The organism is Spiroplasma endosymbiont of Glossina fuscipes fuscipes (genome assembly GCF_049669535.1).
In the GTDB taxonomy this organism is placed as follows: domain Bacteria; phylum Bacillota_I; class Bacilli_A; order Mycoplasmatales; family Mycoplasmataceae; genus Spiroplasma.
This window is the reverse complement of record NZ_CP187162.1, coordinates 1,441,785-1,489,281: the sequence shown is the minus strand read 5'-3', so window position 1 is coordinate 1,489,281 and position 47,497 is coordinate 1,441,785. Positions and strand designations below refer to the sequence as shown.

The 47,497-nt window shown below is 27.2% G+C and carries 45 protein-coding genes, 1 pseudogene and 1 riboswitch (1 of these 47 running past the window's edge); of the genes and pseudogenes, 34 read left to right on the top strand and 12 right to left on the bottom strand.

Translation table 4 applies throughout. From position 1 onward, the window contains the following. The first annotated feature begins 267 nt into the window (after positions 1-267). A riboswitch (purine riboswitch) is annotated at positions 268-365 on the top strand. Positions 366-426: 61 nt separating this feature from the next. The 7 genes from guaB to ACOBWH_RS08860 all read left to right on the top strand — a co-directional run bounded on the left by guaB (position 427) and on the right by ACOBWH_RS08860 (position 6,577). Further along, complete coding sequence (gene guaB, locus ACOBWH_RS08890) at positions 427-1,872, top strand: IMP dehydrogenase (protein ID WP_424526542.1); 1,446 nt, start codon at positions 427-429, stop codon at positions 1,870-1,872. A gap of 143 nt (positions 1,873-2,015) precedes the next feature. Then, positions 2,016-2,150 (top strand): 50S ribosomal protein L34, encoded by a 135-nt coding sequence (gene rpmH, locus ACOBWH_RS08885; RefSeq protein WP_424526541.1) that lies wholly within the window; start codon positions 2,016-2,018, stop codon positions 2,148-2,150. A gap of 42 nt (positions 2,151-2,192) precedes the next feature. Then, positions 2,193-2,510: a ribonuclease P protein component gene (gene rnpA / locus ACOBWH_RS08880; protein ID WP_070407237.1), complete on the top strand. Its 318-nt coding sequence runs from the start codon at positions 2,193-2,195 to the stop codon at positions 2,508-2,510. Between the two features lie 15 nt (positions 2,511-2,525). Further along, positions 2,526-3,803, top strand: coding sequence for a membrane protein insertase YidC (yidC, locus tag ACOBWH_RS08875; RefSeq protein WP_424526540.1), 1,278 nt, complete (start codon positions 2,526-2,528; stop codon positions 3,801-3,803). Positions 3,804-4,054: 251 nt separating this feature from the next. Continuing rightward, positions 4,055-4,390, top strand: coding sequence for a R3H domain-containing nucleic acid-binding protein (locus ACOBWH_RS08870; RefSeq protein WP_424526539.1), 336 nt, complete (start codon positions 4,055-4,057; stop codon positions 4,388-4,390). Positions 4,391-4,453: 63 nt separating this feature from the next. After that, positions 4,454-5,797, top strand: a complete 1,344-nt coding sequence (gene mnmE, locus ACOBWH_RS08865) for a tRNA uridine-5-carboxymethylaminomethyl(34) synthesis GTPase MnmE (RefSeq protein WP_424526538.1) — start codon at positions 4,454-4,456, stop codon at positions 5,795-5,797. Positions 5,798-5,806: 9 nt separating this feature from the next. Continuing rightward, positions 5,807-6,577 carry a TatD family hydrolase gene (locus tag ACOBWH_RS08860; RefSeq protein WP_424526537.1) on the top strand — a complete coding sequence of 257 codons (771 nt, stop codon included), beginning with the start codon at positions 5,807-5,809 and terminating at the stop codon, positions 6,575-6,577. 69 nt (positions 6,578-6,646) lie between these two features. On the opposite strand, the gene ACOBWH_RS08855 is transcribed toward ACOBWH_RS08860, so the two are convergent. From ACOBWH_RS08855 to ACOBWH_RS08835, 5 genes are all read right to left on the bottom strand, one after another. Next, the gene (locus ACOBWH_RS08855) at positions 6,647-7,705 is read right to left on the bottom strand and encodes a rod shape-determining protein (RefSeq protein WP_424526536.1); all 1,059 of its coding nucleotides are present in this window, start codon (positions 7,703-7,705) and stop codon (positions 6,647-6,649) included. A gap of 69 nt (positions 7,706-7,774) precedes the next feature. Next, positions 7,775-8,821, bottom strand: coding sequence for a rod shape-determining protein (locus tag ACOBWH_RS08850; protein WP_424526535.1), 1,047 nt, complete (start codon positions 8,819-8,821; stop codon positions 7,775-7,777). A gap of 170 nt (positions 8,822-8,991) precedes the next feature. After that, the gene (locus tag ACOBWH_RS08845) at positions 8,992-9,726 is read right to left on the bottom strand and encodes a lipoprotein (protein WP_424526534.1); all 735 of its coding nucleotides are present in this window, start codon (positions 9,724-9,726) and stop codon (positions 8,992-8,994) included. Positions 9,727-9,815: 89 nt separating this feature from the next. Beyond that, positions 9,816-10,874, bottom strand: coding sequence for a rod shape-determining protein (locus ACOBWH_RS08840; protein ID WP_424526533.1), 1,059 nt, complete (start codon positions 10,872-10,874; stop codon positions 9,816-9,818). A 245-nt stretch (positions 10,875-11,119) separates the two neighbouring features. Then, positions 11,120-12,169 (bottom strand): rod shape-determining protein, encoded by a 1,050-nt coding sequence (locus ACOBWH_RS08835; RefSeq protein WP_424526532.1) that lies wholly within the window; start codon positions 12,167-12,169, stop codon positions 11,120-11,122. 108 nt (positions 12,170-12,277) lie between these two features. Here ACOBWH_RS08835 and rnmV point away from each other — a divergent pair, with 108 nt between their 5' ends. The 4 genes from rnmV (at position 12,278) to polA (ending at position 17,087) form a co-directional block, all read left to right on the top strand. Further along, positions 12,278-12,814 (top strand): ribonuclease M5, encoded by a 537-nt coding sequence (gene rnmV, locus ACOBWH_RS08830; protein ID WP_424526531.1) that lies wholly within the window; start codon positions 12,278-12,280, stop codon positions 12,812-12,814. 4 nt (positions 12,815-12,818) lie between these two features. Beyond that, positions 12,819-13,667 (top strand): 16S rRNA (adenine(1518)-N(6)/adenine(1519)-N(6))-dimethyltransferase RsmA, encoded by an 849-nt coding sequence (gene rsmA, locus ACOBWH_RS08825; RefSeq protein ID WP_070407226.1) that lies wholly within the window; start codon positions 12,819-12,821, stop codon positions 13,665-13,667. A 2-nt stretch (positions 13,668-13,669) separates the two neighbouring features. Then, a complete protein-coding gene (locus ACOBWH_RS08820; RefSeq protein ID WP_424526530.1) occupies positions 13,670-14,413 on the top strand; it encodes a 4-diphosphocytidyl-2C-methyl-D-erythritol kinase in 744 nt (247 codons plus the stop codon). Between the two features lie 67 nt (positions 14,414-14,480). Beyond that, the gene (gene polA / locus ACOBWH_RS08815; RefSeq protein WP_424526529.1) at positions 14,481-17,087 is read left to right on the top strand and encodes a DNA polymerase I; all 2,607 of its coding nucleotides are present in this window, start codon (positions 14,481-14,483) and stop codon (positions 17,085-17,087) included. A gap of 2 nt (positions 17,088-17,089) precedes the next feature. Here polA and ACOBWH_RS08810 read toward each other — a convergent pair whose 3' ends face one another. From ACOBWH_RS08810 to ACOBWH_RS08795, 4 genes are all read right to left on the bottom strand, one after another. Then, positions 17,090-17,644 (bottom strand): GNAT family N-acetyltransferase, encoded by a 555-nt coding sequence (locus tag ACOBWH_RS08810; RefSeq protein WP_424526528.1) that lies wholly within the window; start codon positions 17,642-17,644, stop codon positions 17,090-17,092. 181 nt (positions 17,645-17,825) lie between these two features. Next, positions 17,826-18,263 (bottom strand): hypothetical protein, encoded by a 438-nt coding sequence (locus ACOBWH_RS08805; protein ID WP_424526527.1) that lies wholly within the window; start codon positions 18,261-18,263, stop codon positions 17,826-17,828. 121 nt (positions 18,264-18,384) lie between these two features. Further along, complete coding sequence (locus ACOBWH_RS08800) at positions 18,385-18,576, bottom strand: hypothetical protein (RefSeq protein ID WP_424526526.1); 192 nt, start codon at positions 18,574-18,576, stop codon at positions 18,385-18,387. Between the two features lie 168 nt (positions 18,577-18,744). Next, a complete protein-coding gene (locus ACOBWH_RS08795) occupies positions 18,745-19,371 on the bottom strand; it encodes a DUF2278 family protein (RefSeq protein ID WP_424526525.1) in 627 nt (208 codons plus the stop codon). Between the two features lie 237 nt (positions 19,372-19,608). On the opposite strand from ACOBWH_RS08795, the gene mutM reads away from it, so the two are divergent. From mutM to ACOBWH_RS08750, 9 genes are all read left to right on the top strand, one after another. Continuing rightward, positions 19,609-20,442 (top strand): DNA-formamidopyrimidine glycosylase, encoded by an 834-nt coding sequence (gene mutM / locus ACOBWH_RS08790; protein WP_424526524.1) that lies wholly within the window; start codon positions 19,609-19,611, stop codon positions 20,440-20,442. A 328-nt stretch (positions 20,443-20,770) separates the two neighbouring features. Beyond that, positions 20,771-21,661 (top strand): class II fructose-1,6-bisphosphate aldolase, encoded by an 891-nt coding sequence (gene fba, locus ACOBWH_RS08785; RefSeq protein ID WP_424526523.1) that lies wholly within the window; start codon positions 20,771-20,773, stop codon positions 21,659-21,661. A 91-nt stretch (positions 21,662-21,752) separates the two neighbouring features. Further along, on the top strand, positions 21,753-23,420 hold the full coding sequence (alsS, locus tag ACOBWH_RS08780; protein ID WP_424526522.1) for an acetolactate synthase AlsS: 1,668 nt from the start codon (positions 21,753-21,755) through the stop codon (positions 23,418-23,420). 2 nt (positions 23,421-23,422) lie between these two features. After that, positions 23,423-24,148 carry an acetolactate decarboxylase gene (gene budA, locus ACOBWH_RS08775; protein WP_424526521.1) on the top strand — a complete coding sequence of 242 codons (726 nt, stop codon included), beginning with the start codon at positions 23,423-23,425 and terminating at the stop codon, positions 24,146-24,148. A 64-nt stretch (positions 24,149-24,212) separates the two neighbouring features. Next, on the top strand, positions 24,213-25,793 hold the full coding sequence (locus ACOBWH_RS08770) for a lipoprotein (protein ID WP_424526520.1): 1,581 nt from the start codon (positions 24,213-24,215) through the stop codon (positions 25,791-25,793). A gap of 152 nt (positions 25,794-25,945) precedes the next feature. Next, entirely contained in the window at positions 25,946-28,609 is a 2,664-nt protein-coding gene (locus tag ACOBWH_RS08765; protein WP_424526519.1) for a cation-translocating P-type ATPase, read from the top strand. Positions 28,610-28,715: 106 nt separating this feature from the next. Beyond that, positions 28,716-28,997, top strand: coding sequence for a winged helix-turn-helix transcriptional regulator (locus tag ACOBWH_RS08760; protein ID WP_424526518.1), 282 nt, complete (start codon positions 28,716-28,718; stop codon positions 28,995-28,997). Positions 28,998-29,170: 173 nt separating this feature from the next. After that, on the top strand, positions 29,171-32,656 hold the full coding sequence (locus tag ACOBWH_RS08755; RefSeq protein WP_424526517.1) for an FtsX-like permease family protein: 3,486 nt from the start codon (positions 29,171-29,173) through the stop codon (positions 32,654-32,656). 174 nt (positions 32,657-32,830) lie between these two features. Continuing rightward, positions 32,831-33,061 (top strand): hypothetical protein, encoded by a 231-nt coding sequence (locus ACOBWH_RS08750; protein WP_424526516.1) that lies wholly within the window; start codon positions 32,831-32,833, stop codon positions 33,059-33,061. Between the two features lie 8 nt (positions 33,062-33,069). On the opposite strand, the gene ACOBWH_RS08745 is transcribed toward ACOBWH_RS08750, so the two are convergent. Next, a protein-coding gene (locus tag ACOBWH_RS08745) for an IS3 family transposase (RefSeq protein ID WP_424526515.1) occupies positions 33,070-34,178 on the bottom strand; the annotation gives its coding sequence in 2 pieces (ribosomal slippage) (positions 33,070-33,938 and positions 33,938-34,178; 1,110 coding nt in all). Between the two features lie 218 nt (positions 34,179-34,396). On the opposite strand from ACOBWH_RS08745, the gene ACOBWH_RS08740 reads away from it, so the two are divergent. From ACOBWH_RS08740 to ACOBWH_RS08675, 14 genes and pseudogenes are all read left to right on the top strand, one after another. Further along, positions 34,397-34,717 (top strand): hypothetical protein, encoded by a 321-nt coding sequence (locus ACOBWH_RS08740; protein WP_424526514.1) that lies wholly within the window; start codon positions 34,397-34,399, stop codon positions 34,715-34,717. Between the two features lie 70 nt (positions 34,718-34,787). Next, positions 34,788-35,102 carry a hypothetical protein gene (locus ACOBWH_RS08735; RefSeq protein ID WP_424526513.1) on the top strand — a complete coding sequence of 105 codons (315 nt, stop codon included), beginning with the start codon at positions 34,788-34,790 and terminating at the stop codon, positions 35,100-35,102. A 32-nt stretch (positions 35,103-35,134) separates the two neighbouring features. Continuing rightward, positions 35,135-36,829: an Mbov_0396 family ICE element transmembrane protein gene (locus ACOBWH_RS08730; protein ID WP_424526512.1), complete on the top strand. Its 1,695-nt coding sequence runs from the start codon at positions 35,135-35,137 to the stop codon at positions 36,827-36,829. Positions 36,830-36,890: 61 nt separating this feature from the next. Beyond that, positions 36,891-37,283 (top strand): hypothetical protein, encoded by a 393-nt coding sequence (locus ACOBWH_RS08725; protein ID WP_424526511.1) that lies wholly within the window; start codon positions 36,891-36,893, stop codon positions 37,281-37,283. A 16-nt stretch (positions 37,284-37,299) separates the two neighbouring features. Beyond that, positions 37,300-38,343 (top strand): hypothetical protein, encoded by a 1,044-nt coding sequence (locus ACOBWH_RS08720; RefSeq protein WP_424526510.1) that lies wholly within the window; start codon positions 37,300-37,302, stop codon positions 38,341-38,343. Positions 38,344-39,087: 744 nt separating this feature from the next. After that, entirely contained in the window at positions 39,088-39,306 is a 219-nt protein-coding gene (locus ACOBWH_RS08715) for a hypothetical protein (protein ID WP_424526509.1), read from the top strand. Between the two features lie 43 nt (positions 39,307-39,349). After that, on the top strand, positions 39,350-41,911 hold the full coding sequence (locus ACOBWH_RS08710) for an Mbov_0397 family ICE element conjugal transfer ATPase (RefSeq protein WP_424526508.1): 2,562 nt from the start codon (positions 39,350-39,352) through the stop codon (positions 41,909-41,911). Positions 41,912-42,109: 198 nt separating this feature from the next. Further along, a complete protein-coding gene (locus ACOBWH_RS08705; RefSeq protein WP_424526507.1) occupies positions 42,110-42,259 on the top strand; it encodes a hypothetical protein in 150 nt (49 codons plus the stop codon). A 122-nt stretch (positions 42,260-42,381) separates the two neighbouring features. Beyond that, positions 42,382-43,444, top strand: a pseudogene (locus ACOBWH_RS08700) (IS3 family transposase). A gap of 15 nt (positions 43,445-43,459) precedes the next feature. Next, entirely contained in the window at positions 43,460-43,990 is a 531-nt protein-coding gene (locus ACOBWH_RS08695) for a hypothetical protein (RefSeq protein WP_424526506.1), read from the top strand. Continuing rightward, the gene (locus ACOBWH_RS08690) at positions 43,971-44,270 is read left to right on the top strand and encodes a hypothetical protein (protein WP_424525748.1); all 300 of its coding nucleotides are present in this window, start codon (positions 43,971-43,973) and stop codon (positions 44,268-44,270) included. The genes ACOBWH_RS08695 and ACOBWH_RS08690 overlap by 20 nt, the downstream gene beginning before the upstream one ends. 66 nt (positions 44,271-44,336) lie before the next feature. Next, on the top strand, positions 44,337-44,807 hold the full coding sequence (locus ACOBWH_RS08685) for a hypothetical protein (protein WP_424526505.1): 471 nt from the start codon (positions 44,337-44,339) through the stop codon (positions 44,805-44,807). A gap of 3 nt (positions 44,808-44,810) precedes the next feature. After that, positions 44,811-46,343, top strand: a complete 1,533-nt coding sequence (locus ACOBWH_RS08680) for a hypothetical protein (protein WP_424526504.1) — start codon at positions 44,811-44,813, stop codon at positions 46,341-46,343. Then, a complete protein-coding gene (locus ACOBWH_RS08675) occupies positions 46,273-46,734 on the top strand; it encodes a hypothetical protein (protein WP_424526503.1) in 462 nt (153 codons plus the stop codon). Before ACOBWH_RS08680 ends, ACOBWH_RS08675 begins: the two co-directional genes overlap by 71 nt. Before the next feature lie 22 nt (positions 46,735-46,756). On the opposite strand, the gene ACOBWH_RS08670 is transcribed toward ACOBWH_RS08675, so the two are convergent. Beyond that, positions 46,757-47,197 (bottom strand): hypothetical protein, encoded by a 441-nt coding sequence (locus ACOBWH_RS08670; RefSeq protein ID WP_424526502.1) that lies wholly within the window; start codon positions 47,195-47,197, stop codon positions 46,757-46,759. A gap of 254 nt (positions 47,198-47,451) precedes the next feature. Further along, a protein-coding gene (locus tag ACOBWH_RS08665) for a hypothetical protein (protein WP_424526501.1) crosses the window boundary here: on the bottom strand, positions 47,452-47,497 show its 3' portion. 164 nt of this gene lie beyond the right edge of the window; only the last 46 of its 210 coding nucleotides appear in the window; the start codon falls outside the window, past its right edge; its stop codon occupies positions 47,452-47,454.

The window sequence follows — 47,497 nt, the reverse complement described above, 5'->3', positions numbered from 1 at the left end:
TACTTCATCTCCATTAGTTTTTATCTCATTAATTATAAATAAAAGATGTGGAAAAGTAGTAAAAAAAATTTAATTTAAAAAATATCAGTGGTTTTCCACGTATAATATTTTTTTATTTTTTTATAAATCCCCTATTTTTACTGGATAATTATATCTTTTTCCACATTATTAACATTTTTTGTAATTTAAAACTTTTCTTCGTGGAAAACAATTTAAATGTAGATTCTATTGGTTCCTTTTTATTTTTTTGTTATAATCAATATAATTTAATACTATAATATATTTTCCTATATATACTAGAAATATGGTCTGGTGTCTCTACAGTTAACCCTAAATTAATTACTATAGGTCTTAATTTATTTTTAATTTGTTAAGACCGTGTTTCTTTTATTCAATTTTGTATTAAATCTTTTGGAGGAGAAAAATATGCAAATTAAAAAATCTTATACTTTTGATGATTTATTATTAGTTCCACAAAAATCAGATATTTTACCTTATCAGATTGATTTAAGAACTAAAATAACAAAAAATATTGAATTAAATATTCCTTTTTTATCTTCAGCAATGGATACGGTTACTGAATCAAAATTGGCAATTACAATTGCTCGTGAAGGTGGAATTGGGATTATTCATAAAAACTTATCAATTGATGACCAAGCCGCAGAAGTTGAAAAAGTAAAACGAAATGAATCAGGTTTTATTATTAACCCAATTACTTTGAAACCAACAATGACTGTTCAAGATGCTGAAAATATTATGGCGCAATATCGTATTTCAGGATTACCAATTGTTGATGAAGAAAATAAATTGTTAGGGATTATTACAAATCGTGATATTCGAGCTTGTCATGATTTATCAGCACCAGTTGCTGATTTTATGACAGTAAAAAATTTAATTACGACTCATGAAAAAATTAATTTAGAACAAGCAAAAGAGATCTTATTAAGTAATCGAATTGAAAAGTTGCCAATTATTAATGATAAAAACATTTTAAAAGGATTAATTACAATTAAAGATATTAATAATCGTGATGAATATCCTAATGCTTGTAAAGATAACCAAGGACGATTACGAGTAGGAGCAGCCGTTGGAATTGATGAAACCACCTTGTTGCGGGTTGAAAAACTTGTTGGCGCTGGTGTTGATGTGATTGTTGTTGATTCTGCCCATGGTCATAGTCAAGGAATTATTGCTATGGTTAGTAAAATTAAAAAAGCTTTTCCAACACTTGAACTTATTGCTGGGAATGTTGTTACAGCACAAGGAGCATTAGATTTAATAGCTGCTGGTGCTGATGCTATTAAAGTAGGAGTAGGACCAGGAAGCATTTGTACAACCAGAATCGTTGCTGGGGTGGGAGTTCCCCAGATTACAGCTATTAATGATGTTTATGAGGTTTGTGGGCCAAAAGGGATTCCTGTTATTGCTGATGGTGGAATTAAGTATTCTGGTGATGTTGTTAAAGCTTTAGCAGCCGGAGGAGCTGCTGTTATGATGGGATCAGTTTTTGCAGCAACTTTTGAAGCACCTGGTGAGGAAATGATTGTTGAAGGTAAAAAATATAAAACATATATGGGAATGGGTTCTTTAGCAGCAATGAAGAAGGGAAGTGCTGATCGTTACTTTCAAGATAAGAACCGTAAATTAGTACCCGAAGGAGTTGAAGGTCGTGTTTTATTAAAAGGAAAACTAAGTGATATTCTTTTCCAATTTATTGGTGGTTTACGGAGTGGTCTTGGTTATTGTGGTGCAAAAAATATTGCAACATTACAAAAAACAGCACAATTTGTTGAAATTTCAAATAATGGTTTAAAAGAATCACATCCACATGACATTGCAATTACGAAAGAACCACCAAATTACACAAAATAAGATTAATCTTTAAAACCTGATTTTTAGCAAATCAGGTTTTAAAATATCTAATATTTTTTTTAAAAAATGTTATTTTAATTGATATTTTTTTTAATTCATATATTATTTATATGATGTCTTAATATCATAAGGAGGTGCTAGTAATGAAAAGAACATGACAACCAAGTAAAATCAAACATAAGCGAACACATGGTTTTCGAGCAAGAATGGAATCAGCTTCAGGCTGTAAAGTTTTAAGTAGAAGAAGAGCGAAAGGAAGAAAAGTATTATCAGCTTAATTTAGTTGGTGACATACTTTATTTTTCTATTTGTGTAAAAATGTGAAAAAAAAATTTATTGTTAAAAAGAATTATGAATTTCAAAAGATAATAAATAATCGTTCTTTCATTAAAACTAACACTTATTTTATTTATTTTAAAAAAAATGATCTTAATTATCATCGGTTTGGAATATCCGTTGGTAAAAAATTAGGAAATGCTGTTGTTAGAAATAAAGTAAAAAGACAAATTAGAGCTATCCTATCATATGACTTTTCAGCTACAGAAGGTTATGACCAAATCATTATTGTTAGAAAACCATATTTTAGTAATAGTTATTTAGTTAATAAAAAAATTTTATTAAATCAAATCAAAATGTAAAAAGGAGGCGTAATAGTGAACTATCGTGATTATATTTTCTTAGATGGGAAAAGAACACGGAAACCTTGATATTCAATTGCCTGGAAATGAACAAAATTAATTTTGTATCTTTTTTTAATTATATCAATGTTGTGAGGCTGTGGACAAATGATGGTTCCTAAGTTTGGAACAGCGCAAATTTTAGATGTTTCTGGCCAAAGAGTATATAAACCGGGAGTTTTCTTTGAAATTATTTTAGGAAAAACTAACGTTGGAAAAGAACACTTTTTTCATTTTGAAAATGGACAATTATTTGAATACCCTTATTTAGCTATTAGAACATGGGCTGATGCTTTTGTAAAAACAACATCACCATTTTATGGATGTTTTGTTTTCCCAGTTGCTTGAATTTTAGTTAATTTAATTTATGGGTTTGGTGGTTTAGACAATGGTGCTGGGATTATTGGTGCACTTTTTTTAACTTCGTTAATTGTTCGATTAATTACTTTAATGTTCAGTTGAAAAGCCCAGCGGAATCAAGACAAAATGCAGTTGATGCAAATTAAGCAAGCAGAAATCCAAGCAAAATATAAAGGTTCAAAGGATCCTGCTGCTAAACAAAAACAACAAATGGAAATGATGCAGTTATATCGGAAGGAAGGAGTTTCTCCGTTATCAACGATTGGTTCTTCGTTTTTATCAATTCCATTTTTAATTGCGATGTATACTGTTGTACGAGTAACCCGAGAGTTAAAAATGGCAACAATTGGGCAAATTTCTTTGATTGAAAAGCCCTGAGACATGATTACAAGTGGAAATTATGTTTATTTAGCGCTATTATTTGTTTATTTACCAATCCAAGTTCTTTCAATGATTTTACCAACGATTTTAAATTTTCGTAAAACAAAAGTTATTACTAAAGAGCAGAAAAAAGCTCGTAAACGTCAGTTTATTATGCAAGGGGTAATGATTATTGTTTTCTTTGTAGTTACAATTTCGATTGCGTCAGGGGTTGCTATTTATTGGATTTTTTCTGCGGTAATTCAAATTTTACAAACTTTAGGATTTCATTTCTTACGAGTTAAAAAGCGAAGCAAAAAAAATAAAAATAGTGGATCAGGATGACAAAAAATTAAAAATTTATTTGTGCATAAACTAAAGTTATCAACGGTTGGCAACGCAGAAGTTATTGAAGTAGCAAAAACAAAGCCAACAAAAACAAACAAAACTAATAAAGTTTTTTATAACCCAATAAAAACAAAACCAAAAAAATCAAAATTCTCTTTACATAGTAAGAAAAAAAATAAAAAATAGTGTTTTTTGTTAAAGAATTTAAATCACAAAAAAATTTAAAGAATTTTTAAATAATTCATCCGAATCATATTTTTATAAGACAGAATTATTTACAAAAAAATTTTTTTTGAACGATTACATGTAACTTTTTTTTTGAGATTGATGATATTATTTCTTTTTGTGAAGAGCGTTTAAAAATTATTATTGAAGATATCTTATTATCAAAAGATTATGAGATGTTTTTTTCATCTCATAATAAACAAATTCTAATTATGTTAGATGTTAAAGATTTAACGCTTAATATTAATATTTTTGAATTTATTTTTATTTTAGAAAATCTATTACACACATATATTAGTCGAAAATTTCAAAATAATTTTAAAATTATTATTGTTTTTAACTATAACGAATCAATTCTGTTTGAAAGTCTTCGAAAAATAGTTAATAAAGTTTTGTTATCACAAAAAGATTATATTTTACCAGTTATGAACAAAAATCAGCGTAAATTAGTACATAAAAGTATTTTAAAGTTGCAACACTTAATTTCAAAATCAATTGGGCCAGAAAATGCCCGTCAAATCGTTATTAAGTGTACTAATAAAAAATAATGATTATTTTATTTTTTTTTTAATTTTGATATAATTTAACAAAGCAAAGAGGAGTTTCAAAAAATGTTTGAAGATACAATAGTTGCCCCAGCAACAGCAATGGTGAAACAAGCAATTTCAGTTATTCGTATGTCAGGGTCTGATAGTTACAAAATTATTAATAAAATTTTTTCAAAAACAGTTGTTCCTAATGGGAACCAAGTTTGCTATGGTTATTTAACTGAAAATGGCGAAACAATTGATCAAGTTATTTTAGTTTGTTTTGAAAGTCCAAATTCGTTTACTGGCGAAGATATCATTGAAATTAATTGTCATGGTGGTGTTTTAGTTACTAATAAAATTATTAAGTTATTGTTAAAAAATGGAGCACGGTTAGCTAATCGAGGCGAGTTTTCCCAACGAGCTTTTTTAAATGGAAAACTTAATTTGGTGCAAACAGATGCGATTAACGATTTGGTTAATGCAACAAATGATACTAGTGCTAGAATAGCTCTAAATAATTTACAAAATAAAAACACGCATTTAATTAGTGCTTATCGTGATGAATTGTTAGATATTATTGCTAACATTGAAGTAAATATTGATTATCCAGAGTATGATGGAGTTGGTGATTTAACAACACAAGAATTAAATCAACGGTTACTTGTTTTAGAACAGAAAATTAATGATTTAGTTAAAATCAGTAAAGTTGGTAAAATTATTAATGAAGGAATTAATGTTTTGATTCTTGGTAAACCAAACGTTGGGAAATCGTCGTTGTTAAATGCTTTAATGAACGAAGATAAAGCCATTGTGTCTGAGGTACCAGGAACAACAAGAGATATTGTGGAAGGAAAAATTAACTTAGGACCACTAACACTGAACATTATTGATACTGCTGGATTACGTGAAACAGTTGATAAAATTGAACAAATCGGAATTGAAAAAGCACGACAACAAGTTGAGAATGCTGATTTAGTTTTAGTTGTTGCAGATAATTATTTAAATTTAGTTGAATTAGATGTTGGTGTTAAAGCGTTAATTGAAAATAAAGAGTATTTATTAGTTCTCAATAAAATTGATTTACTTAATGTTAATAAGTCCAACTTAGATAAACATTTAGTTGGGATTTCTGCTTTAAATCGAGATACTAAAGCGTTAATTGATAAGATTTTAATATTATATAATACTGAACATCTTATTAAGGATGATCAGTTGGTTCTATCAAACATAAAACAAATTTCTTTGTTAGAGAAGGTAGCAAATTCAATAAAAAATGCATATAATAATACTACGAGTGGATTTCCAGTTGATATTATTAATGTTGACTTACATGAGGCTTGGGAAATATTAGGTGAAATTCTAGGTGAAAATTATGAAGATGATTTATTGACAACAATTTTTAGTAGATATTGCCTAGGAAAATAGGAGGAAAATATGCAAGGAATCTTTGATACACATTGTCATTTAATGTCACATGAATATGAAAACGAAGAGACTTCAGCAATAATTGCTGATGCAAAAATAAGTGGCGTTTATTGGCTTAATAATGTTGGGTATAATTTAAAATCTAGTAAAGCAGCAGTTCGCCATGCAATGCAATATGATAATGTTTTTGCAACAATTGGGATTCACCCAACTGGTGTTGCTGAATATGGCGTGACAGATTTAACAAAATTAGATCAGTTATTAAATAGTGATAAAGTAATTGCTGTTGGCGAAATTGGTTTGGATTATTATCATAAAAATGTTTCACCAGATTTACAAAAACATTGATTTATTAAACAACTTGAATTAGCAAAGGAACATAACCTTCCTGTAGCAATTCACTGTCGTGATGCTTATGAAGATTGTTATGAAATATTAACAACACAAAAAATCGAAAATGGTTTGATGCATTGTTATAATGGAACAATTGAAATGGCAAAAAAATTTTTAGATTTAGGATTTTATCTTTCATTTGCAGGAAATATTACTTTTAAAAATGCCGAGCAGTTACGTGAAGTTGCTAAAATGGCACCGCTAAATAAAATTTTGGTTGAAACAGATGCACCATATTTAACTCCTGATCCATACCGTGGGAAGAAAAATTATCCTAAATTTATTATGTATACAGTTAAAAAACTAGCAGAATTAAAAAGCATGCCCGTTGAAGAAATGATTCGTATTACAAATAAGAATGCCCGTAAATTATTTAATCTTGAATAATTTTTAAATTAAATAACAAAAGTTGAAATAAAAAATATTAGATTGCTCTAATATTTTTTTCATTTTAATTTATTTTCTTTTTTTACCTAATGATGATAATAATCCTTTTTCTTGGAAATTATACAAACCATTTTCAATATTTTTCTTAATTGTTTTTTCAAAGATTTTTGTTCCTTCAATAACACAATTTAATGGATCTGAAGCAGTTTTTGTTGGTAATTGGAAGATATCAAAGAAGTATTTATCAATATTTCTAATTAAGGCTCCTCCACCACAAACTGTAATCCCGTTTTTCATAATGTCTCCTGCTAATTCAGGTGGTGTATTTTCTAATAGTTCAATTACTAAGTCTGTAATTTTAGAAAATGCATTTAATAAGACATTTCTAATTTCTTCTGAAGAGATTTTTGCTTCTTTTGGTAATCCTGAAACAATATCACGTCCATAAATTTGCATTGATCTTTCGTTATGGTATTTAACTAATGAACCAATAAATTTTTTAACATCTTCAGCTGTTTTTTGTCCGATAGCAATGTTATATTCTGAACGAATGTATTTACGAATATCATCATCAAAGTGGTTTCCAGCAATTTTAATTGATCTTGAAACTACGATATCACCTGATGAAATAATAGCTAAATCAGTTGTTCCTCCACCAATATCAATAATTAAGTGTCCTTGAGGTAATTCAATATTAATTCCTGCTCCTAAAGCACCCATTTTAGCTTCTTCTTCGATAATAACTAATTCAGCACCCATTTCTTTAGCAACATTTTTTAAAGCTTCTCTTTCCAATTCTGTAACTCCACTTGGACATGCTAATAATACAATAGCATTTTTTCAAATGTTCATCATTTTCATTCTTGAAAAGATGTGTTTTAATAAATCTTGTGCAGCTTCCATGTCTGCGATAACCCCATCTACTAATGGTGTTACCATTCTAATATCTCCGTGTGTTTTTCCAACCATATCATAGGCAGCTTTTCCTAAGGCAATTAAACTATTAGTTTTATTGTTATAAGCCATTAATGATGGTTCATTGTAGACTACACCTTGTCCTGAAACATATGCTAAAACATTAGCAGTTCCTAAGTCAAGAGAAATAAATGGTCTAGTTTCTGGTCTCACGTTTTTTTCCTCCTTAACGATTTAATAACTATTCATAGTTATATTAATAATAACTTATTAATAGCCATTTTAGTAATTTAATTCTTTTACATGCATTGATTCTAATCTTAAGATATCAAAGATGTCTGATTCGAATTTTTTAGTTCCATTAATAACGGCTAATAATGGTTGTTCACCGATTTTTGATGGTAATTGTAATGTATCTGTAAAGTAACGGTCAATTCCTTTAATTAAGGCTCCACCACCACAGATTGTAATTCCATTACGGAAAATGTCTCCTGCTAATTCAGGCGGTGTTTCTTCTAACACTTGTACTGTTAGGTCAATAATTCTTGACACTGGTACTTTTAATACTTCTCTGATTTCTTCAGGTGTTACTTCGATTTCTCTTGGTAATCCTGAAACTACATCACGTCCATAAACTTTCATTCTTCTTTCATCAGGATATTTTGATAATGATCCGATTTCAATTTTAATTTGTTCAGCTGTTTTTGATCCAATTTCTAGACCATATTGTGAACGGATGAATTTTTGTACTTCATCGTTTAAGTAGTTTCCAGCAACTTTAACTGATTTAGATAATACGATATCTCCTGAGGCCATAACAGCAATATCTGTTGTTCCTCCACCCATATCAACAACTAAGTTTCCAGCAGGTTTGTAGATATCTACACCTCCACCTAAAGCAGCCATTTTAACTTCTTCTTCAACAAAAACTTTAGATGCTCCTAAGTTCATTGCAATTTTTTTCAATGCAGCTTTTTCTAATTCAGTAATAACTGATGGACAAGCTAATAACATAATTGAATGTTTTAATTGTTTTGTAATACGTAGTTTTGTGAAAATATATCTTAATTGTGCTTCTGTTGCACGAATATCTGTAATAACTCCGTCAACCATTGGTCTAACAATACGAATTGACTTGTTTCCTTTTCCAATCATTTTGTAAGCTTCTGCACCTACAGCAATAATTCTGTTTTCTTTAATTTTGTAAGCAACAATTGAAGGCTCATTATAAACGATTCCCGAACCTGAAACATATACTAATGTATTAGCAGTTCCTAAGTCCATAGAAACGAAAGCTGGTTTCTTTGTGCTATTATTAAATAAAGCCATGTAATTTTGTCCTCCTGTTTCTTCTTGTTTTATTTAGTTAGATTAATATATTTAATTAATCAGTAAAAATGAATTGCAATTCTATATTTGATTGTAAATAAAGAATACAATACGAATTAATTATAACATATTTTTTTAACTTTTTTTTAAAATTATTTCCATAATTAGTTTTAGTAGCGATTAGTGTTAACGTTTAACGTAACAACAAAAGTAGGGGACATAATTGTTAAAATTCGAATTAAAGTATTAACTAAATTTTTAATTCGTTGTTTTGCTTCTTCAATTGGCAAAAAATATGGGACTAATTTTAAATATTTAACTTCAACAGTTTCTTTATAAAAAGTAGTATATTTGCTATTTATTGTTTCAATATATTTTTCAATATCATTTGTTGTTTTATATAAATATTCTATTTTAATAGCTGATTTCTCACGACTATATTGATATTTAAAAATTTGGCTGTTTTCTAAAATCATAATTGGATTATAGATTGTCATGTAGATAAAAAAAGTTTTTAAATCTGTAATATTTATTTTGCCAGTTTGAATAGTATTAATTGTGTAATAAAATCAATTACTATCAATTTCTTCAATATTTGTTGTATTAGGATAAGGCCAGGCAATGCCACTATTATTATTTAGTAATTGATTCCATGGTTTATCAGTATTCATGTGTCCTGATGAAGTTAAAACTTGTTGAATAAATCAGTATGAAAAATAAGGCTCATTAATAGTTTTATCGGTATTAAAAACTTCTCCAAATATTGGTTGATCCGTTTTTGAAGTATAACTTCAACTTGCAAATGATTGACGAATTCTAACATCAATTGTTGAACAACTAACAACAGCAGTTGCTGTCGATGTTGTAATTGTTAATGCTGTTAAAAATAATAGTAGTTTTTTCATTCTTGTTTCATTTGACACCTTATATAATGTTATTTTATCATTTTTATAAAAATTATTGTCATTGTCATAAAAAAAAGATAAACATTTGTTTATCTTTTTTTTTTATTTTCTTCAATTAATCCATCTCTAATTTTTTTCTCATATGCAATGCAACCATCAATAACAGATGTTTCAGCATTTTTAGCAACACGAACTGGAATTTGGAAATAATCTGATAAAAATTCTTTAATTCCTGCAATTTGTCCACAACCACCAGTAACTATAATACCGTTGGCTACAGCATCTCCAGCTAATTCAGCAGGTGTTTGTTCTAGTACTTCAGTTATTAATTGTGTAATTGATGAAAAAACACTTATTAATAACTTTCTAATTTCTGAATCTAAAATTTCAGCTTCTTTTGGCATTCCTGTGACAACGTCTCTTCCAAAAATGATCATTTTTTTGTTTTCTTTCATTTTGTATAATGATCCAATTTGTTTTTTAATTTGTTCTGCTGTTACAACTCCAATTAAAATTGTGTGTTTAGCACGGATATATTTTAAAATTTCTTCATCAATATAATTTCCAGCTGTTTTAATTGATTTACTTTCAACAATTCCGCCAGCTGAGATAATAGCGCAACTTGTTTTTCCACCACCAATGTCTAAAATAAAAGTTCCTTTTGGTGCAAAAATGTTTTCTCCGGCTCCTAGAGCAGCCATTAATGAATCTTCTTCAATTTTAACAAAATCTGCACCAATATTTTTACACATTTTGATTATTGCTCGTTTTTCTAACTCTGTAACATTTTTTGGACACGCAATTAAAACAATAGCATTCTTTCATAAGTCAGCCACCTTTGCTTTTTTCCCTATTTGTTGAATAAATTCTTCAGCAATAGATAAGTCTGTAACTGCTCCGTTACGTAATGGTGTATAAATTTCAATTCTATCATGAGTTTTTCCAATTAACTTTTTAGCATCATCTCCTAATGCAATTAGTTTATTGGTTCCAATTTCATATGCCATTACGGATGCTTCGTTGAAAATAATACCTCTCCCTGCAACATAAGCGATCGAATTAGTTGTCCCCAAATCTATAGCGATAAATTTACGGGGTGGCTTTGGTGAGATGTTGAATGTATTTTTCAATACGTCTGATATTGCCATCTTTAAAATGTCTCCTTCCATTTATTGCTTCGTTAAAAACATAGCAATAATAAATAACATAATAATTTTCTTAAATATTAAATCCCTTAAATTGTAACAAAAAATTCAATATCAAATAATTTTATTATATAAAATCCAGAGTAATTTGCAATTAAAAATAGCATTTTTTTTGCATTTTTTTTTGCATTTTTTTTATTTTACTCTCTTTTTTAGAAAAAAAGTACATTTTAATATACTTTTAATTTTTATGCAATTTTATATTCATTTGCTTCTAACAATTGAATTCTTTCAATTACAGCACCTAAGTTTTTTTCATATGTTTTAGCGCCATCAATTACGCACATTAATGGGTCATTTGCAGCTTTTACTTTTAATTGGAAAATTGATTCAAAATATTTAACAATTCCACGAATTAAAGCTCCTCCGCCACAAATTGTGATTCCATTTCTAATAACATCTCCCGCTAATTCAGGTGGTGTTTGTTCTAACACTTCAACTAACAAGTCTGTGATTCTTGAGAATGGTGCTAATAAAACGTTTTTAATTTCTTCGGGTTTAATCATTACTTCACGTGGTAGTCCAGTGATAATATCACGCCCAAAGGCACGAACGGGTTTTTCATTAATTATTTTAACTAATGCTCCAATTTCTTTTTTAATTTGTTCGGCGGTTCTAATTCCAATTAAAACATTATACTCGGCACGAATGTATTTTTGAATTTCTTGATCTAAGTGTTTTCCAGCAACTTTAACTGATTTTGAGATTACAATATCACCTGCTGAGATGATTGCTATATCAGTTGTTCCTCCACCAATATCGATTACCAAGTTTCCTTGTGCTAATCCGATGTTTAAACCAGTTCCTAATGCTGCTAATTTAACTTCTTCTTCAACTAAAACGTGACTTGCTCCCATATCTTTTGCAATTGCTTTTAAAGCACCACGTTCTAGTTCTGTAACTCCACTTGGGCACGCTAATATTACTAGAGAATTTTTTCAAATTCCTGATAATTTTAATCTACTAAAAATGTGTTTTAATAAATCTTGGGCAGCATCCATATCTGAAATAACTCCATCAACTAATGGTGTTACCATTCTAATGTGTTCATGTGTTTTTCCAATCATTTTGTATGCTTCGTTTCCTAAGGCAATTAATGAGTTACTTAAGGTGTCATATGCCATCATTGAAGGTTCGTTATAAACAATTCCTTGTCCTGAAACATATGCTACTGTATTAGCTGTACCTAGGTCTAAAGCTAAGAACGAGTAATCTTTTCCAAATTTATAATTAGCCATATTTCTTTTGCCTCCTACTCCTATATTTAAAATTTATCATTATTTTAATATAACAATCTAGTATAATTATACTATAAAATTATGATAAATTAAACCAAAAAGATTTTTATGGGGGAAAAGGCAACAGTGGGAACATTCATTATTGTAGAAGGCAAGACAGATGCAACAAAATTGAAAAGTATTTTTCCGGACCTCAAAATCATTGAAACTGGTGGGAGTGGAATTACAACAGAAAAGCTAGAATTAATTAAAAAAATTAGTTTATATAATAAAGTGATAATTTTTACTGACCCTGATCATCCTGGTCAAAAATTACGTCAGATGATTAGTGATTATTTAGATAACAATTGTATTCATGCTTTTATTAATAAGACCGATGCAATTAAAGGAAAAAAAGTAGGAGTTGCTGAAGCTTCTACGTTAGCAATTAAGAATAGTATTAGTAATCTAATTACATTTAGCAACACAGTTGGTGATAGTTTATTATGAAGTGATTATATTAATTTAGTTGATTCAAAATTAAGACGTCAAAAAATTATCAATTATTATAATTTAGCACCCACTAATAATAAAACAACATTTAAGTGTTTAAATTATATGAATGTGACAAAAGATGATTTAATTAAGATTTTAGAGGAGAAATAAGGATATGAAAAAACAAAATCAGGAAATGTGAGTAGAAGGGATTATTGCCAAAAAAAGTAAAGGCCAAAATTTTTTAACAAATGCTTATTTTATTAATAAAATTGTTGATAGTGCATTTGAATTTCCAAAAACCAATATTTTAGAAATTGGTCCGGGGATGGGGGCTTTAACGAATGAAATTTTAGCAAAAGCAAATAAATTTATTTGTGTTGAAATTGATCCAGATTTAGTAAGGTATTTAACAATAAAATTTAAAAATCAAAATTTAAAAATCATTGAAGCAGATATTTTAACCCTTGACTTAGAAACTTTATTTGCAACTGAATTTTCAGATAATAATCCAATTAGTATCATCTCAAATATTCCTTATTATATTACTTCACCGATTATTTTTAAATTATTAAAAATAAAGAACCCAAAGGTAAAAGAAATTATTTTAATGATGCAGAAAGAAGTTGGTGAAAGAATTATGGCTCAACCAAATTCAAAGGTGTACAATAATCTTTCTATTGTTTGCCAATTTTATAGTGATATTGAAAAAGTTTGTTTAGTTGGACGAAATAATTTTGTTCCTGTGCCTAAAGTTGATAGTGTTGTTTTAAAATTTAAATTAAATCAAAAATATCCTGATTTAAAAAATGAGGAAGATTTTATTAGCTTTATTCGAGCCATGTTTGCAACAAAGCGAAAAACAATTTTAAATAATTTAGCAACTATTTTGCATGACAAAACATTAGCACAAAATATTTTATTGAAATTAAATTATGCTTTAAATTTAAGATCAGAAAGTTTAACCTTAAATGATTTTTATATATTATATAATGAAGTTAAACAAAATGAGAAAGAAGGTTAATAATGCAAATTAGGTCATATGGTAAATTTAATTTAACATTAAAAGTCTTTCGTAAGAATCAATGAAAAAAAATGCATCGAATTCAAAGTATTATTTTTCCTTACAAATTAGAATATGATATGGTTGAGGTTCTACCTTATCAAGGTAATCAAACAATCTTTACTTGTAATAAGAAAGAACTTGATTGAAATAATAATACTGTTTTAGACGCTTATCATAAGTTTGTTACAGTGTTTCCTAAATTTAAAACAATTCCTTTACATATTAATTTAATTAAAAATACAACAATTGGCTCAGGGTTAGGGTATTCTTCTAGTAATGCTGTTGCCGTTATTAAAATAATTTGTAATTTTTTTAAAATTAATTATTATTCAAAAAAAGTTAAAAAATTAATTAAAAATCTTAATTCAGATGCCTTATTTTTTTATTTAGAAAAACCAGCAATTATTTCTGGTTATGGTAATAGAATTACGTATTTAACATCGAACCAAATTAAAAAATATGAAATTCCTAATTTTAAAGTTATTAATTCAAAAATTTCATCAATTACAAAAGATGTTTATGAAGAATTTGATCATAATTATCAATATTATAAAGTAAAGAAAAATACTAATATCTACTATAATATGCTGCAACAACCCGCTTTTAAAATTAATCCAAAGCTAAAAAAATTTTATATGACATTAAAAAAAGAACACTACAATGTGATGCTATCGGGCAGTGGTGGTGCTTTTTTAGCATGATAATATAGTTTTAAAGTATATTTTAAAATTAATTTAGGCTATAATTTAACATAAATGAGGAGATTATAAAATGAATAAAGTATTGTTAATTGATGGAAATGCTTTACTTTTTAGAGCGTTTTATGCTACGGCTTATAATGGTGAAATGTTAAAAAGTTTAGACGGAACTCCAACTAATGCAGTTTATGCTTTTGCTAATATGCTAAATAAAATTTTAAAAGTAAATAATTATTATAGTGTTGTTGTTGCTTTTGACAAAGGAAAAAAGAACTTTCGCCATGATTTATTAGCTGATTATAAGGATGGTCGCAGTAAAACACCAGAGGAATTAATTGTGCAATTTCCAATTGTAAAAGAATTTTTAGATAGTTATCAGATTCCGTATTTAGAACAAGAAGGGTATGAGGCTGATGATTTGTTAGGATGTTTGGCACAACAAGCAGAAAAAGAAGATTTTTATGTTGATATTTTTTCAAGTGATAAAGATTTATATCAATTAATAAGTGATAAAACAAATATTTTAGTTCCGCGTCAAGGCGATACTGCCGATGTCATTGATGAGATGGCTTTAGCAGAAAAATGAGGAGTTAAACCATTACAAGTTCCTGATTTAAAAGGATTAATGGGAGATCCTTCTGATAACTTAAAAGGAGTTCATGGTGTTGGTGAAAAAACAGCAATAAAATTAATTAAAGAATATCATTCAATTGAAAACCTATATGATAATATTGATAAAATTAAAGGGACATTACAACAAAATTTATTAAATAATAAAGCAGATGCGTTATTATGTAAAAAAGTTGCCACAATTTTTTGTGATATTAATTTAAGACAGTTTGCATTTACTCCATTTCAACCAAATTATGATGCTTTAATGCAATTTTATTTAAAATATAATATGAATTCTTTTATAACAAAATTATTTAGTAACAAAGATGATTTTCAAAATTCAGAGTTACAAGTTGAAATTATTGAAGAATGAAAAGAAGGATATAATGAGGATAATACTACTATTTATTTAGAATTATTTGATGAAAATTATCATTTTTCAGAAATCATTGGCTTTGGAATTGTTAATTCCAAAGGAGTTTTTTATTTTGATTATATTCATGCTAAACATGACAAATTATGGCATCAGTTTTTACATGATACAAAATATCAAAAAATAACTTATCATGCCAAAAGTTTAATTGTTGCTTTAGCTCGGGACAACATTATTGTGCAAAATATTAGTTATGATATGATGCTAGCTGGTTATGTTTATAATTCTAATGCAAAAAATACGCTAGATACTTACATTAATTTATTTGAAAAGAAACAGATTTTAACTGATGTTTTATTTTATGGGAAAGGAGTTAAAAAACAAATCCCAGCTGATATTATTAAACTAAGTCAGTTTATTGGGGAAAAAGCATTTTATATTAATAAATTGCAGCCAAAGATTATTAAATTATTAAAAACTAATCAACAATATGATTTATATTATGATATTGAGTTACCAACAGCTTTTGCATTAGCACGAATGGAAATCAATGGGGTAAAAATTGACCAACAAGAGTTAACGACTCAAACATTACGAATTGAAAAAATTGTTCAAGAATTAAATAATGAAATTAACGCAATTGCCCAAAAAGAAATTAATCCTAATTCGCCAAAACAAGTATCAGAATTATTATATTGTGATTTTTCTTTGCCTGATCGAAAAAAAGGATCAACAGCGCAGGAAGTTTTAGAGGAAATAAAGGATACTCATCAAATTATTCCTAAAATTTTAGATTATCGGAAGTATCAAAAATTATATTCAACATATCTAAAAGGGATGGAAAAGTATATTTTTAATGATGGTAAAGTGCATACGATTTATAAACAAACGTTAACAAATACGGGTCGCCTTTCTTCAGTTGAACCAAATATGCAAAATATTAGTATTCGTGATGAAGTTCAAAAAGAGGTTAGAAAAATATTTGTTGTTTCAGCAACAGATAATATTTTATTATCATGTGATTATTCACAAATTGAATTAAGAATTTTAGCTCATATGTCAAAAGATTCAGATTTAATTATGGCTTTTAATAATAATGAAGATATTCATACTAATACGGCAATGAAAATTTTTAATTTGCCAAAAGCAGAAATTACGTCTAATATTCGTCGTATCGCTAAAGCTGTTAACTTTGGGATTATCTATGGAATTAGTGATTTTGGATTGGCAACTGATTTAAATATCCCTGTTTATAAAGCAAAAGAAATTATTAATAATTATTACCAACAATTCCCTACAATTAAAGCGTTTATTGATAGTCAAGTTGAGTTTTGCAAACAAAATGGTTACGTTACAACTATTTTTAATCGAAAACGATATGTTCCCGAAATTAATGATCGTAACTATATGCAAAGAGAATTTGGAAAACGAATTGCAATGAATATGCCAATTCAAGGCAGTGCGGCAGATATCATTAAGATTGCCTTAAAAAACATTGATCAAGAATTTTTTAAATTAAATTTAAAAGCAAAAATAATTGCACAAATTCACGATGAATTAATTTTTGAAATTCCACAAAATGAATTAGCACAAGTTAAATCAATTGTTAAAACTTTAATGGAAGATTCAACGGTGTTAGATGTTAAGTTATTAGTTGATATGAAAACAGGTTTAAGTTGATATGATTTAAAATAAAATTAAATGATATCAACATTTTTTATGCCATAATTTTTATGATTTCGATTTTGGCCATAATTTGTTGTAATTTGGCATGGTAACATTCCTAAATATTCCATTCCCATTTTAATCATTGCTCGTTCTGAGTTAGTGTTTTCAACATCGCATTCAGCAAAAATTCATTTTAATTTCATTTTTTTAAAAGCTAAGGCAATAACTACTTTCCCGGCTTCAACAATATAGCCATTTCCTCAATATTTTTTATTAACAATATAACCCATTTTTGCATTTGGCATAATTGGATCTAAGCGTAAATCAATAATTCCAATCATTTGATGGGTATCTTTTAATTCCAACCCTCATTTATCTAGTGGTTGGTTTAAAAAGAGTTGCGCAATTATGTTTTCTGTTTCCATAATAGTTTGATGGGGTCCTCATTCTAAAAATTGTATGTTTTCAATATCTTTGCTATATTCAAAAATATTATTAGCATCTGCAAGGGTGATTGGGCGCAGAATTAGACGTTCAGTTTCAATAATTTTATTCTGTTCTAAAATTAAATGATATTGTTGCATAATAAGTGGTTCCTTTTTCTAAATATTATATCTAAAAAATAGTTTTAATATATTGTTTTTAAATAAAAATTAAAAAATACTAATTATTTATTAGTATTTTTATTATATATTTTATTTTTCTAGCAGTTTTTCAATTTTACTGGTATTAAAATTTTTATTATATATTTTTTCAAAATTAACTTTAAATTTTTGTGCAACAGTTAATAAATTTGCTTTTTCAATCAATAGTATTATTGATTTTTTCAAAATTCGTAATCATTTTATTTGTTAAACTAATAAATTTCTTTTCTAAACTATTAAAAATTATTGTCTGAATTTCATCCACATATTTTGTGATATCTTTAGTTTTGATTAATGCAAGGATATTTTGATAAACAATTGGTAAATAAGTATTACAAATAAAATCAATTGTTTGTTGGCGAAAATCTAAAATTCATTGGGCATAATATTCGTCAGAAACATCATTTATAATTTCTCATTCTTCATTTAGAGCTTCTAAATTAGGAATAATAAAGTAATTAGTAATTTCTGAAAAGATATTTGTTATTAATAAAAAGTCAGTATCAATTAAATAACTAATTAATGATTGATACTTTTTATCGCTTGCTTTAACTAACATTTCAATAATATTTGTATAGTCACTTTCAAAAAGATCCAAATTAAAAACAATTTTTGTTTTTAATGCTTTAACTTCATATTTATTTGTTAAATTAGTAAAATATTTGGTGTAAAAAGGGCGATTAAGTGACTTTTCTAATAATTAATAAGTGACGATGGTGATCGTTGGGTTTATCAACAGTTATTTTACGATCAATTGTTCGTTCTTTTTTAAATTTTGCACTTCTAATTCGATATAAAATTGGGACATAAATAGCAATTACAAAGATTATAATAACACTAATAACTAAGATAATAATTCCTCATTCTGGCATATTATCCCTTCTAACTCTTAATTGTATTATATCTTAATGTCTTTAAATTAATGTATAGTATAATATACATTTTGAACAAGCTAGTTTTAAATTTTTTATCATAAATTTATAATTTCTATTTATATATTCACAGTTGAAAAACATTGTCCTATTTTATAAGACATTTTATTAATTATTTAGACAATTTCCTTCATCATCGGTTGTTGTACATTGTGATTGGAACATAATAAAGATAATATTTTCAACAGTTTTTGTCTCAACATTATATATGGCAAACGCTCCGTCTTGTCAAGGACCATTTTCTTTTTTGAATGTGCCATTGTTTCCTTGATTCATATGAATATCGTGGACACCATCAATTGGATTACCATAGCCCATTCCTCAAATTCCAATTCGATATTTTGAATTGTTTAAAGCAGGCGAAACAATTTGTTTAAATAAAGTTTCTAGTTCACTTGTTTCTTCATCCCCAATATATGGCAAAATAGTGATATAACGATAATCAAATAAATTACCTTTTAAATAATCTAAGCAGTAACCATCTTTTCCTGTTGTCAAATTCGAATGAACAGTATCATCTAAAGCAAAACAGCGGTCAACAATATCGTTTTGATAATTTTGCTTAATAAAATATAAAACATCATGCGGTTTAATTCGTGAACGAACATTAATGTTGACAGTATACGATTGATCATTTTTATCAGTAATTTCTAAATTGAAATGAGGATTCCCTCTTATTGTCGGATGATAGTTGGTTAAATTTCCTTTTAAAAAAACATATTTATTTTCTTTCATAATTAATCATTTCCTTTCTATGATTTTATAATCTAAATGTTATCTATAAAAGATATCTTTATTTTATGCAAAAAGCAATTGAAATACCATTAATAATAATTTATATCAAATTAATTGCATATTATTATAAACAATTGCGTAATTATTTGCTTTTTAATTAATGTTCTTAAACTAGCATCTTGATTTTTATAATATATAAAAATAAAATTAAGTTATTGATAAGAAAGAAGGAACAATATGCCAGAATTACCAGAAGTCGAAACAGTTCGCCGAATTTTAACAAAATATGTCGTGGGGAAAACAATTACTGATTGTCAAATTTTTTGAAATAAAATAATAAAAGCTCCAATTGATTCAAAAGTTTTTATTAAAGAAGTTGTTGGCCAAAGGATTAATCAAATTGATCGAATGGGAAAACATTTACTTTTTATTCTAGATGATTATGTTTTAATTAGTCATTTAAGAATGGAAGGAAAGTATTTTTTTACAAAAAAAGATGAACCAGGTGAATGACAACATATTATGGTTTTATTTGAACTTGACCATCAATTTCAATTACGTTACCATGATACAAGAAAATTTGGGACAATGCATTTATATGATAAGAGTGATTATTTGCAACAAGCACCATTAAATAAATTGGGGTATGAACCATTTGATGAACGCATTACTGTTTCATATTTAAAAAATGCTTGGCAAAGCAAATCACAACCAATTAAGACAACATTATTAGAACAAAATGTTATCGTTGGAATTGGTAATATTTATGCAAATGAAATTCTATTTGCATCAAAAATTCACCCTGGTGAAAAAACCAAAAACTTAGCTGATCAAGATTATCAAAATATTATTGATAATACAAAAATTGTGCTTCAGAAAGCAATTAATGAAGGTGGAACAACAATTGCTACTTATCATTCTGAACCAGGAATGGATGGGAAATTTTTTCAGCAGTTAAAAGTACATGGTCGAAATAAATTGGAGTGTGTTAATTGTAAAAATCAAGTTGATAAAATTTTTGTTAATGGTCGAGGAACTTACTATTGTAATTATTGTCAAAAATTAAAATAAAAAAAGACATTCCTTTGATAAGGAGTGCCCTTTAGAAAAACTATGAAAAAACTATTTACTAACGGATACATATTTTTGGGTATTACCTTTTAGGAGGCCCATCCGTCAGGTAATGATAAGTTCTGTTTGTTTACTATATGTTGCCATATAGTAATTTCATAATAACATAGGATTTTGAAGAGTGAGTAAAATTTTAGAGAATTATTACTTTTTCTAGTTTTTTTGGTAAATTCAATAAAATTAAGAAAATGCTTTGTTTTATAAGATTTTTAAAAATAAAAAGTTTATAATAATAACGTGAGATTTTATATTTAGAAGGGAAAAAAATATGGGACAAAAATATCATAAAAAACTAGTTAATGCTAGTGAAATGATTAAAAAAGCACATCAGAATAAATATGCGGTTGGCCATTTTAACATTAATAATCTAGAATGAACCAAAGCGCTATTAGAAGTGGCACAAGCAACAAATACCCCAATTATTTTAGGTGCTTCAGAAGGAGCAATTAAATATATGGGAGGTTATAACTTAGTTGTTGCAATGGTTAACGCGTTATTAGACTCGTTGGAAATTACGGTTCCAGTAGCCTTACATTTAGACCATGGTCAATCAGTGGACAGTTGCAAAAAAGCAATTGATGCTGGTTTTTCTTCAGTGATGTATGATGGTAGTCATCATCCATTTTTTGAAAATATTACAAATACAAAAGAAGTAGTAGCTTATGCGAAAGCAAATGCTGTTTTGGTTGAAGCTGAAATTGGAACAATTGGTGGCGAAGAAGATGGTGTTGTTGGTGCTGGTGAAATTGGTGATCCGAAAGAAGCAGCTGAAATGGTTGCAACAGGGATTGATTTCTTAGCAGCAGGAATTGGGAACATTCATGGGCCATATCCAACAGGATGACCAGGATTAAATTTTAAAGCGTTAGAAGATATCCAAGCTGCTGCTAAAATTGGAATGGTTTTACACGGTGGAAGTGGTATTCCGCAAGAACAAGTTAAAAAAGCAATTTCATTAGGAATTAGTAAGATTAATGTTAATACTGAATTACAAATTGCCTTTGCTGCGGCAACAAGGCAATATATTGAAGCGGGAAAAGACAAACCGGAAAATGGGAAAGGGTTTGATCCGCGTAAATTATTGAAACCAGGTTATGAAGCAATCAAAGCAACATTTGATGAGTTAACAACATGATTTGGTTGCAAAGGTAAAGTTTAGGAAATATTTCAAAATTGAAATGTTTTTTCTGAGATTTCATTTTTAAATGATGTTAATGTTGTATTTACTATAGAACTCAGGAGGAATAAAAATGAGTAAAAATAAAAAAACGGGTGCTGATATTGTGGTGGACACTTTAATCAACCAAAATGTCAAATATATTTTTGGGATCCCAGGAGCTAAAATCGATAAAGTTTTTGATGTATTAGTTGATCGTGGCCCAAAATTAATCTTAACAAGGCATGAACAAAATGCTGCTTTTATAGCAGCGGCAGTTGGAAGGATTACTGGTGAACCAGGAGTTGTTTTGGTTACAAGTGGTCCTGGCGCTTCAAATCTTGCAACAGGTTTAGTAACAGCTAACTCTGAGGGCGATCCTGTTGTTGCCATTGCTGGGAATGTTGGTCGAGAAGATAGTTTAAAAAGAACACATCAGGCAATGGATAATGCTGCTTTGTTTCAACCAATTACAAAATATAGTAAAGAAGTAGTTCATCCAAATAATATTTCAGAAGCATTGGCGAATGCTTTTCGGGAAGCAACAGCGGGACGAAAAGGAGCTGCTTTTGTTTCATTGCCACAAGATATTGTTAATGCTGAAGACATTCAACATGAGGCATTGGTGCTTTCATCAAATTATGATTTAGGGTCAGCATGTGATGAAAAAGTTCTTAATTTAATTGCTGAAATTAATCAAGCTAAATTACCAGTCCTATTATTAGGAATGCGTTCTTCTGATGCAGTTACAACAGCGGCAATTCGTAAAATTGTTGAAAAAACAAAATTACCAGTTGTTGAAACTTTCCAAGCAGCAGGAGTTATTTCACGGGATTTAGAACAACATTTTTATGGTCGTGTTGGACTATTTAAAAACCAACCAGGAGATATCTTATTAGACCATGCTGACTTAGTTATTGCCATTGGTTATGACCCGGTTGAATATGATCCAAAAGTATGAAATAAAAATAAGGATAGTAAAATTATTCATATTGATGAAGTGATTGCTGATATTGATAATTATTATCAACCAACATTAGAACTTGTTGGTGATATTGCTAAGACGCTACAAAAATTTGCGGCTGGGTTTGATAAGTTGGCATTAGCATCAAACGAAAATAAGATTTTAGATGATTTAAAATCAAAACTAGAAGATGGGCAAAATATAAAACATATTGAAAAAGCTAATTTAACACATCCGTTGCATATTATTCATACTGTTCGAAAATTAATTAGTGATGATATGACTGTAACTGTTGATGTTGGTTCATTATATATATGAATGGCTCGTCATTTTCGTTCATATGAACCGCGAACATTATTATTTAGTAATGGGATGCAAACATTAGGAGTTGCTCTGTCATGAGCAATTGGGGCCGCATTAGTTCGGCCTGGTAAAAAAGTAATTTCAATGTCAGGAGATGGTGGTTTTCTGTTCTCAGCAATGGAATTAGAGACGGCTGTTCGTTTAAATTTACCAATTATTCATTTAATTTGAACTGATGGAACTTTTGATATGGTTGCTTTTCAACAAAATATGAAGTATAATCGAACATCAGGAGTTGAATTAGGACCAGTTGATTTTGTTAAATATGCTGAAAGTTTTGGTGCAATTGGGATGCGAGTTAATCATCCAAGTGAATTAGAAGATGTTTTGCAAAAAGCTTTTGCTGCTAACAAACCTGTTGTTATTGATATCCCCGTTGATTATAGTGAAAATATTTTATTAGGAAAAACATTATTAGAGAAAGAGATTTATTAGTTATGATGCAAAAATATGGAAAAATTTATCAATTTTCAACAATTGCAAGTTTAGCAGCTGGTAACTTTGATGGAGTTCTTGATTTTCGTGCTTTGTTAAAACAAGGTGATTTTGGGTTAGGAACTTTTGATTACTTAGATGGTGAACTAGTTGTTTTAGATGGTGTTGCGTATCAATTAAAAGCTGATGGTAAGGTTAATTTAGTTAATTTAGATATGACAACACCTTTTGCTTCAGTAGCTTTTTTTGAACAACATAAAAAAATTGTTATTTCACAACAGTCTAATTATGAAACAGTACAAAAAATTATTCTTGAGAATTTACCAAGTTCTAATTTATTTTATGGAATTAAGATTAATGGTTCCTTTTTAGAAATGAAAACACGAACAGTTTCTCGTCAAGAAAAACCATATCCAACATTATTAAAAGCAACTGCTCATCAAGCGGTTGTTGAAAGTAAAAATGTAACAGGAGATATTGTTGGATTTTGAACACCTGCTTTTGCAAATACTTTGGGAGTGCATGGTTTTCATTCGCACTTTATTAGTACGAAAAAAGATACTGGTGGTCATATTTTTGATTTTCTATTAGAAACAGGTGTTATTGAAATATCTTATTTTTCAAAAATTGATTTAGAGTTACCGATAACTGATGAGTATTTAACTAAAGAGATAATGAGTAAAGAATTGCAACAAGAAATTGAATTAGCTGAAAAAGCAAAAAAATAATTTTTTTCAAATTTGTTGCTTTTTTAAATAAAAAAGAAAAAGCATATTACTTTTGGAGGAAAAAATGAAAAAATTATTAAATTTATTATGAGTCTTTTCATTGCTCACAAGTGGGGCAATTACTGTTGTAAGTTGTACCCCTAAAACAAATAATGAGAATGGTGATGGCACAGAAGAAATTAATGATGGTCATAAAGATGTTGAAATTTTAAATAAAATTAGTGAGAAAGTTAGCACAAGTTTTGAAAATTTATCATTTAAAGAAGATATTGAACGAAATAACCCTTATATGTTAATAGCATATACACGAGTTTCTGATAGTAAAAAAACCTATCAATTAAATGATAAAGATCAAGATGATTTAGCAATTAAGAATGAGTTTCTAACAACCTTTCGTGCGGTTTTTGATAATGTTAATCGTGAAATTAAGAATGAGTATTCAAATTATTATCCAAATAGTGATCATGTTTCCTTTAGTGAAAACGATATTATGATAGAGTTAAATTTTATTGATATTGAAAAATTAATTGAGTTGTCAGGATCACCAAATATGGATGGATTACAAGCAGTTGCAATTAATTTTAATGTTAAATACGAAGTTAAATTTAAAGATTTAGTAAGTGATAATAAATATTATGTATCGTTTAATATGACAACAGATTTGAAAAAATTTAATTTAGTTAAAGGGGGTGCTTTAAGTTATTTTAATCAAAATATCATTGATTTTTATAACGATAAAGATCAAATTGATGTAACTACTGGTGATTTTAAAACTTTATATGATAATTTTAATCTTGATTATAAGAAAGATTTAACTACAATAGACAATATTTATAAAAAGATATTAACTAATTTTATTCAAGCCAATGAAAATTTAAAGGATATGATTACTTATAGCAAAGATAAAGCATTTTTGGAAAGTCAAACAGTTTTGTTTAATAGTGACTATGATCGTGGTTTTTATTATAATAATGGGAGCAATGATATAGCTGATGCATCATTATTAAGTAAATGAGTTAAAGACAATAATGTTGAGGAAGCAAAACCAGCTGACTTTGTTAGTTTATATATTAAATCAGTAGTCCCAAAATTTGCTGCTGATTCAAAACTTGAATTAGGACAATTTAAATTTTCCTTAGATTATGTTAATATTTTTGGGATGACATTATCTGGCTATTTTAATGCTAGTAATACTGACTTTATATCAACAGTTATTTTAACAAAAGATAAATTGGAAACAAAAATATCTAATTTTGCTAATATTATTATTGCCTTTTTAAAATATTACAAAGTAAATTTTAAAGGAGGTTATCATTTTAATGTTTCTACCAATATATGGAATAATTTAGTAGAAAAATATTTGGCTAATAAATTAACAAATTATTCATTACCAGTAACTTTATTTAAAGAATTTACTAGCGATAAAGATGTAATCAATCAAAAATTAGCAGACTTAGATTTGGTTGCTTTTAAACAAGTAACCGGTTGGTATTCTAAAGAAATAGATTATGATAAAAATAATAATCTTTTCTGGTTTAATGGTGGTGGACGTGACGCCAGTTTTGTTTTTGGAAGTTCAAACTTTTATTATATGCCGTTTTATTATTTATGAAGTAGTTATCGTTATGATGTTGTTAAAAGATAAATTTTTAAAATAAAAAAAGTTTCTAAAACTTTTTTTATTTTTTTAATTAGTCTTACAATTTAGTTATTTATATTATAAAATTAATTTATAAAGCAAAATAGAAATTAAGAAATTTAGTTTTAGACAATAATAGAAAGTGAGGTCAACAATAAGTGACATGATTTGACAAAACAGATAAAGAATTGGAACAAGAATTTGAAACAAATTTAAGTTCGGGTTTATCATTAGAACAGGCACAAGAAAAATTAGTTAAAAATGGTAAAAATGAATTGCCAAAGCCAAAAAATAAACATTGAAGTTTAATTTTTTTATATTCATTATTAGACCCTTTGTCAATTATTCTAATTATTGCTGGTATTGCTTCGGTTGTTATTCAGAAGGTTGTTAATAATAAAATTCATGTAATTGATTTTGCTGTAATTTTATGTATTGTTTTGTTAAATGCTTTTATTCAAACAATTGAACAAGTGAAAGCAAAAAAATCATTAGAATCATTAAAGAAAATGACAATTCCAGTTGCGGTTGTAAAACGGGATGGTGATATTATCGAGATTTCAGCCAACGAATTGGTTGTTGGTGACATTGTTATTTTAGAAGCTGGAAAATATATTCCAGCGGATATTCGTATTTTAGAAGCAAGTAATTTGTTTATTGATGAAGTTGCTTTAACTGGTGAATCAGTTCCGATTGAAAAAAATAGTATTGTTTTAACAAAACAAAAATTAGTTTTAGCTGACCAAACTAATATGGCTTTTATGTCAACTTTTATTACAAATGGAAGAGCAATCGGGATTGTTGTTGCTAATGCTGTTAATAGTGAAATTGGTAAAATTGCGGCAGGAGTCGTTAAGGCCAAACAAGGAAAAACACCCTTACAAATCAGACTAACAAAATTAACAAAAGTAGTAAGTATTTTTGCTATTTTATTAGCAATTTTTGTCTTTGTTTTCTTTCTATTGACTGATGAAAATAGTTGACCAATCAATTTAATGACATCAGTCACAATTGCTATTGCTGTTATTCCAGAGTCATTAGTTGTTATTGTGTCAGTTATTTTATCATTGTCAGTAAAACGAATGGCTCGTGTTAATGTTATTGTTAAAAAATTAGATGCTGTTGAAACATTAGGGTCAGTCAATGTTATTTGTTCAGATAAAACAGGAACTTTAACTCAAAACAAAATGACAATTAAAGAAGTAATTTTTAATAATGAAACTATGAAAGAAAGTGCTTTTCGTTTTGAAACAGACAATCGAGCAGCATTTCATTTTATTAATTGTTTAACATTTTGTAATGATGCTATTAATGTTAAAAAAGAACGAATTGGTGATCCAACTGAAATTGCTTTAATTGATTTTACAAGAAGGTTTACGATTAGTGAAGTTAAATATCGTGAACAGTATGCTCGAATCTTAGAAGTTCCGTTTGATTCTGATCGAAAATTAATGTCAACTGTTAATCGGGTTAATAAACAAGAGTTTGTTTATACAAAAGGTGCACTTGACCAATTATTAAAACATTGCCATAAGATTTATTTAAATAATAAAATTATTCCTTTAACTGCAACAATGAAAGAAGAATTACAAGAAAAAGCTTTAGAATTATCAAGTCAAGCAGTACGAGTATTAGCTTTTGCTTTTAAAGAATATGATAAGAAAGAAATTGAAAGTGATTTAATTTTCTTAGGTGCAGTTGGGATGATTGACCCGCCGCGCCCAGAAGCAGTGGAAGCGGTTAAAAGAGCACATGAAGCTGGTATTAGAGTAATTATGATTACAGGAGATCATAAAGCAACAGCTTTGGCGATTGCAAAAGATTTAAATTTAGCAATTTCAGAAGCGAATGTTATTTCTGGTCATCAAATTGATAGTATGAATAATAAAGAATTACAAGAGAAATTTAGAGATGTTTCGGTTTTTGCAAGAGTTAATCCTGATCATAAAACAAGAATTGTTGAGTGTTTACAAGCAATGAATTATGTTGTGTCAATGACGGGTGATGGTGTTAATGATGCTCCAAGTTTAAGCAAAGCAGATATTGGAGTAGCAATGGGAATTACTGGGACTGATGTTTCAAAAGAAGCAGCAAATATTATTTTGCAAGATGATAATTTTTCAACTATTATTCGTGGTGTTGAAGAAGGAAGAAATGTTTATCATAAAATTAAACGGGCAATTGCTTTTGTTTGTGCAGCACAGTTAGCTAATGTTTTGGCATTTATTATTATTTCTGTTTCAACGCAAATTAAGCCATTTGATTCAGTTAATATTTTATGATTTAACTTGGTTGTTGAAACATTAATGGCTATTCCAATCGGTTTAGGAGATAACGATAATCGTCTAATGTTAGATAAACCACGAAATAAAAAAGAGTCCTTTTTTACTAATAGTTTAGGAACGATTTTATATTTAGCATTTGTTACGGCGGGAACTGTTATTGCAACATTTTTTATTGGAAAAGAAGTTTTTAATAATGTTGAAGATGCTAAAATTGCGACAATTTTAGTGATGGCATGTTCACCGGTTATTTTTGCTTTTGCAATTCAATTACCAAACTATCAGATTAAAGCCCATCATAAAATGGAACCAACCAATTATTATTTATTAGGAGCATCATTAATTGCTTTAGCATTAAACTTTTTAATAATATATGCGCCAGGGTTAAATTTAATCTTTTTATCAACAGCTAATGAAAATAAGTTTGAGACGTCCCCATTATTATCTTGACAAATGTCAATTATATCATTGGGAATGATGGTTATACCATTGTTACTGCTATTGGCTTATGATGGTGTTCGTAAATTCATTGGACGATAAAATAGTTGCTTTTAAGGCAACTATTTTTATTTAGTTAAAAAAACATAATTGTAAATTATCTTATTAAGGTTTATAATATATAGATAGTGAAAAGTGGTGAAATATAATGAAACAGTGTGTCATTAAGGATCAAATTTGTTGTGGGGCTGATTGTCGTTGTGAGAGTAGTTGCTGTGATCATAACGTGGCAACAATTAAAAGTTTTGTTAAAATTATTTCACAAAAATGAGCTTTAAAAATAATTAATGTTTTGAATGAGCAAGAGTATGGTTTTAATGAATTGCATAACCATTTAAAGGAATGTACTAGAAAAGTGCTAACAGAAACCCTTAATAATTTAATTGAAAAAATATTATTCAAAAAAAGATGTATCCTAAAAACAATGTAATGTATTCTTCTTATCGTTTAACAGATGTTGGATTTGAATTAGTACGGATGCTTTATCAAATCAAACGATTTAGTTGCGCTTATTTAGTTGATTAAAGATTTGGAATATTTTTTAAAAATATTTTATTTTTCTTATATAATAAACTTAATATATATTTAGAATGGGTGGATAATATGTTAAATCTTGCAAAAGAGGCTACGCGAGGGTTTACAAAAAAAATAACTCAGTTTATTGGGCTAATTTTGTTCATCATTGGGGCACTATTAACTTTTACGGCACTTTTTTCGACTGTTTTTCAAGTTAAAAATGGGTTAAATGATGTTAAGAAAAACAGTATTCTCTATCATTATGAAATTCAAATGGATAGTTTGAACATTGATAATAATGTTTATAAAAGAAATTCGAATTGAAAAATAAACGAAAACAATCGAGCTTTTTTAGCACAATTTTATGATGAAACTAAAATTGATAATAATCACTTAACTTTTAATAATATTAGAGCGGATGTTTTAGGTTTAAATTGTGATTTAACAAATAATCAAATTTGTACATGATCAAAAGAGCCATCATATTTGAATAAGCAAACAGGGACAGCATCTTTTACTGCTTTAGTTAAAAATTTTGGTGGTAATATTTCTTCAGCATTTTTAAGTTACATTGTTCATCATCCTAACCAAAGCCAATTAAGAGCTTTAATTGATGATGACAATATTACTTTAAATCTTAGTTATGATGTTAGTTATCAGTTTGTTGCTAATAATTTGGCCAAAGATACGCAGTATTTTAATGCTGTTGCCGTTAGCAAAGATAAAAATTTGCTATTTAATGGTGATAGTTGAAGAGGAAATAATGTTTTTTATACTCCATTTAATCGTGTTTTTGACGTAACAAGTCGAGAAGCAGTTACTGAGTTAGGTAAAAATAATATTATTTTAAGTAAGCAATATGTGGACTATAATTTGTTAAATGTTGGAGGTAATTTTAATTTAGGAAATAATTCAAATTTACAATTTAAGATTGCTGGTTATGGTGCTAAATATAGTAATATTTATCCTAGTTTAGCGAGTTTATCAACAATTGCTAGTGGTGGTAAAATAATTGATTTAAGGAATGGTTCATTATTATTTATGAATGACATAAATTATAATACGATTAAACAAAACTTTTCTAATGGTGAAGAAAAGTTTACAGGATTTATTAATGTTAATGGTGATTTAACTGATCCGCAAAAAAAGGCATTGTTACGTAAGGTTTTAAGTAATTATTTTGTTGCACCAGATAATGTTATTGTTGCTTTTGAATCATCATTACTAGGGCAAGTGGTAATGTTAACAAATACCGGTTTTATTATTAATACTTCAATTGCTATTGCCTGTTCAATTATTATTTTAATTATTATTGCCTTTTTCATTAAAAAGGATATTACTCATCAAAAACGACAAATCGGAGTTTTAAAATCACTAGGATATCGTCGATATGAATTGTCCTTTGTATTTACTTTTAATATTGTATTTACGACTTTAATTGGTTGTCTATTAGGATGAGCATTAAGTTTACCATTACAAATGTATTTTACTTCTTCAAACCTATATTCAATTGGTTTACCATTATCACTCTTTTATTTTAATCCGATTATTTTTATTACAGCAACAATTATTATTCCCCTTATTTTTATTGCTATGGCGTTTTTGATTTCATTTATTCTTTTGAGCAGAACAGCATTAGATTTAATTTATGATTTAAAAGGATCAAATTTAAATTTTCGAGTTAAAAAAGTAAGAAGGGGGAGAAAATATGCACACTTTGGGTTGTCCTTTAATATTCATTTATCGTTTACCTTTGCTCTAAAATCATTCGGAAAATGAGTGACAGTGTTAGTTGTTTTAGCTTTTTCATCCTTTTTATTAATCTTTCAATTAGATGCTGGAGTTATGGCACAAGGGATTGTTAATGATTCCTTCCGATATTTTAAAGATGATATAAAATCATATTTAATTGCATCTTCTGATCAACAAGATATTGTTCAAGAGGCCGATAATAGTAAAACATATAATTGAATTACAACAGATGAACGTGACCAACATTATTATCGCGCACAAGTTTTAGATGATAATAAAACCTTTAATTTTCCAGATCTATTAATGTGTTTTTTAAAATTATCAAGTTCTAATCCTACTGGTGTAAAACAAAGCTGTGGTGATTTGTTGAATATTGTTGGTGATCCAAGTGGTCCAACTCTTGTTGAAAGTAAGATTAAATATGATGCCAAAACTAATAAATACCCTTATTTAAATGTTGAAACAGTTAAGGCAATTGTTAACTATAAAGTTAAAGATAGCAAAACTGGGGAATGAATTAATGGGTGAGATCGATTAATTGAAATAATAAATATTATAAAGCCGAATTTAATTAGTCAAGGGTTAACCGAAGCAGATATTCAAACTATTATCACTGGAATTAATATGATTAATAGTTTGGGTTCATCAACCAATGGACAATATCCCGATATTTATTTAGGACCAAATATGGTGTATGATCCAGTTTATGATTTTCCATATGTCTTTTTGTCAGCTGGTTGAAGTCCAGATGATACAAAGAATGCTAAAAATCCTGTTTCACAATTAAATGTTGTTGGTTTATCAAGCAATGAAACAGAACGAAACCAGTTGTTAAACTATCGTTCCCAAAATACTTCCGCTGATGTTGCTCAAAAAGAGGTTTTTGGTTATAAAATTAGTGAGAACCCAGTAGCACATGATTTGAATATGCCAATTAATGAACCAATCCCAGTTATTTTGGCAAAACGAGTTTATCAAGCAATGGACATTAATCCGGGTGATATTTTTAAACTAAATGTTCGCATTACGAATGCCATTGGATATGTTCCTGTTGCTTTTAAAGTAGTTGGTTCAGATGATGCTGATATTAGTTCGGGGAATATTTATATGAATCAAGATTCCTTAGTTACTGTTATGAATCAATGAGTTAATGTAACCGGAAAGGGAATTGTGTTTGCACCTAATTCATATTATAATGTCGTTGCTTCTCGTGCTAGCCTAAGTGGAATGTCTTTGCAACCTTATCGTATTATGTCAGCATTTTCATTAACGGATAATTATGATTTTACAATGTTTGATAATAAAAAAATTGATTTTACTAATGCCCTTGATTTACGAACAAATCTAAAATTATTAAATGGGTTAAATAAGATTTGACCATTTGATACATTACGGGAAAATTATTCGCAAGGAATGCGAACGGTCCGTGATGTTCTTAATGTGTTAGAAGGATTAACAATTGTAATTGTTGCTTTGATTCTTGCAGTTTTAATTTCAATGGTGCTTGATGAAAACCGGCGAACAATTTTAACCTTAAAAGTACTTGGATATCCAACATGAAAAATTATTTCAATTGTATTAGGATTTTATCTATTAGCAATTATTATTGGTTATATCTTAAGTTATGTGATTGCACAATTATTATGAAGTTTAATTGCTAACGTGGTCTTTAAAAGCACCGGAATGCTTTTAATTCCTTCCTTTTCTTTTTATGTTGTTTCAATTGCAACATTAGCAATTGGAATAATTCTATTATTAGTGATTGCGGTTGGAATTTGAAAAATTAAGAGAAACAAGTTAGTAAATATTACATTAGAGTAAAACCAAATGTTATCCATTTTTTAAAATTGGATAACATTTTTTCTTAAAAAGTTATTAAATTTTATATAATGTATTATTTTTTGCTAAACTAATTATATAGTTATTGTTGTAAAGTTGTTCTTAATAAAATACTATTAGCAAAGTGGGCAGAGGTAAGTTGAAAAGAATATGTATATGAGTAGTAATGATAAGTTCTGTTTTTTTCATAATTTTATAGGACCAGATAATATTCTTCAAAATGTTCCTTTTCCTTTTAACAATAAACAATATGTTCAAACAAGAATTGAAGGGGTTGAAAATATTTTTCGGAATGCAATTATCTTTGGTAAGGAAAAAACTTATTTTGGTTCTTCACGTGGTCTTTATGTTTTAATGAATGGTGATTGGAATGGCAACACTTTTTAGGACACTTTTTATGTAGACTTCTGATTTCTAAATTCAACTGGAGTTAAGTAATTCAAACTACCATGAATTCGAATATTGTTGTATCAATTAATGAAATTAAATAGTTCCAACTTTAATTGTTCTAAATTTTTAAATTTTCGACCATTAATAAATTCAGTTTTAAAAGCTTTATAGGTTGTTTCAGCTACTGCGTTATCGTAAGGGCAACCTTTTGCACTTAATGATCTTTTAATATTAAATGTTAATAAAATTTCTTCAATAATTTTATTTTTAAATTCATTACCACGATCTGTATGAAACAACCTAATTTGATTTAGTGGTCGTGTTATTTTATAAAATGCCTGCTGAACTAGTTCAGCAGTTTTATTTGTTCCAGCGCTATAGCCAATTACTTCACGGTTAAATAAATCAATTAGTAAGCAAATATAATGTCATTTTGAACCAACTTGAACATAGGTTAAATCGCTCACAATAACTTCATTTTGTCTTTTATTACTAAACTCACGATTTAGAATATTACTAATTTGATCATTATTTACAGGAGATTTATGATTGCGATATTTTAATTTAGTATATTTTGATACTAAATTATTTATTGCCATAATTCTTCTAATTTTTTGTCGAGATAAAATAATGTTCTTTCTTGCTAAAATAATTTTAATTTTTCTAGCACCATAAACTTTATAGCTTTCTTTAAATGCACTGATAACTTCATTTTCATAAATATTAATTTCAGTTTTAGTGTTCTTATTAATTTGATAATAATACTTTGATTTTGCTATCTTTAATATTTGACACATTTTCCTCACTGAATATTTGTCTTTATTGTTAGTAATTAATATTACTTTTTGCCGATTATCAGTGATGCTTGCTTTAAAATATCATTTTCCATTCGTAATTGTTTGTTTTCTTTTCACAACTGAATAAGTTCATTTTCTTCAACAGAGCGATTGTCTTTAGCTTTAAAAGAACCAGAATTCTCAAATTTTTTTACTCATTGATAAAGAACTGCCTTTGAAATTTTATATTCGTTAACAATTTCAATATTACTTTTACCATTTTTATATAACATTACGATTTGTTTCTTGAATTCATCGGTGTACTGGTTTTTTGCCATTTTTATATTCCTGCTTTCCTAATAATTTTAGCTTATTTTTTACAGTCTACATAAATATGGTCCAAGTTATTGTAACCTATCCAATATATGAGATGATTTAGTTATTGAACGTAATATTATAGTTTCTAAAGAAGAACCAGTTCGTTAAGAATTGGTTTTCTTTTTATGTGCTTTTTATTAGCTTTCGGATAGGATACATATGCGAAAGGAGAAATAAAATGTCAAAAATTAATGCAATTACTGAATTATTTCTAAATGAAGCAGCACAAAACTGAGATAAATCAAAAAAAGAAGATATTTTAGAACATGCAGACACTCATTTAGAAACAACAATTAGAAATTATTTAAAGTATACTAATGTTAATAGTAGTCTATTAAACGAAATGGCAAATCATGGTTATATCCCTTTAGAAAATATAGATATAGTTAAAACTTCTAATGAAGAAATTATAGATTTAGTTACTGTTGATTTGAAAGAACTAATTTATAATAATTTAAAGCAAAATTATATTTATAATTCTGAAGAATTTACTCGATAAGTTCTTTTATTTTATTGTGTGCTTTTTCTTTACTTTCGGATAGGATAGCTTTGCGAAAGGAGAGAAAAATATGATTAATTTAAATTTAATGTCAGGAACTGGATTTAATGGTCAAGGTATTATCGATTCAGTTACTCCATGAGTAAACATTGGAGTTTGATTATTATTCGGTGGTGGTGGTCTGATAATGGCTGTTAAAACTGGAATAATTATTGTTAGAATGGGTATGGCTTCTGATAATCCAGAATTAAGATCAGAATTAAGATCTTCATTGCTTTGGCCGTTAATTTCAACAATTATATTATTTGCAATTCCTACAATTGTAAATGCAGTATTTGCTGCTATGGGATTGAACTTATCACTTTCTCCATCAGCTACTGGATAAATTTAATAAGTTTTATAGAAAGGAGAATATAAATGCAATTATTATCAATATGAGATGGGATTAGTAAAGCATTATTAGATTTGATGTGGCGAATATTTTTACAAGGCCCACTTCAAATTATTAATATTTTTAATAAAATATTAAGTTATTTATCAGGTGGTATATTATCAGATATTTTATTTGGTTCATCACAAAATTTTGATTTTGCAAATCTACCAATTGCATTCTTTATTATATTATTAATTGTTGGATGTATTTGAGTATTAATATTTGGTATTCAACTTATTATATTAATGTGCAAAGAAACAGCTGAAATGAAAGTAAAATTCTTAAAAGCATTTGCTGGATTATTTAAAGGAATAATATTTATTCTTACAATTCCTATAATATTCTTTCTTGCAAACTTTTTTGTATCTAAACTTTCTGAAACAATAAGTGGTGCAATGGGGACAAGCGGATCAATTGCAGATGCTTTGTATAAAGTTGGTTCACCAGATCAAACCATAGGTGTACCTAGTGATTATGGACCACCAGGAAATATTTTAAAATACAACTTAATTATTGAACTATTAACAGTCTGATTTATGTTATTTGTTATTTTGATGACAGGAATGATTTTAGTTCAAAAAGTGGTAGAGTTAATGTTTTTATTTATTATTGCCCCAGTTTTTGGAGTAATTACCGTTCTTGATGATGGTGCAAGATTAAAACAATGAGGAGAATTCACAATAGGTAAGTTCTTAGCAACATTGTCGACATTAATTGGATGATATACATTTATTGGAATTATGCAGTCATTAACAGTAATTATTTATTCTGGTCAAACTTCTTTAGGAAATAATTGAATGGCTCAAGGTGTATTATTATTTATCACAATTGCCGGTGGTGGTTTAGCACTAATTCATTTTTCAACTTTAATAGCAGCATTTATTGGAGAATCGGTTGGAATGTATGAATCAATGGCGTCAATGAAATCACTAGGAGCAGGTTTAGGAATTGGAGCAATGGCAGGAAAAATGACTATGAAAGCTCTTGGTTTTGTTTCAAAGAACAAAGGTAAAGCAGTTAGAGGATCAAAATCATTTGCAGGGACACCTGGATTTGATATGAACCAAATGAATATGTCACAAGCTGTAAATGGCCCTGCAACAATGAGTTCAAATAATATGATGAGTAATTTAATGACAAATCAATTTCAGAAGATGAATTTTGGTCAAAAAATTGCTGATGGAAAATTTGGACAATTAACAAGACGTGGAGGAGTAATGGGCGCTGTTGGTTTAGGAACAGTTGGATTAACTGTTGGTCTTGCGAAAGGAATAGCAAACTGGAAACAAGGTGGATTTAAAGGATTTAGACGTGGAGTTGAAAGAGGTATTGCAGTACCATTTAAAGCAGTGGGTAGAGCATTTACAGGATGAAATCCACAATTAATTTCTTTATCAAAAGAAGCTAGTGTAACAGCAAAACAAAATCAGAATGATTTATTAAGAAATAAAGGAAAAGAATTAGTTAAACAACGTGATTCATTGTTGCAAAAAACAGATTCTATTACAAATGCAAATAGTAAACAGTTTAGCAAAACTCATAAAAAAGTTGATAAGTTGAACACCAAAATATCAAAACATAATGAGTATACTACTAAACGTAGTGACATAGAATTGATTAGAAACACAAATAAAGCAATTAAACAAGATATTAAAGCAAATAAGGGTAAAAAGTTATAGTAAAATTATCCCCTTATTTTTTTAATTTGTTATAATATATCCATAAAAGGAGTTGTTAAATATGGGTATTTTTAAAACAGCAAGTAAATTAGTTTTTGGAGAAGCACCACATAAACGTATGGGTATGACAAGAAAACAGTATGATCAATATTGTGCTATGCGAAAAGAACAAAGTAAAGCAATTGAAGATGAAAAAACAACACAGTCTATTTTAGAATATATTGAAGTGGTTGGATATAAAAGTTGTTGTCAAATTGATGGTAAAGAAAAAGTAGATGCAATTTGAGCAATGCATCCAGAAGTTTTATCAAAAGATGGAACAATTAACCCAGTTTTAGAACAACAAAACACAGTGCAAGATCAAAACAACTCTTTAAAAGAACTTGAACTTAAAAAACAGATCCTTGAAATGGAACTTAAATTACAAGAAATGAAAACTCAACAAAATAAATAGTTGTTTATAGTTAATTATGGAAATTTTAAATAAATATGTTCAATTAGATGATACGCTAGAATTAGAAAAGTATAAAAATAATGTTTTTATTTTGTTTCGTAGTGATTATATTATTCCTGGTAGTTATGATAGTTTTAAACGAGTTCCCAGAATAGTTGGATATTGACCAAAAGAAAAAAATGTTGAGTTATATAATCCAAAAACAAAAAGAATTGCAGCGGGTGCAATACTTTCAATGAGTGATGTAAAAGAAATTATGGAATCAAAGTCGTTCCAAAATTATTTTAAAAATTATGATATTTATTTATCAGCTTTTATAATAGAACAAAATGAAAAAAAATATTTTAATGCACAAGTAGTCAAAAATAGAATTGCACAAGAAAAAGATGAAAAATTAGCAAAGGAAAAAGAAAAAAATAATCAATATAAAATAATTTTAAATCAAAATGACAAAACAGTTACAGAAATTAATAATTTATGCTTACTTTTAGTAAATGAATTATTTCATAAAATATTTTGAGAATCAAATGCTGATAAAAATGGATATTTTAAATTATTTTCTTCAGTTCAAAAATTATTAGTTCAAAATCTAATGTGAATATTTTATAGTCACCCACGAATTAATAAATTACCACAGTTATCATTTTTAAAATCTAATATTTTTAAATATTGATATAATAATCTTTTTTGAGAGTGCTCATTGTATTATATTAATGAATTAAATTATGAACTCACTTCTTCTTTTAAACAAGAACTATTAATTAATTCTTTTTATAGTAAAATTTACTATTATTTTAATGAATTATTTTCAAATAATGATGTAAAACAAAAATTAAAAGATTCTTATAAAAGTTGAAAATTAAAAATTAGTAAACTAATTACTATTTGTAATAAATATGGTTATGAAGATGATGATTTTACTTTTAATAGTAAAGTATTAAATACACCTTCAGAAAAAGATGAACTTATTAATAGCCAATATATTGATGATTCATTTATTAAAAAAACTAAATATTTTGTGTATGAATTATCAAAATTAATTAAATGATATTTAATTTAAAAAATAATTTATAAATTATCCCAATTTATTTAAACTCCTGATACTATCTATCTGTGAAAGGAAAACACAAGTAATAAATTCATTTTTACATAAATTTATACTAAATATTAATATGCCAAAGATTATCGAAATTATTATATTATCTATTAAAATTAATGATATGTAATTTCCTAACAAGGATATTATTAATGTAGTTATTAAACTTACCAAATTAAATTTCATATTTATTGTGTTGTCTTTATTAAAAACATTTTAAGTAACTAAATTAAATATAATACAAAATGAAATTGAAAAGATATAGGAAATAGGTAAGATTAATGGTTTAATAAAAAATGAAAAGTATTCTAATGATAAAGATATTCATATTTAGATATAATGTTTCTTCTAATCATTAAATTAGTTAATAAAGGATATAAAAATACAATGAGAAATAATATAAACATACTTGTTACAATGTAACTTTTAGGAATTGTATTATTAATTCGTTTATTAAATTTGTGTTTGATTCAATTCTTCATCAAAAAACAATCCTTTCACTTATTGAACAATATGTTGTAGCATATTGTTTTTTTCTATAAGTATCCTATCCGGAGTGGTGCTTAAAGTCAAGAAACCACTTAGAATGAAATACAATATAATTTATAGAGGAAATTTATGAAAGCAAATAAATTAACTAATCTTAATTAGTTGTATGTTTTTTCTTTGTTTTCGGATAGGATACTCTTGCGAAAGTGAGGATCACATATGAATAAAAATATGATACCTAAAAATATTAAAGCATCTAAATTTCATTTTTGAAGAGGAATTAGTTGGATAGATGTTATTATTGCAATACTAGTCATTGGTTTTATTTCTTTAATGGTATGAGGATTACCATCATTATCAACTGCTGGGAAAATTATTATATCAATGCTTGCTGTTATGTTAACATTACCATTAATGTTTAATTGATTAGCTGGTTAAAAAGGATGATATGTTTTTATTTTTAATGTTTAAGTATGTTTTTATGCATAAAAAGTATAAAGAAAATACTAAAGATGATACTTTAGGATTAATTCCATATGAAAAATTAGTTGATAATGCAATTCAAACAAAACTCTTAGACAAAAAAATAAACTGAATAATAGGGATTAAATTAAAAGGATTCAATTTTTATCAATTATCATTAGAAAAACAATTAGTTTTAATTGAAGATTTGCAAATTGCTTTAAAGGGGTTGGATTTTCCAATTCAAATGATGGCAATTAATAGACCATCTGAATTTAAAGAACAAATTGTCTATTTAAATTCTATTTTGGATAAATTAAAACAGCAAAGAAAAAACAACAAAATAACATTAAAAATATTTAATGCGAAGAAATATCAGATTTTAAAACAAATTGAAATTCTTAAAAATGATATTAATGGAGAAAATAATATTTTATTTAATAAAGAATTTTATGTTTATGGAATTATTTCAAAAAAAGAAAATATTGAGTTAACTCAAGAAATTATGATAAATGAGTTATCTCGAGTAGGATTTGAAATTAAGCCATTAGATCGTTATGAACTTGTTAATTCATTAATATGAAGATTAAATCCAATTGCTGATGTAATTGACAATGAGATAGTTGATTCATACGAAGATAATATTGCAGAGTTAATTGCTCCTAAAACATTAAATATTATGTCTCGAAATTTAAAAGTAGATGATTTATATTTGTCTGTTAATGGAATATTAGATTATCCATTGTGAGTTAGAAATACTTGAGGTGCTGATATTGTTAGAAATGAACAAGTATTTATTTGAAATATTAATCATCAATTTAATTCAAAAGTTCGTAGGAACTTAGTTAAAGCTAGTCAAAATGCAAGAGCTAATTTATATGGAATAAAAGATGATATATCTAGAACTGAAATTGAATATGAAATAGAAAGTTACCAAAATTTAATAGATAGTTTATATGGAAATGCTGAAACATTAAAAGGTGTAGAAATTTTAGCAATTTCATACGCTGATAATTTAAAAGATTTGGGTCTAATAAAAAATCAGTTATCAAGATCATTAAAAACAATTGATATTAAAGACAATCCATTGATGTATCGTCAGAAAGATGCTTTGATTGATATTTGACCACAACATTATCGACCATTAAATTATCAATTATCTAGATTGATGCCAACATATACATTAGCTTCATCATTTCCTTTTATTGATGGAGGTTTAAGTGATAAAAATGGTATGTATTTTGGTAAAGATGTAAATAATGAAACAATTATTTTTAATCAGTTTTTTAAAGATAAAAATCGAACAAGTTTTAGTATTTTTATTGCCGGAGAACCAGGAAAAGGTAAAATATGAACTACTAAAAAGTTAATAAATTTTCATGCCTCAATTGGCAATAAAGTTGTTATTGTTGATGTTGAACGTGAATACAAAAAAGAATGTGACTATCATGGCGGAGAATGAATTAATTTAGGCGTTGATGGAATTAATCCACTTCAAATATTTAATAATGAATTAGGAGATGATTCTGAAACAGAGATTGATGCTGCGCCATTATCAACACATTTATCAATTTTTAAACAATGATTTAAAATGCTATATAAAGAATTAAATGAAAAAGAAGAACGAGTTTTATTAAGAGAAGTACAAAAAACTTATCAAAGATTTAATTTGTCTAATAACACTGATTTTGATAAATTAAAAACTACAGATTTTCCAACAATGTCAGATTTATATGATACTATAGTTGAAACATCAAAACATAATTTAGATTCAATATTACAAAACCTAAAAGAAATAATTGAATATGATTTTTTAAATGATGGAAGATATACAAAAATGTTTAATCGACATACATCCATTAAATTAGATAATGATTTTATTGTACTAGATATTCATTCATTATATGACGAGGGAGTTCCAGAAAAATTAACAGCTCAATTGTATTTAACTTTAGGAGTTATTAAAGGAGTAGTTAAGCAAAATCGAATTGATAAGTTAGAAAGAAACTTATTAATTGTTATTGATGAGGCTCATACTTGTGTTGATGCTAAAAACCCAGCAGCATTAGATTTTATGTTCCAAATGGTTAAACGTGATCGTAAATATAGAACAGGTTTAATTATTACTACGCAAAACTGAAGTGATATGACTGGAAACGGAGATCCAGAAATATTTAAAAAAGTTAGTGCATTATTAAGAGATTGCCAAGTTAAAATTTTAATGCCGATGGATCCTGATGATGTTGCGGGTGCTGAAGAAGCTTATGCAACTGCTGGTGGTTTTACAGATGCTTTAAAAAGTTTTTTAACTCATGCTGAGCAAAGGAATATGGTAATGTTTTTAACAAAAAATAACTTTATTTGTTTACATCGAGAAGTTACAGATGATGAAGTTATTGCGTTTGACAATAAAGGATTTATTATGCCGCAAGAACCTAAACGTGAATATAAGAAAAAAGAAATTATTACTGATGAAATGATAGAAGATAAACCATTAACTGGTAAAGATTATATGGATTATGATGATTCATGAATAATGAATTATGATCCAAGCAAACGCCCAAATTTAACAAATAAATAAAAAATATATGTGCATTTGCTTAATAACCAGATAGGATTTCTTGGGGTAAGCAATTACCCTAACCCTAATTTAAAAGTTGCCTTTTTTATTAAATATTTATTTACAATAATATAAATGTAGTTTAACTACATTTTTCTTTTTTATGTGCTTTTTATTATCTTTCGGATAGGATACCTTTGCGAAAGGAGAAAAAGTAATATGTCAGAAAATAAAAATTATAAATCATTTGAAATTATGACAAGTTCATTAATACTTTCTAAACCAGTTTTAGATAAAAAGGGTAACCAGTGAATTGTGTTAAAAGTAGATAACTTAATTCATCCTTATGGAACTATTACAATTGGATAGGTTCCAATAACTTGGACCATATTTATGTAGACTGTAAAAAATAAGCTAAAATTATTAGGAAAGCAGGAATATAAAAATGGCAAAAAAACCAGTACACCGATGAATTCAAGAAACAAATCGTAATGTTATATAAAAATGGTAAAAGTAATATTGAAATTGTTAACGAATATAAAATTTCAAAGGCAGTTCTTTATCAATGAGTAAAAAAATTGAGAATTCTGGTTCTTTTAAAGCTAAAGACAATCGCTCTGTTGAAGAAAATGAACTTATTCAGTTGCGAAAAGAAAACAAACAATTACGAATGGAAAATGATATTTTAAAGCAAGCAGTACTGATAATCGGCAAAAAGTAATATTAATTACTAACAATAAAGACAAATATTCAGTGAGGAAAATGTGTCAAATATTAAAGATAGCAAAATCAAAGTATTATTATCAAATTAATAAGAACACTAAAACTGAAATTAATATTTATGAAAATGAAGTTATCAGTGCATTTAAAGAAAGCTATAAAGTTTATGGTGCTAGAAAAATTAAAATTATTTTAGCAAGAAAGAACATTATTTTATCTCGACAAAAAATTAGAAGAATTATGGCAATAAATAATTTAGTATCAAAATATACTAAATTAAAATATCGCAATCATAAATCTCCTGTAAATAATGATCAAATTAGTAATATTCTAAATCGTGAGTTTAGTAATAAAAGACAAAATGAAGTTATTGTGAGCGATTTAACCTATGTTCAAGTTGGTTCAAAATGACATTATATTTGCTTACTAATTGATTTATTTAACCGTGAAGTAATTGGCTATAGCGCTGGAACAAATAAAACTGCTGAACTAGTTCAGCAGGCATTTTATAAAATAACACGACCACTAAATCAAATTAGGTTGTTTCATACAGATCGTGGTAATGAATTTAAAAATAAAATTATTGAAGAAATTTTATTAACATTTAATATTAAAAGATCATTAAGTGCAAAAGGTTGCCCTTACGATAACGCAGTAGCTGAAACAACCTATAAAGCTTTTAAAACTGAATTTATTAATGGTCGAAAATTTAAAAATTTAGAACAATTAAAGTTGGAACTATTTAATTTCATTAATTGATACAACAATATTCGAATTCATGGTAGTTTGAATTACTTAACTCCAGTTGAATTTAGAAATCAGAAGTCTACATAAAAAATGTCCTAAAAAGTGTTGCCATTTCATAAGCAATTTTTAAGTGAAAGTGGAATTATAGCTTATGATACTGATAAAGGAATTACTGGAACAAGTGCAGTTTTATTAAGTATAATTGTTGCTTTGTGATCTATTTTACCGCAAGTAATAGAATTACCTAATTATTTACAATTTTTAAAATGTGGTTTAGAAAATGTTGATTGAAAAAATAATTATGGAAATGCATTATTAATGTTAATTATTCCGTCTAGTGCTAGTTTTATTTATCAAAAAGCACCTAAAATTATTCCAAATGCAAAGATAAGATTATTAACTAATATTGCAACTAAAATTATTCCAGTTATTATTCTTACTATTTTTATTTGATTTATTTTAAAAATGAAAGCATATTTTAAAGCAAGAGAAAATGAAAAATCAATTAATATTGCTAAACATGCTGAAAATAAAAAATTAAAAATAGAAAAACAAAAAGAATTAATAGTTCAAAAACAAGCTTTAAAAATATTACGAGAGGAAAATAAAAAATATGGCAAAAAAACAAATTAAAAGAAATATTGAAAAAATGCGAATGGATAAAAATATTTGTTGGATGATAATTGATGGTAAAGAGTGTTTTAAAAAAGTAAGTAAAAATTGAAATGGTATTGGTGTTCCTGCTTGTGAAGAACATACTAAAATATTTCAAGAATTAATGAAAGAAACTTATGATTATGGTGTAAATAATAAAAAAGAATATTTAGATCAATATGAAAAAGGTTTTAAAGAAGGAATTGAAGAAGCTAGAACTGAAATTAAGAAAAAATACCCACAAGTTTACAAAAATTAAAATGATGGTAAGATGGTGACGATAGTTTTTGAAATTTTCTATAAAAAATAATGGAGGGATTAAAGTATGACAAACTTTAAATATGATTATAAAGAAAATATGACACAAGATGAAATTAATGCTTTATTAGAACAAAAAGAAAAGCAAGTATTATCTAGTGTTTTACCAAATGCAGAAACTCGTATTAAAACTGAAACAGAAAAACAATATGAAGAAAAAATTAATAGTTATCAGTCAAAAATAAGAGAATATGAGTTATCACAAGTACCACAAGAAAATCGTAAAATAGTTGAAGAATTATTAAATAGTGGTAAAGATATGGAATATATTAAAATTAATTTTAAAGATTTAGTTGAGAAAAAACCAATATTAGATATGAAAAATCTAATGAATGGTGGAATTCAAATTAAAGATGAAAATATGTTTATTGAAGAATTAACACAAAAAATTAAAACTAGTTTAGATGAAAATAAAGATATTCCTGTTAAGGAAAGAATTAAAAATTTAGTTCAAAAAGAATATCAGAAAGGAAAATAAAATATGGCATCAATTATAGGATTACATGAAGGATTTGTTATTGGTAATGGTGTAGCAAATCTAACAACAGAAGGACATTTATTATTATCAGCACAAGAAATGAGAGTTAAAGATATTTTATCAAACCCTGATTATTATACATTTCATCGTTTAACAGCAACAGCACAATCAAGTCCTAATATGGAAAGTGCTGATTATGCAGTAGCAATTTATACAATTCCAGAACGATTATTTTATGGAGATAGTGAGTGAAATCACGAAAAAGGAAACCCAAAACAAAATCAAAATGCTAAGCGTGGTCGTTTAGTAATTGATCATACTATTGGTTTAAAAACACAATGAAGACGATTTGATTTATCTCGTTTAAAAAATACTGATCCATCATTACGAGGTGAATTAGTAGCAAAATGAACAGGTTCAATTACAGAAAATATGATGTTTAATTTAGAATTATACTTTTTAAAAGGTGTAATTGATAATTATATTGCTCGTAGTAAATTTAATAAAGATTATGCTTTTGTTTATGATACAACTAAAATTAAAACTCAACAAGATGCCTTAGATTTAATGTATAAATTAGGACATCGTATGGCAGATGAAACAAGAAAAATTAATGCATCTCAAATTGGGACAAATACTAGTGATTGAGAAATGATTTGAGAACCACATTCATATTTAGATTTAACACGAGCATATACTCAATTAATTGGTGAAAATATTTCAGCAAATACAATGGTAACTGGTACTTTATTCCAAGATAAAGTTTTAGGTTATATGGTTTCTAAATCATTATGGCTTGGTCAAAATATTAAACCTTTACATGGTAAAACATCAGATGGACAATTAGAAATTAATTTACAAGGAATGAATAGAACTCGTGGCTTTGATTTATCTATTAATAATAAAATAGAAGCATTAGTTATTAATAGAGATAATGTCGCAATGATTACTATTTTTACTGAAAATATTAGTTATGTTGATAATGATACACAAGAACCTGCATTTACTAGTCGTGTATTATTTTCATTACCTGCTTTAACAAGACCTGAATTAGGTTTCTTAATTGTTAAAGAAATGTTTACAGAACAAGAACAAATGGATGCTATTGCTCGTATGTGAGATAATACAGATTCAACTGGTGATTCATGACAAAAATATAATGAATTTACTGGTGAATGAGAAAATGAATTAACTTATCAATTATTAGATTATGATCCAAATTATAAAGATTTTTATAATCCTACATTTAAAACTGCAATTCAAAATACTATTACTAATATTAATAATTTAGATGTAGATCAAACAGCATTAAATATGGATGTATCTAAAAAATATAATGAGTTTTTTGGAATTACTCCAACAACTCCTGACACAGCAGAAATTAAAAAATTATTTGATAAAATTTTAGATAATAATTTAACTACACCACAGAAAAAAACGAGTTTTAGCATTTATGCGTTCTATTATGATATTAAGTGATGGCAAAAATGATTATCCAATTCAAACAAATTCAGCAGGTATTTATTTACCAGTTAATGAAATTGTAAGTGGTAATATTTATTTACATATTAATGCAGGTATTATTGATAATCAAAATATTAATGATAAAAAAATATTAATTAAAGGTAATTCTAAAATAAATATTAGTGGAATTAATAAATTAGATAAACCTACTATTCATATTGCAGTCCCAACAAAAGCAACAGCTGAACAGTTAAAACCACAATTTAAAGATGTTGTTTTAAAAGCAGTAAAAGCAGTAAATAGTTCTTTAATTGAAAGTGATTTTGATTACTTTATTGAAAGTAAAGGTGAAGACTGACCAATTAATATTACAAATGATAAAACAGTTGCAGTTCAAATTGAAGGTAAAAACAACGCTACTGGTCAAACAAATCCGATTGATGTAGTAATTAAAAATTCATAGTATATAAAAAATAGGAATTAACCTATTTTTTATTTTTTATATTATTTACTGGATGTTTAATTATATTAATTCCTTTTTTAAGTTCTTTATAAAGATTAATTGTTTTTGGTTTTGATATTATTTTAGTATGTAAATTTTTATATCCTGTTTTTAAATTAGTAGCATATTCTCTTTGTTGATTTAATCAATTTTTATTATCGATATATTGTTTATTTTTATTTAATTTACTATCTTTTAAATTATAAAAATTAGTACTATATTTATTAATTTCTTTATTTAATTCTAATAGGTTTTTATTAATACGACTAGCTCTTAATTTAACATCTCCACTTGCTTTATTTTGTTTAGTATTTATTTGTCAATTTACATATTCTCTTAATTCACTGCGTAATCATACATGTAATCACATATTTCATAATACTGATCCTGCCCCAGTTCCATTTTTACCAGTTGCTGATTTCATTGCTTGTCATACTTGGATATGTACTTTTGGGTAAGTATATGGTCCATATCATCTTTTTTGTTTATCATTATCTGATTGAATTAAAATATTTAAATTACCTATTAATTTTTGTTTATTAGTTATTTGAAAAAATCCTTTTTTACATCAACTACTAGATAAGATAGTTCAATTACTTTCTGTTGGAGTTAATGATTTTACAATTTCTTTATATTTATTTTTATTTAAAAAACTAATATCTTTAAATAATTGTATTTCTAAACTACGAGGTATTTTTTTAAAAGATCATTTAAAACATTTGGA